The sequence below is a fragment of the Bartonella sp. W8151 genome (genome assembly GCF_016100385.1).
Classification (GTDB): domain Bacteria; phylum Pseudomonadota; class Alphaproteobacteria; order Rhizobiales; family Rhizobiaceae; genus Bartonella; species Bartonella apis.
In genome coordinates this window covers 288357-346027 of the sequence record NZ_JACFSO010000001.1, presented here as the reverse complement: position 1 = coordinate 346027, position 57671 = coordinate 288357, and the positions used below count along the sequence as shown (strand labels likewise).

At 45.8% G+C, this 57671-nt stretch carries 53 protein-coding genes (2 of these 53 cut by a window edge); 25 read left to right on the top strand and 28 right to left on the bottom strand.

Translation table 11 applies throughout. From position 1 onward, the window contains the following. From lepA to argB, 4 genes are all read right to left on the bottom strand, one after another. A protein-coding gene (gene lepA / locus H3V14_RS01625; protein ID WP_198226178.1) for a translation elongation factor 4 crosses the window boundary here: on the bottom strand, positions 1–517 show its start. Its footprint begins 1289 nt before the window's first position; 517 of the gene's 1806 nt are visible here — the first part of the coding sequence; the start codon lies at positions 515–517; its stop codon lies off the left edge, out of view. Positions 518–817: 300 nt separating this feature from the next. Further along, entirely contained in the window at positions 818–1714 is an 897-nt protein-coding gene (locus H3V14_RS01620) for a DMT family transporter (RefSeq protein WP_198226177.1), read from the bottom strand. Then, positions 1715–2401 carry a pyrimidine 5'-nucleotidase gene (locus H3V14_RS01615; RefSeq protein ID WP_198226176.1) on the bottom strand — a complete coding sequence of 229 codons (687 nt, stop codon included), beginning with the start codon at positions 2399–2401 and terminating at the stop codon, positions 1715–1717. Next, entirely contained in the window at positions 2398–3303 is a 906-nt protein-coding gene (argB, locus tag H3V14_RS01610; RefSeq protein ID WP_075869546.1) for an acetylglutamate kinase, read from the bottom strand. The genes H3V14_RS01615 and argB overlap by 4 nt, the downstream gene beginning before the upstream one ends. 200 nt (positions 3304–3503) lie before the next feature. Between argB and H3V14_RS01605 the strand changes: the two genes are divergently transcribed. Continuing rightward, complete coding sequence (locus H3V14_RS01605) at positions 3504–5417, top strand: AMP-binding protein (protein WP_371809438.1); 1914 nt, start codon at positions 3504–3506, stop codon at positions 5415–5417. Between the two features lie 391 nt (positions 5418–5808). On the opposite strand, the gene H3V14_RS01600 is transcribed toward H3V14_RS01605, so the two are convergent. After that, entirely contained in the window at positions 5809–6699 is an 891-nt protein-coding gene (locus tag H3V14_RS01600) for a LysR family transcriptional regulator (RefSeq protein WP_198226174.1), read from the bottom strand. Between the two features lie 132 nt (positions 6700–6831). Here H3V14_RS01600 and H3V14_RS01595 point away from each other — a divergent pair, with 132 nt between their 5' ends. After that, positions 6832–7821: an aldo/keto reductase gene (locus H3V14_RS01595; RefSeq protein WP_198226173.1), complete on the top strand. Its 990-nt coding sequence runs from the start codon at positions 6832–6834 to the stop codon at positions 7819–7821. A gap of 547 nt (positions 7822–8368) precedes the next feature. Here the strand turns inward: H3V14_RS01595 and H3V14_RS01590 are convergent. Next, positions 8369–9787, bottom strand: coding sequence for a short-chain fatty acyl-CoA regulator family protein (locus H3V14_RS01590; protein WP_075869541.1), 1419 nt, complete (start codon positions 9785–9787; stop codon positions 8369–8371). Positions 9788–10068: 281 nt separating this feature from the next. Between H3V14_RS01590 and H3V14_RS01585 the strand changes: the two genes are divergently transcribed. The 4 genes from H3V14_RS01585 to mce are packed head-to-tail and all read left to right on the top strand — an operon-like array spanning position 10069 to position 16208. Continuing rightward, positions 10069–11601 (top strand): acyl-CoA carboxylase subunit beta, encoded by a 1533-nt coding sequence (locus tag H3V14_RS01585; RefSeq protein ID WP_198214317.1) that lies wholly within the window; start codon positions 10069–10071, stop codon positions 11599–11601. An 8-nt stretch (positions 11602–11609) separates the two neighbouring features. Next, positions 11610–13616, top strand: a complete 2007-nt coding sequence (locus tag H3V14_RS01580; protein ID WP_198226172.1) for an acetyl/propionyl/methylcrotonyl-CoA carboxylase subunit alpha — start codon at positions 11610–11612, stop codon at positions 13614–13616. Positions 13617–13618: 2 nt separating this feature from the next. Beyond that, a complete protein-coding gene (gene scpA, locus H3V14_RS01575) occupies positions 13619–15757 on the top strand; it encodes a methylmalonyl-CoA mutase (protein WP_198226171.1) in 2139 nt (712 codons plus the stop codon). Between the two features lie 43 nt (positions 15758–15800). Next, the gene (gene mce / locus H3V14_RS01570) at positions 15801–16208 is read left to right on the top strand and encodes a methylmalonyl-CoA epimerase (RefSeq protein WP_075869537.1); all 408 of its coding nucleotides are present in this window, start codon (positions 15801–15803) and stop codon (positions 16206–16208) included. A gap of 577 nt (positions 16209–16785) precedes the next feature. Here the strand turns inward: mce and hemW are convergent. From hemW to rph, 3 genes are read right to left on the bottom strand one after another with little or no spacing between them, the layout of a single operon-like run. Then, positions 16786–17946: a radical SAM family heme chaperone HemW gene (hemW, locus tag H3V14_RS01565; RefSeq protein ID WP_198226170.1), complete on the bottom strand. Its 1161-nt coding sequence runs from the start codon at positions 17944–17946 to the stop codon at positions 16786–16788. Next, a complete protein-coding gene (gene rdgB / locus H3V14_RS01560; protein ID WP_078038780.1) occupies positions 17946–18590 on the bottom strand; it encodes an RdgB/HAM1 family non-canonical purine NTP pyrophosphatase in 645 nt (214 codons plus the stop codon). The genes hemW and rdgB overlap by 1 nt, the downstream gene beginning before the upstream one ends. A gap of 14 nt (positions 18591–18604) precedes the next feature. Then, the gene (rph, locus tag H3V14_RS01555; RefSeq protein WP_075869534.1) at positions 18605–19324 is read right to left on the bottom strand and encodes a ribonuclease PH; all 720 of its coding nucleotides are present in this window, start codon (positions 19322–19324) and stop codon (positions 18605–18607) included. 107 nt (positions 19325–19431) lie between these two features. Between rph and hrcA the strand changes: the two genes are divergently transcribed. From hrcA to grpE, 6 genes are all read left to right on the top strand, one after another. Further along, on the top strand, positions 19432–20502 hold the full coding sequence (gene hrcA, locus H3V14_RS01550) for a heat-inducible transcriptional repressor HrcA (RefSeq protein WP_075913971.1): 1071 nt from the start codon (positions 19432–19434) through the stop codon (positions 20500–20502). 168 nt (positions 20503–20670) lie between these two features. Beyond that, a complete protein-coding gene (locus H3V14_RS01545; RefSeq protein WP_198226169.1) occupies positions 20671–21741 on the top strand; it encodes an ABC transporter substrate-binding protein in 1071 nt (356 codons plus the stop codon). A gap of 47 nt (positions 21742–21788) precedes the next feature. Next, positions 21789–22574: an ABC transporter ATP-binding protein gene (locus H3V14_RS01540; protein ID WP_210326518.1), complete on the top strand. Its 786-nt coding sequence runs from the start codon at positions 21789–21791 to the stop codon at positions 22572–22574. Between the two features lie 65 nt (positions 22575–22639). Beyond that, complete coding sequence (locus tag H3V14_RS01535; RefSeq protein WP_075869531.1) at positions 22640–23407, top strand: ABC transporter permease; 768 nt, start codon at positions 22640–22642, stop codon at positions 23405–23407. Positions 23408–23662: 255 nt separating this feature from the next. Continuing rightward, on the top strand, positions 23663–24616 hold the full coding sequence (hemC, locus tag H3V14_RS01530; RefSeq protein ID WP_198226168.1) for a hydroxymethylbilane synthase: 954 nt from the start codon (positions 23663–23665) through the stop codon (positions 24614–24616). Positions 24617–24768: 152 nt separating this feature from the next. Next, the gene (gene grpE / locus H3V14_RS01525) at positions 24769–25464 is read left to right on the top strand and encodes a nucleotide exchange factor GrpE (RefSeq protein ID WP_075869529.1); all 696 of its coding nucleotides are present in this window, start codon (positions 24769–24771) and stop codon (positions 25462–25464) included. 542 nt (positions 25465–26006) lie between these two features. Here the strand turns inward: grpE and H3V14_RS01520 are convergent. From H3V14_RS01520 to H3V14_RS01510, 3 genes are all read right to left on the bottom strand, one after another. Then, complete coding sequence (locus H3V14_RS01520) at positions 26007–27374, bottom strand: serine hydrolase (RefSeq protein ID WP_198226167.1); 1368 nt, start codon at positions 27372–27374, stop codon at positions 26007–26009. Positions 27375–28555: 1181 nt separating this feature from the next. Next, positions 28556–29671, bottom strand: a complete 1116-nt coding sequence (aroB, locus tag H3V14_RS01515; RefSeq protein ID WP_198226166.1) for a 3-dehydroquinate synthase — start codon at positions 29669–29671, stop codon at positions 28556–28558. 14 nt (positions 29672–29685) lie between these two features. Beyond that, on the bottom strand, positions 29686–30255 hold the full coding sequence (locus H3V14_RS01510) for a shikimate kinase (RefSeq protein ID WP_246784920.1): 570 nt from the start codon (positions 30253–30255) through the stop codon (positions 29686–29688). Positions 30256–30389: 134 nt separating this feature from the next. Here H3V14_RS01510 and H3V14_RS01505 point away from each other — a divergent pair, with 134 nt between their 5' ends. From H3V14_RS01505 to H3V14_RS01495, 3 genes are all read left to right on the top strand, one after another. Continuing rightward, positions 30390–30815, top strand: a complete 426-nt coding sequence (locus H3V14_RS01505; RefSeq protein ID WP_198226164.1) for a hypothetical protein — start codon at positions 30390–30392, stop codon at positions 30813–30815. Continuing rightward, positions 30812–31750 carry a site-specific tyrosine recombinase XerD gene (locus H3V14_RS01500; protein ID WP_198226163.1) on the top strand — a complete coding sequence of 313 codons (939 nt, stop codon included), beginning with the start codon at positions 30812–30814 and terminating at the stop codon, positions 31748–31750. The genes H3V14_RS01505 and H3V14_RS01500 overlap by 4 nt, the downstream gene beginning before the upstream one ends. Before the next feature lie 99 nt (positions 31751–31849). Then, a complete protein-coding gene (locus H3V14_RS01495; protein ID WP_198214332.1) occupies positions 31850–32812 on the top strand; it encodes an acetyl-CoA carboxylase carboxyltransferase subunit alpha in 963 nt (320 codons plus the stop codon). A 644-nt stretch (positions 32813–33456) separates the two neighbouring features. Here the strand turns inward: H3V14_RS01495 and H3V14_RS01490 are convergent. Beyond that, positions 33457–34056 (bottom strand): L,D-transpeptidase, encoded by a 600-nt coding sequence (locus tag H3V14_RS01490; protein ID WP_198226162.1) that lies wholly within the window; start codon positions 34054–34056, stop codon positions 33457–33459. Positions 34057–34129: 73 nt separating this feature from the next. Here H3V14_RS01490 and H3V14_RS01485 point away from each other — a divergent pair, with 73 nt between their 5' ends. Both H3V14_RS01485 and H3V14_RS01480 read left to right on the top strand, forming a co-directional pair. Further along, positions 34130–34813: a response regulator transcription factor gene (locus tag H3V14_RS01485; protein ID WP_075869521.1), complete on the top strand. Its 684-nt coding sequence runs from the start codon at positions 34130–34132 to the stop codon at positions 34811–34813. A gap of 111 nt (positions 34814–34924) precedes the next feature. Continuing rightward, positions 34925–35377, top strand: coding sequence for a Crp/Fnr family transcriptional regulator (locus H3V14_RS01480; protein ID WP_075869520.1), 453 nt, complete (start codon positions 34925–34927; stop codon positions 35375–35377). A gap of 307 nt (positions 35378–35684) precedes the next feature. Here the strand turns inward: H3V14_RS01480 and H3V14_RS01475 are convergent, their stop codons facing one another. Both H3V14_RS01475 and H3V14_RS01470 read right to left on the bottom strand, forming a co-directional pair. Then, positions 35685–36449, bottom strand: coding sequence for a class I SAM-dependent methyltransferase (locus H3V14_RS01475; RefSeq protein WP_198221671.1), 765 nt, complete (start codon positions 36447–36449; stop codon positions 35685–35687). A gap of 34 nt (positions 36450–36483) precedes the next feature. After that, the gene (locus tag H3V14_RS01470; protein WP_246713075.1) at positions 36484–36840 is read right to left on the bottom strand and encodes a hypothetical protein; all 357 of its coding nucleotides are present in this window, start codon (positions 36838–36840) and stop codon (positions 36484–36486) included. A 242-nt stretch (positions 36841–37082) separates the two neighbouring features. Between H3V14_RS01470 and H3V14_RS01465 the strand changes: the two genes are divergently transcribed. Then, complete coding sequence (locus tag H3V14_RS01465; RefSeq protein WP_198226161.1) at positions 37083–38039, top strand: aldo/keto reductase; 957 nt, start codon at positions 37083–37085, stop codon at positions 38037–38039. 251 nt (positions 38040–38290) lie between these two features. Further along, entirely contained in the window at positions 38291–39262 is a 972-nt protein-coding gene (gene cysK, locus H3V14_RS01460) for a cysteine synthase A (protein ID WP_198226160.1), read from the top strand. A 324-nt stretch (positions 39263–39586) separates the two neighbouring features. On the opposite strand, the gene H3V14_RS01455 is transcribed toward cysK, so the two are convergent. The 5 genes from H3V14_RS01455 to argH all read right to left on the bottom strand — a co-directional run bounded on the left by H3V14_RS01455 (position 39587) and on the right by argH (position 46088). Next, positions 39587–39970, bottom strand: coding sequence for a DUF305 domain-containing protein (locus H3V14_RS01455; RefSeq protein ID WP_083639752.1), 384 nt, complete (start codon positions 39968–39970; stop codon positions 39587–39589). A 581-nt stretch (positions 39971–40551) separates the two neighbouring features. Next, positions 40552–42993, bottom strand: a complete 2442-nt coding sequence (locus H3V14_RS01450; protein ID WP_246784918.1) for a TIGR02302 family protein — start codon at positions 42991–42993, stop codon at positions 40552–40554. 116 nt (positions 42994–43109) lie between these two features. Next, a complete protein-coding gene (gene lysA / locus H3V14_RS01445; protein WP_198226159.1) occupies positions 43110–44384 on the bottom strand; it encodes a diaminopimelate decarboxylase in 1275 nt (424 codons plus the stop codon). Further along, positions 44385–44573 (bottom strand): lipoprotein, encoded by a 189-nt coding sequence (locus H3V14_RS01440; protein WP_075869513.1) that lies wholly within the window; start codon positions 44571–44573, stop codon positions 44385–44387. Between the two features lie 114 nt (positions 44574–44687). Further along, positions 44688–46088 carry an argininosuccinate lyase gene (gene argH, locus H3V14_RS01435; RefSeq protein WP_198221676.1) on the bottom strand — a complete coding sequence of 467 codons (1401 nt, stop codon included), beginning with the start codon at positions 46086–46088 and terminating at the stop codon, positions 44688–44690. A gap of 31 nt (positions 46089–46119) precedes the next feature. Here argH and H3V14_RS01430 point away from each other — a divergent pair, with 31 nt between their 5' ends. Further along, positions 46120–46824: a TlpA disulfide reductase family protein gene (locus tag H3V14_RS01430; protein WP_198226158.1), complete on the top strand. Its 705-nt coding sequence runs from the start codon at positions 46120–46122 to the stop codon at positions 46822–46824. Positions 46825–46894: 70 nt separating this feature from the next. Here H3V14_RS01430 and H3V14_RS01425 read toward each other — a convergent pair whose 3' ends face one another. Then, positions 46895–47392 (bottom strand): YaiI/YqxD family protein, encoded by a 498-nt coding sequence (locus H3V14_RS01425; RefSeq protein WP_198226157.1) that lies wholly within the window; start codon positions 47390–47392, stop codon positions 46895–46897. Next, positions 47358–48305 carry a YihY/virulence factor BrkB family protein gene (locus tag H3V14_RS01420; protein WP_198221682.1) on the bottom strand — a complete coding sequence of 316 codons (948 nt, stop codon included), beginning with the start codon at positions 48303–48305 and terminating at the stop codon, positions 47358–47360. Before H3V14_RS01420 ends, H3V14_RS01425 begins: the two co-directional genes overlap by 35 nt. Positions 48306–48527: 222 nt before the next feature. Here H3V14_RS01420 and H3V14_RS01415 point away from each other — a divergent pair, with 222 nt between their 5' ends. Both H3V14_RS01415 and H3V14_RS01410 read left to right on the top strand, forming a co-directional pair. Then, complete coding sequence (locus tag H3V14_RS01415) at positions 48528–49088, top strand: cob(I)yrinic acid a,c-diamide adenosyltransferase (protein ID WP_198221683.1); 561 nt, start codon at positions 48528–48530, stop codon at positions 49086–49088. A 15-nt stretch (positions 49089–49103) separates the two neighbouring features. Beyond that, the gene (locus H3V14_RS01410; protein WP_198226156.1) at positions 49104–49976 is read left to right on the top strand and encodes a 3-hydroxybutyryl-CoA dehydrogenase; all 873 of its coding nucleotides are present in this window, start codon (positions 49104–49106) and stop codon (positions 49974–49976) included. Between the two features lie 487 nt (positions 49977–50463). Here H3V14_RS01410 and H3V14_RS01405 read toward each other — a convergent pair whose 3' ends face one another. Then, positions 50464–51471, bottom strand: a complete 1008-nt coding sequence (locus H3V14_RS01405; RefSeq protein ID WP_198226155.1) for a D-glycerate dehydrogenase — start codon at positions 51469–51471, stop codon at positions 50464–50466. A gap of 191 nt (positions 51472–51662) precedes the next feature. On the opposite strand from H3V14_RS01405, the gene H3V14_RS01400 reads away from it, so the two are divergent. Continuing rightward, on the top strand, positions 51663–52214 hold the full coding sequence (locus H3V14_RS01400; RefSeq protein ID WP_198221689.1) for an SH3 domain-containing protein: 552 nt from the start codon (positions 51663–51665) through the stop codon (positions 52212–52214). A gap of 346 nt (positions 52215–52560) precedes the next feature. Here the strand turns inward: H3V14_RS01400 and H3V14_RS01395 are convergent, their stop codons facing one another. Next, complete coding sequence (locus tag H3V14_RS01395) at positions 52561–53247, bottom strand: fumarylacetoacetate hydrolase family protein (RefSeq protein WP_198226154.1); 687 nt, start codon at positions 53245–53247, stop codon at positions 52561–52563. Between the two features lie 162 nt (positions 53248–53409). Then, positions 53410–54051 carry a LysE family translocator gene (locus tag H3V14_RS01390; protein ID WP_198226519.1) on the bottom strand — a complete coding sequence of 214 codons (642 nt, stop codon included), beginning with the start codon at positions 54049–54051 and terminating at the stop codon, positions 53410–53412. 184 nt (positions 54052–54235) lie between these two features. On the opposite strand from H3V14_RS01390, the gene H3V14_RS01385 reads away from it, so the two are divergent. After that, on the top strand, positions 54236–55456 hold the full coding sequence (locus tag H3V14_RS01385; protein WP_198226153.1) for an argininosuccinate synthase: 1221 nt from the start codon (positions 54236–54238) through the stop codon (positions 55454–55456). Between the two features lie 251 nt (positions 55457–55707). Continuing rightward, positions 55708–55905: a DUF2892 domain-containing protein gene (locus H3V14_RS01380; protein ID WP_198221695.1), complete on the top strand. Its 198-nt coding sequence runs from the start codon at positions 55708–55710 to the stop codon at positions 55903–55905. Positions 55906–55948: 43 nt separating this feature from the next. Here the strand turns inward: H3V14_RS01380 and H3V14_RS01375 are convergent, their stop codons facing one another. The 3 genes from H3V14_RS01375 to polA all read right to left on the bottom strand — a co-directional run. Then, positions 55949–56527 (bottom strand): hypothetical protein, encoded by a 579-nt coding sequence (locus H3V14_RS01375; protein WP_198226152.1) that lies wholly within the window; start codon positions 56525–56527, stop codon positions 55949–55951. Positions 56528–56798: 271 nt separating this feature from the next. After that, a complete protein-coding gene (locus H3V14_RS01370; RefSeq protein ID WP_178391763.1) occupies positions 56799–56951 on the bottom strand; it encodes a hypothetical protein in 153 nt (50 codons plus the stop codon). Positions 56952–57072: 121 nt separating this feature from the next. Beyond that, positions 57073–57671, bottom strand: partial view of a DNA polymerase I gene (gene polA, locus H3V14_RS01365; RefSeq protein ID WP_198226151.1) — the final stretch only. It continues 2353 nt past the right edge of the window; the window shows 599 of its 2952 coding nt (coding positions 2354–2952); its start codon lies off the right edge, out of view; it ends in the stop codon at positions 57073–57075.

Here is a 57671-nt window from a genome sequence, read left to right as displayed (position 1 = left end):
CACCCATGCCGGTTTTTGCGGAAATCTCTATTGCATCGCTTGCATCAATGCCGATCACTTCCTCAATTTGTTCTTTGACACGTTCAGGCTCGGCCGCAGGCAGATCAACCTTGTTGAGAACAACAACGATTTCGTGATTGTTGTCGATTGCCTGATAGACATTGGCCAGAGTTTGCGCTTCCACACCTTGCGAAGCGTCGACGACAAGAAGTGACCCTTCACAGGCAGCAAGAGAACGCGAAACCTCATAGGCAAAGTCGACATGGCCCGGTGTGTCGATCAGATTCAAAATGTAGGTTTCACCATTTTTTGCCTTATAATGAAGCCGCACCGTTTGTGCTTTGATGGTGATGCCGCGTTCGCGCTCGATATCCATCGAATCGAGCACTTGCTCTTTCATTTCCCGCTGGGCAAGACCACCCGTCATCTGGATGAGCCGGTCAGCCAGAGTTGATTTTCCGTGGTCAATATGGGCCACGATGGAGAAATTCCGAATATGGTCGCGATTTACTGTCATGAAAAGCGATTTAGCAAGGAACGCAAAGAAACGCAAAGCCGAAATGAATGTTGGATAGCAAGTTTGCAGAAATCTTCTTCATTCCACAGACGAGCGCATAAACATTGCCCGATTTTTACCTGAAATTCCGATTATTTTTTTCGTTTTGAGAAAACGTCTTTAAACAACACTTCAAACCGGAAATAGCACGGTTTTCGGTTTTTTATAAAAAGTCATGACTTTTCAAGTGGGCCGCTTTCATTAAATCGTCTACGTCTATTTTCTAAAAAGAAATTTTTTGTTTTTCCGGCAAGCTTTTTATCATTCTTGCACCATTGCCCGCTTTTTCGGCTTCAATTCTGAAACGAGAATGCCGACAATGATGCAAAATGCCCCGAGAATTGCAAGATGTGGCAGGCGTTCGCCGGCAATCCAGCCGACGAGGCCTGCCCATACCGGTTCACCGGTATAGATGATTGTTGCGCGCGTTGGTGAAACCGATCGTTGCGCCCAATTCATTGTAAGCTGGATGAGAGCACTCATTGTGGCCAAACCCAATCCTGCCGACGCCCAACCCCAAGAAAATGCCGGAACAGTTTCGCCATTAAACGGCATTGCAGCAAAGGAAAGGAAGCCGGCAACAAAAAGCTGTACAACGGTGACACGCCGGCTATCGACCCGACCGGCAAAAAAGCTGATAAAGACAATTTCCGAGGCAATTGCAAAAGCCGATAAAAGTGTGAGAATTTCGCCCTTTGAAAAATCTATTGCATGAATTCCTTGCCCTGAAACCAGAAGTAAACCGATAAACGCGAAGCTTATACCGATAAAACTCGTCAAACGCGGTTTTTTACGTAAAACTATCCACTGCAAGAGCGGTACAAGTGGAACATAAACGGCGGTAATAAAAGCCGATTGGCTGCTTGCAATAGTCTTCAATCCGGCAGTTTGCAAACTATAGCCGAAAAATATCGGAATGCCGATAACTGTTCCGGCGAAAATATCATGAATTCCAAGATTTTTGAGGCTTCGCCAAAAAATGATGCCGGCAAAAATACCGGCAAGAATGAAGCGGAACCCGACAAAGAAAAATGGTCCTGATGAACGCATCGCCAGATGCACGATAAGAAAGGTTGTACCCCATAGAAAAGTTATGCCGATCAAAGCGAATTCTTGTCTCGTCAAGACAAAGAACGCTTTTTCTTTCTCTTCTTCCATTCAGCCTGCCCCGTTCAGGCGCCCTACAAGATTATGGACGAAACTTTCAAGTTCCGGTGCTTCAATATCAACGAAAGCCGGAATTTCTTTATCCTCTTTGTGACCAACCAGAATTGTCGTCATGCCAAGTTCTTTGCAGGTTGAAAGATTGGCAAGATTATCTTCAAACATTGCCGTTTTTTCCGGATCGATTGAAAAATGTCCTAAAAATCTGTGATAGGCTTGCCGGTAAGGTTTAGGCAAAAAATCGGTAAATGTGACATCATAAATGCCATCAAAACAGTTTTCCAATCCACGATGTGCCAAGACACGGCCAGCGTGAGCACGGTCACCATTTGTGAAAATGAATTTGCGGCCGGGCAAGCTTTTAATATCTTCGGCAAGCTGCGGATCTTTTTTTAATGGCGAATAATCAATATTATGAACATCTTGCAGATAATCTTTAACATCGACGAAATATTCTTCGATCAGACCACGTAAAGCGCCGCCGTAATTTTTGCGGAAATATTGCCGAAAACGTTTGACCTCTTCATCATCGTCAAGTTCAAGCTGTTTTTTGACATAGGCGCTGATACGTTTGTCAATCTGCGCCCAAAGCCCGCTTTCTCTCGGATAAAGTGTATCATCAAGATCGAATACCCAAACATTGACGGCTTCGAGCCTGGACAAAATTTCTTCGTTCATCATGGCACAATCAACGTACCTGCACCGTGTTCAGTGAAAAGTTCAAGCAACACCGAATGGGCAGTTTTACCATTCAGAATGACAACGCCTTCGACACCGCGATTGATTGCCTGAATACAAGTTTCGACCTTGGGTATCATACCACCGGATATAGTCCCGTCTTGGATAAGGTCTTCACATTGCTTGACTGTCAGCTCTTTATAGAGTTTGCCGGCGTTATCAAGGACACCGGGCACATCCGTCAAAAACAGCAAACGCTTGGCTTTGAGAGCACCGGCAATAGCACCGGCAAAAACATCGGCATTGATGTTATAAGTATTGCCGTCCCTTCCCGGTGCAACGGGCGCAATGACCGGTATCATTTCCGACCGGGCAAGCAAATCAAGAAGTGTACGGTCAACCTCGACCGGTTCGCCAACATATCCCAAGTCGAGAATGCGCTCGATATTGGAATCGGGATCGATAATTTTTTTCCGGGCTTTTTCGGCAAAAACCATATTGCCATCCTTGCCGCAAAGACCGATTGCCCATTCGCCTTCGGCATTGATCATTGCAACAATTTCCTTGTTGATCGAACCGGCCAGAACCATTTCGACAACTTCGACAGTTTTTGAATCTGTTACACGAAGTCCGCCTTCGAACTTCGATTCAATCCCCATTTTCGAAAGAAGCTTTGCAATTTGCGGCCCACCGCCATGAACGACAATCGGATTGATGCCTGATTGTTTGAGAAGGGCAATATCGCGCGCAAAGGCATGTCCGAGTTCAGGATCTCCCATGGCATGGCCGCCATATTTCACCACAACCGTTTTGTTTTCATATTTTTGCATATAGGGCAAAGCTGCAGAAAGCAGCGCAGCCTGTCTTTCGGCAACTTCGGCAGCATTGGTTGTCGGTTCATCCATTAAAATTGCCCTCCTCGGAAGTACTGCAGGATCGATACTGCCTTTTAATAACAGGAAATCTTATTGCCTAAAACTGTTAATACACAAGATAAAGTTATCGCGATCCGAGATATTTTTCTATTGATACAATTTAGCACTAGACAAGAATTTTTTACCGGCTAAATTTCGCGGCGGAGGAATTTGCAAACTGGGAGGGTTGCATAATGTCGTCTTACAAACAGATTTATGATAAGTGTTTAAAGCATCCTGAAGAATTCTGGGGTGAAGCTGCCCGTCTGATCGACTGGTTTGAACCCTATGACAAGGTGTTTGATAAAAATGCCGGAGTTTATGGGCGCTGGTTTACGGGCGGAAAGACGAACGCTTGCTACAATGCTGTTGACCGGCACGTCAAAGCCGGACGCGGTGGGCAAGTGGCTATCTATTATGATAGTCCGGTAAGCAATGGTAAAAGAACGATTACCTATCAGGAACTTTATGAAGAAGTGCAGGCTCTTGCCGCCTTTATGCAGGATATCGGCATAAAAAAAGGTGACCGCGTTCTCATTTATATGCCAATGATTCCGCAGGTATTTACTTCGGTTTTTGCCTGTGCACGCATCGGAGCCGTGCATTCAATCGTTTTTGGGGGATTTTCTGCAAAGGAACTTGCCATCCGCATTGATGATTGCAAGCCGAAACTCATCATTGCCGCCTCCTGTGGTATCGAGCCGAACCGCATTGTTCCTTACCAGGCTATGGTCAATCAGGCTATAAAAATTGCAAAGCACGAGGTGGAACATTGCATTGTTCACGAACGGCCGATTACCCAAAAAGCCCCCGAGGGACTTTTTACTTTAAAAGAGGGGCGTGATTTTGATTACGCCAAAATACTCAAGGAAAATATCGGGCGCAAAATCCCGTGTGCCGAGCTTTCGGCAACCGACCCGCTTTATATCCTTTATACATCCGGCACCACCGGAAAACCTAAAGGGGTCATGCGCGATATAGGCGGTTATATTGTAGCACTGGCATGGACAATGGGGGCTGTATTCAACGTCAAGGCCGGTGAAGTTATGTTTACCGCTTCCGATGTCGGCTGGGTGGTAGGGCATTCCTATATCCTTTACGCGCCACTCATCGTGGGGGCAACAACTGTACTTTTCGAAGGAAAACCGATCGGCACACCGGATCCGGGGACATTTTGGCGTATATGTGAAGACTATAATGTACACTCGTTTTTTTCTGCTCCGACCGCATTTCGTTCGATCAAACGCGAAGACCCCGACGGCAATTATGCAAAACCTTATAAATTATCCAATTTGCAAGCCATGTTTGTTGCCGGAGAACGGGCGGATCCGGATACTTTGCAATGGGTAACCAACCTTTTTCATGTACCCGTTATCGACAATTGGTGGCAAACCGAAACCGGCTGGCCGATCGCAGCCAATCCGTTAGGATTGGGTCTTTTGCCCATTAAACCCGGTTCCCCGACTCTCCCGATGCCCGGCTTTATCATCGACGTTCTTGATGATGACGGCAACAAGGTCGCGCCTGGTACATTTGGCAATTTGGCATTTCGTCTTCCTCTCCCGCCCGGTTGCTTGCCAACTTTATGGAATTCCGACGAGCAATTCAAAAAAACCTATCTTGAACGCTTCCCCGGTTATTACAATTCTTCAGATGCAGGCTATATCGATGAAGATGGTTATGTGTTTGTCATGAGCCGCACCGATGATATTATCAATGTCGCCGGTCACAGACTTTCTACCGGCGGTATGGAAGAAGCACTGGCAGGACATCAGGATATTGCAGAATGTGCGGTTATCGGCATTAAAGACAATCTGAAAGGGCAGGTTCCCTGCGGTTTTATTGTCCTCAAACATAATGTCGAACGGGAAGACGCCATCATTGAAAAGGAATGCATTGCCCGCATCCGCGAGATTATCGGACCGGTTGCAGCATTCAAACTCGTCATGACAGTACGTAAATTACCCAAAACCCGTTCGGGTAAAATCCTGCGCGCTGTCATACGACAAATTGTTGATGGTGAAAAATGGTCAACGCCAAGTACAATTGAAGATCCTTCAACGCTCGTGGAGATTCAGGAGATGGTAAAAACCCGCCATTTTTGAAGCATAGGTGAATTCAACGACTTGACCGGAATAACAAGTGGGAAGGTAACCCAAACGGTTAACTTCCCGTTTTATATGAAAAGATACGTCCGTTTTTAAAAAGAATTCAATGCGAGAATTTGTATTGTTTTTTGAATAATATAACCTGCGATGATCAATGCTGATGGTCGAATTGAAGTTATAAATGGCTGATTGTCAGAGAAGAAAAACATTTCCGGATATAAACGAAGAATATGCATGAACAAATAGCAGCAACCCTTGCGTGCTATTTTAATGGAGATCATGTTCAAACGGAAACAATCACCGATGGTTGATGTGGCTGTCGCCTATTTTCAAAATAACGGATCCGGTGTGCAAGGTTTGGTCGTTCAGACTTTTATGACATGCCGGTTCAACGATTATGTGCGATAAAAAAATCGATAAAAGCACGCAGTGCCGCCCGCATTTTTTGTTGCGGGTAATAGATATAAAATCCTGGAAAAGACGGCGTCCAATCTTCCATCACTCTGATAAGCTTACCTTCCTTGATTGCGTCCTTCACGTAATTTTCGAAAACATAGGCAAGTCCGGCGTTCTGAAGCACCGCATTTACTACCAATTGATGATTGTTGAGGATAAGTTGTTCCGGTGGCGTGACTGTATATTTTTTCCGCCCCTTTTCAAATTCCCAAACATAAGTCCGCTTTTCGTTAAACCGGTATAAAATCGCTTTATGGTTTTTCAACTCGGTAGGATGACGGGGAGCCGGATGCGTTTCGAAATATTTTGGCGTTGCCACCAGAACGCTTCGCAAATCTCCACCTATTTTTGCCGCTATCATATCCTTTTCGACTTGTTCATGGATACGTATACCAGCGTCATAACCCGATTTGACAATATCAACAAAACGATTGTCGATGACGAGATCAAGGGTGATATCGGGATAAGCCTCGCTGAACGCCCCCAAATAAGGTGCGATGACAAATTTGGCTGCCGAATAGCCGGTATTTATGCGCAACAAACCCGATATCTTGTTATGGGTTGCTTTGGCGGCATTAAAGCCATCCTCGATCACCCTGAGGGCAGAAGCCGTTTCATGCATGAGAACCTTGCCTGCTTCGCTCAAACCAAGACTGCGCGTCGTACGGTTAAAAAGTTGGACACCCAGACTTTCTTCCAGTTTTCCAACGGCATAAGATACTGCTGACGGCGCAATATTCAGCCTTTTCGCCGCTGTCCGGAAACTGCCTTCTTCCACCACTGTCTCGAAAATGAGCAAATGGGAGAGTTGTTGCCTATCCATAAATTCCCTGCCCCTTTATTGTTCTAATTTTTAGATCATAATTAGCGAATTAAATAGTATAAACAAACAATAAATATTCCTCTAGAGTGTTGAAAAATAGGCAAACAGACAAAAATAAAGAGGAATTGAAGCATGAAGAAACGCAAACTCGGTGTATTGAGTGTCTCGGAAATCGGGCTCGGATGCATGGGCTTTACACATGCTTATGGCGGCGATGATGAGCAATCGGCAATCAAAACATTGCACCGCGCAGTCGAGCTGGGTGTGACCCTTTTTGATACGGCAGAAATGTATGGCCCTTTCAATAATGAAATTCTCGTCGGCAAAGCATTAAAACCATTTCGCGATAAAGTGGTCATTGCCACAAAATTCGGTTTTAAACTCGAAAAGCAACCTGATGGCCACATTGATGCCGCCGGCGTTGATGGCCGTCCGGAACATGTGCGTGAAGTTGCTGAAGCCTCTCTTAAACGTTTGGGCATTGATGTAATTGATCTTCTCTATCAGCATCGGGTTGACCCAAATGTTCCGATTGAAGAAACAGTCGGTGCTATGGCCGATCTCGTTAAAGAAGGCAAAGTGCGTGCGCTTGGCCTTTCGGAAGCAAACAGCGAAACAATAAGACGCGCTTACAAGGTTCATCCGATCAGTGCACTCCAAAGTGAATACTCGCTCTGGACGCGTGATCCCGAAAAAGAAATTTTGGCAACATGCCGCGAGCTTGGAATCGGCTTTGTCCCGTATAGTCCTTTAGGACGCGGTTTCTTTGCCAGCGGTTTTACAACCAAAGGCTTGGGCGCTAACGATTTTCGACGCCTGCTACCACGTTTTCAGGACGAAGCTTTTGAAAAAAATCGGCAAATCATTACCGAAATGGAAAAAATGGCAAAAGAGAAAAATGCCACCGTTGCCCAGCTTGCACTGGCATGGGTTCTAAGCCGTGGTGATTTTATCGTACCGATACCGGGGGCAAGAAAAATCCGTCATCTGGAAGACAATGTTGCCGCCACCGAAATTCATCTTACAAAAGATGATTGCAAGCGGCTGGAAAATATTGTCAGTCCTGAAAAAGTTGCCGGAAAACGTTATGATGACAGCCGGTTGAAATTGGTTGATAAATAACCATTATCCGATTTGTAAAAGCCGGTTGAGCGGGCTTTTTAACACTTTGTCATTAGACGATTGAATAAAAATGATCGGGAGTGTGAATGACCATTCAAATTATGGAATTCGCACTCTCGCTTTATCAATTTGAAGACCGGTTTCATCGGTCCACTATGCTGTTCATAAAAAATGTAAATAAGCAGTACCCGTTTCCACGTGTTTTAAAAACGGGAAAAGCCAAGTCTGGTGCTAAAAAAGAAATATCTTGCGCATAATATAAGCTAACAATACGAGAGGAGTTATATCTCTCCCTTTATAATCTTTTCATTGATCAAGGTTATTGCCGCAACCGTCATCCATATTGATCAAAAAGTGAACGAACGCCTGGCTTATTTAGCGTGCATTTCTAATGATGGGCGACCTCGAAAACTTCATTTAAGCCGTCCGGATTTTTAATCTTTTCAAAACAATTTCTCTGGAACGACCAACGCTATCAAAAAAGGTTCAGTCGTTCCTGCATTTATGAGCTGAACCTTTCCAGAGCATCATTAATTGGCAAACAGGTTTAACCGATTTGCTCCAATGTATAAGGTAATACATCGCGCTGATTATAATTGACGGACAGTTTATGCTTGAGAGGTGGAGCTGCCCGACTTGGACATGCCGTGCGTGAACAAATCCGGCATGAAATACCTATCGGCTCGTAAGCGGCGTTATTCTCGAGATTGAGACCATCAGCATAAACAAATTGTGAAGCATTCGATATTTCGCAACCGAAAGCCAGCGCATAATGGGGATGTGGACTGTGATAACCACCATTCCTTTTCACCACCTGAACGGCCAGACAAAGATAACGCACACCATCCGGTGTTTCGGCAAGTTGCCGTATGATATTTCCGGGAGTTTCAAAGGCCTGATGGGCGTTCCAGACGGGACAAGCCGCACCATAGCGGCCGAATTGCAATTTCACGGCGCTATGCCGTTTGGTTATATTGCCTGCGCGGTCAATGCGGGCAAAGAAAATCGGTACCCCTTTTTCACCCGGGCGCTGCAAAGTCGAAAGCCGGTGACAAACCTGCTCCAATGACACGCTGAAACGGGCAGCAAGCAATTCGATATCATGACGCAACAGATTGGCGGTACGCAGAAAAGGTTTATAGGGCAAAACCAGTGCACCGGCGAAATAGTTGTAAAGTCCGATACGGCAAATCTGATTGGCTTCTTCCGATTTGAAAGAAGCTTTTTTGATAATCTCGTCGCAAAGTGGGTCGGCTTCAAACTGTGCAAGTTGGACGGCCAGTTGGAAAGTGCGTTGTTGCGGAGCAACATAAGGATTTAACGTCAAAACGCGGCTCTTGGGGTCAAATTGGCGAACCATGCCATTGTCATCCGTGCCCCAGCGTACAAGAACCTGATGGCGTTCTTCAAGTCGCTGGATAATAGCGGAATGATTGTCACTCTCACCGATACCTATCTCGGCGGCGAGTCGTTCGGCACTGCGGTCGAGATCATCGATATAGTTATCGACAAAATGGAAAAAGTCTCGCACCTCTTCATAAGGTAAAACTTCCGTGAGGCCGCTTGCCTGCAACCGGCCATCTGTACTTGCCAATTGTTCAGAAGCCAGTCGATAGGCCTGATGACAAGTAATAAGTGCACGCGCAAGACCCGGCGCATTTTGTGTAATAAGCCGTAATTCCTGCATGCCTGCCCGATTATTTTTAAATAACGGATCGCTCAGAGTTTCACTCAAAGCAGAAAGCAGACGGTCATCCTCTCCGGAAGAAAGACTGGAAATATCAATGTGGAATTTTTCAGCCAAAGATAGGAGAACTGCAGCCGAGACAGGCCGTTGGTTATTTTCAATCTGATTGAGATAAGAGGTAGAAATGCCGATACGCTCGGCAAAATGGGCTTGCGTCAATTGCTGGTCTTCACGCAATTTGCGCACTTTCCGCCCGATATAGAGTTTTCCGATAGCCATTTTTTTCACAATTTCGCAATTTACAATTTGCATTTTTATAACTTATGCATTCGCACACGATCAAGCTTTATTATTTTTTTGGCTGTGATAGCTTCGAATCGTGGAGGAAAAAGGCTTCGCCTTTATCGATCGGATACATGTGGGAGGAAAAGAAAAGGCTGCGGTTGGAGAAAACGCGCCTTTTCTTTTTTTTGAACCGATATCTGTTCCTCGCACAATAGCATCATCCAGAAATGTAAGAGGATGCGTTTTAGCGGTTCTTGAAGACCGAGGGAGGAACAATGCTTGCAACTTTGCAACAATTGGAAGAACGGCGCCAGAGTGCCCGTCTTGGCGGTGGGGAGCGCCGCATAGACGCTCAACATAAAAAAGGCAAACTCACAGCGCGCGAACGCATAGAAGTTCTTCTCGATGCCGGTTCCTTTGAAGAATACGACATGTTCGTCAACCACCGTTGTACCGACTTCGGCATGGACGAACAAAAATACGCCGGCGACGGCGTGGTCACCGGCTGGGGAACAATCAACGGCCGACAGGTTTACGTTTTTTCTCAGGATTTTACCGTTCTTGGCGGTTCGCTCTCTGAAACGCATGCACAAAAAATTTGCAAAATCATGGATATGGCCGCGCGCAATGGTGCGCCGATTATCGGCCTTAATGATTCCGGTGGTGCCCGCATTCAGGAAGGGGTTGCCTCGCTTGCCGGTTATGCCGAAGTTTTCCGTCGCAATGTCGAAGCTTCAGGCGTGATACCACAAATTTCCGTTATCATGGGACCTTGTGCGGGTGGAGCTGTCTATTCACCGGCAATGACCGATTTTATTTTTATGGTGCGTGACTCATCCTATATGTTTGTCACCGGTCCCGATGTTGTAAAAACTGTCACCAATGAAATTGTGACTGCCGAAGAATTGGGTGGAGCAACAACACACACCAAAAAGTCTTCTGTCGCTGACGGCGCATTTGAAAATGATATCGAAGCATTGGAAAATATCCGGCTGCTTTTCGACTATCTGCCGTTGAACAGTAAAGAAAAGCCGCCAGTGCGGCCTTTTTACGATGATACCGAACGGCTCGATATGAAGCTTGATACGCTCATTCCGGATTCATCCACAAAGCCATATGACATGAAAGAGCTTATCTTGAGTGTTGCCGACGAGGGCTCGTTTTTCGAGATCAAAGAGAATTTTGCAAAAAATCTGATAACCGGCTTTATCCGCATTGAAGGACGCACCGTCGGCGTTGTTGCAAACCAGCCAATGGTGCTTGCAGGGTGTCTTGATATCGACACTGCCCGCAAGGGTGCACGTTTTGTACGCTTTTGTGACGCTTTCAATATTCCGATCCTGACACTTGTTGATGTTCCCGGATTCCTGCCCGGTACTTCGCAGGAATATAACGGCGTTATTATTCACGGCTCGAAATTGCTCTTTGCCTATAGCGAGGCAACCGTTCCGATGGTGACAGTCATTACCCGGAAAGCCTATGGCGGCGCCTATGATGTGATGGCATCAAAACACATTGGTGCCGATATCAACTATGCATGGCCAACGGCGGAAATTGCTGTCATGGGAGCAAAAGGGGCCACTGAAATTCTCCACCGGTCACATCTTGATGACAAAGAGGAGATTGCCCGTCTGACGCAAGAATATGAAAAACGTTTTGCCAATCCTTTTATTGCTGCCGAGCGTGGTTTTATTGACGAAGTGATCATGCCTCATTCCACCCGCAAAAGAGTGGCGCGGGCATTTGCCGCCCTTCGCAATAAAAAAGTCGAAAATCGTGATCGCAAACATGACACTATCCCGCTCTGAGGCTTCAAATGATTAAAAAAATCCTGATTGCCAATCGTGGCGAAATCGCTTGTCGCGTCATTCGTACAGCAAAACAGATGGGCATCAAAACGGTTGCTGTCTATTCGGATGCCGATGCCAATGCTCTTCATGTACGTCAAGCTGATGAGGCTATCCATATTGGCGCCTCGCCTTCATCCCAATCCTATCTCGACATCGAAAAAATCATTGCTGCGGTCAAACAGAGCAATGCCGATGCGGTTCATCCGGGCTATGGCTTTTTGTCGGAAAATCCTGCTTTTGCCGATCGTCTGGAACAGGAAGGAATTATATTGATCGGGCCACCGGCAAATGCGATGCGCGCGATGGGTGACAAGATCACTTCCAAAAAATTGGCAGCGGAAGCCGGCGTTTCAACTGTTCCCGGACACATGGGGCTCATTGATGATAGAGACCATGCTGTAAAAATCGCGCGTGAAATCGGCTATCCGGTCATGATCAAAGCCTCTGCCGGTGGCGGTGGTAAAGGCATGCGCATTGCATGGAATGATGAAGAAGCAAGAGAAGGATTTCAGGCGTCGAAGAATGAAGCCAAATCATCCTTCGGAGACGACCGTATTTTTATCGAAAAATTTGTGAGTGAACCGCGCCATATCGAAATCCAGATCATGGGCGACAAGCATGGCGACATTATCTATCTCAATGAAAGAGAATGTTCCATCCAGCGGCGCAACCAGAAGGTGATTGAAGAAGCTCCCTCACCTTTTCTTGACGAAAAAACCCGCAAAGCCATGGGAGAACAAGCAGTTGCGCTCGCCCGTGCCGTCAATTATCACTCCGCCGGTACGGTGGAATTTATTGTTGATGGCAAACGGAATTTCTATTTTCTGGAAATGAACACCCGCTTGCAGGTTGAACATCCGGTTACCGAAATGATTACCGGACTTGATCTTGTCGAACTGATGATCCGTATTGCTGACGGTGAAGCTTTGCCGCTTTCCCAAAATGATGTCAAACGGAATGGCTGGGCGTTGGAATGCCGGCTCTATGCCGAGGATCCTTATCGGAATTTCCTTCCCTCTACCGGAAGACTGACCCGTTATAATCCACCTATTGCAACCGGTGACAATGATGAAACGAGAATTCGTAACGATGACGGCGTTTATGAAGGGGGAGAAATCTCGATCTATTATGACCCGATGATTTCGAAACTGGCTACATGGGGAAAAAATCGCCAAACGGCAATTCAAACCATGCAAGAAGCGCTCGACAGTTTCGAACTTGAAGGCATCGGAAACAATTTGCCATTTCTTTCGGCTGTTATGCGGCAAAAACGCTTTCAGGAAGGCAAATTAACCACCGCCTATATTGCTGAAGAATTTCCCGATGGCTTTCATGGCGTCTTGCCAACGCCGGAAGAAGCACGTTCCTTTGCAGCTATTGCCGCATTTATCAATTGGAAATTGCAAGAACGGGCGGCTATGATTTCCGGCACGCTCGACAACCACCGGCGTATTGTAAAAAATGAATTGGTCGTTTCGATTTTCGACCAGTCTTTTCCTTTGGTTATTGAGGTTGATAAAGCCGGAGCCAAATTGGAATTTGCCGGTGGAGAACAGATTTCGCTTGAAAGCCATTGGCTACCAGGCATGACTATTTGCCAATTTTCTGTTTCGGACCTGTCGAACATGGTTGTGAAGGTCGATGTCAAAGGAACAGCCATAAGGTTGCGCCATGGTGGCATTGACGCAATTGCCCATGTCAGGGAACCCAATATTGCTGCCCTTGCAGCACTCATGCCAAAAAAATTGCCCCCCGATACATCCAAAATGTTGTTATGCCCGATGCCCGGCGTCATTACCGCGGTTTTTGTCAAAAAAGGCGATAAAGTCGAAATCGGCCAACCTCTTGCGATCGTCGAAGCGATGAAAATGGAAAATATGCTGAGGTCTGAAAAGAAAAGCAAAATCAGCGAAATTTCGGTGAAAGTCGGACAAAGTCTCGGTGTTGACGAAACCATCATGGAGTTCGAATAGACATGGCCGACAAAGGAGATATAAGCGAGTGGAAAAAACTTGCCGAAAAGGAGCTTAAGGCTTCTCCCGACACACTTGTCTGGCATACAGCCGAGGGCATTGATGTCAAACCACTTTATACTAAAGACGATCTCGCTCACGACGATCTTTTGGACACATTACCGGGGCTAGACCCGTTTTTGCGTGGCCCGAGAGCGACAATGTATACCGGAAGGCCGTGGACAATCCGCCAATATGCCGGTTTCTCCACTGCCGAAGAATCGAATATCTTTTATAAAAAAGCCCTTGCGAGCGGGCAAAAAGGCCTTTCGGTCGCTTTTGATCTCGCCACTCACCGCGGATATGATTCCGATCACCCGCGTGTTGTGGGAGACGTAGGAAAAGCCGGTGTTGCGATTGATTCAGTCGAAGATATGAAAATTCTCTTTGACGGTATTCCGCTTGATAAAATGTCTGTTTCGATGACGATGAATGGCGCTGTCATACCCATTCTTGCGAATTTTATTGTTGCTGGCGAAGAACAGGGCGTTGCAAGACGCGATCTTTCAGGAACAATCCAGAACGATATCCTCAAAGAATTTATGGTGCGCAATACCTATATCTATCCGCCTGAAGCATCTATGCGCATCATTGCCGATATTATCGAATATACTGCCAATGAAATGCCCCGCTTCAATTCAATTTCCATTTCCGGCTATCATATGCAGGAAGCGGGAGCCACACTTGTACAGGAACTGGCCTTCACACTTGCAGACGGGCGGGAATATGTGCGTGCAGCCCTTAAAAAAGGGCTTGATGTTGACCAATTTGCCGGCCGACTTTCATTTTTCTTTGCCATCGGCATGAATTTTTTCATGGAAGCGGCAAAATTACGTGCAGCACGTTTTTTATGGTCGCGCATTATGCACGAATTTTCACCTAAAAAAGCATCTTCCCTGATGCTGCGCACGCATTGTCAGACGTCCGGTGTTTCCCTGCAGGAACAGGACCCGTATAACAATATTGTGCGCACCGCTTACGAAGCATTGGCGGCTGTTTTGGGTGGAACACAATCGCTTCATACCAATTCTTTTGACGAGGCGATTGCATTGCCCACCGAATTTTCGGCACGCATTGCCCGCAATACGCAGCTGATTTTGCAAAATGAAATGGGCCTTACCAAGGTCGTCGACCCGCTCGCCGGCTCCTATTATGTCGAAACGCTCACCAAAGAACTCGTCGACAAAGCATCCGCTCTTATTGACAAGATAGAAGCCATGGGCGGCATGACCAAAGCAGTGATTGACGGCTTGCCGAAACGCCTCATCGAAGAAGCGGCAACTGCCCGTCAGGCGGCGGTTGACAAGGGGGAAGAGATTATCGTCGGGGTTAATAAATTCCGCTCCGATGAAGAAAAGAAAATCGATATTCTTGAAATTGACATTACAAAGGTCCGCGCCCAACAAATTGCCCGACTGGAAAAGATCAAACAAACCCGCAATAGCCGGAAAGTCACTGACACATTGAAGAATCTGGAAAATATTGCCAGAAGCGGAAACGGCAACCTGCTTGAAGCCGCGGTGGAAGCCGCAAGGGCGCGCGCAACTGTCGGTGAAATATCGGACACAATGCGTAAAGTTTTCGGTGACCATTCGGCCAAGCCCGTTGTGGTCAAAAACATCTATGGAACAGCATTTGCGAGCGAGCCTGAATATAAAACCTTAAAACAGCGGCTTAGCGATATAACCAATACAACAGACCAACGCCCGCGCATCATGATTGCCAAACTCGGACAGGACGGTCACGATCGCGGAGCAAAAGTCATTGCTTCGGCATTCGGCGATATGGGATTCGAAATCATTGCCGGACCACTGTTCCAGACACCGGAAGAAGCAGCCGAAATGGCTATTGAAAACAAGGTTCAACTCATCGGTGTTTCTTCGCTGGCAGCCGGTCATAAAACCCTGTTGCCTCAGCTTGTCAAAGCATTGCAAAACCACAATTCCAATATTATCGTGGTTTGTGGCGGCGTTGTCCCCCGACAGGATTACGAATTTTTGAAAGAAAACGGAGTTGCTGCTGTTTTTGGTCCCGGAACCAATGTGGTTGAAGCGGCCAGCAAAATCCTTGATCTTTTACAAGGAAAATTACGTAATATCTGATGAGACCAATTTATATTTCTTCGCTCAATAGGGAGTTTTTCCAGTGTACCACTTTGGCCGACTGAACCATGTCGCAATCGCCGTACCGGATATTGAACAGGCTGCCGAACTTTATCGTTCCGTGAACAATGATGTTTCTCCTGTTCAGGACCTGCCTGAACATGGCGTCAGAATTGTTTTCGTCAAACTGCCCAACACAAAACTCGAACTGATGAGCCCACTGGGAAATAATTCACCTATCGCAAAATTTCTTGAAAAAAACCCGAAAGGTGGCCTCCACCACATCTGTTTTGAAGTTGATGATATTCTAAAAATGCGCGACCAGCTTGTTGCCGAAGGAATTAGAATCCTCGGCGACGGAAATCCTAAAACCGGCGCACATGGGAAACCCGTTCTATTCATCCATCCGAAAGACTTTGATGGAACATTGGTAGAGCTTGAAGAGGTTTAAGGCCAAAAACACTTCCAAATCCATCGCTTTAGATTTTCTACCACAAAAATCCTTTTGCATTGTCTGAAAGAAATTCAAAAGCTTGCTCTATAAGTTTTTCACATGAACGCCATGTGAAAAAGGGAAGCGTGCTTTTCAAAAATTATAACTGTGATGCCAGCCGGATCCGGTTTTGCATAAAAATCCTTAAAAATTGAAAACAGTAGTCACCTTCTCTCCATTGGTCTCATTCGCGAGAAAAGAGACAGGTACACATGAAGTCTTGAAACTTTCTAACACATGAAAGATGCTGACTATCGAAAAGGCGGGATAGCTAAACCCTCGGAGAAAACGACTTGAACGGAGAGATCAAGCATTCCCTCGCTTTATCTCATTCAATTCCATAAACTGGCAACTCAATAAAGCGGATATTTGACTAATAATATAAAGGCAAACTTGGCGCGGTTACGTCTTCCACAGACTGTTTTTGAATATAAAAATTGTTCTTTATGAATTCAAAAGCAATTTCTATAGAAGTGATATTTTCTTTTTAACTTTGGATAGAAACCAATCACAGCAAGAAACGGGATGGAATTTCTCACGCAAGTTCGCTGATAATATAGTTTAAAACCACGCGGCCTTTTCTGGTCGCACGGATGCGGCTATTGCCTACCATTTCTACAAGGCCTTGTTGTTGAAGATCGCCAACTTTACTCTGGTTCAATCCACTATTCGCCAGTTTCTCATAACGGGCAAGATCAAGCCCCTCGGTGAGGCGCATCCCCATGAGCAACATTTCTTCTGCCTGTTCACTTTTTGTCAAGTGTTCTTCTTCAACAATGCCGTGGCCTTGTTTTTCAACCAGTTCCAACCAGCGCTCGGGAATTTTTTCGGTGATCGTTACCAGGCGCCGATCCGGAATAGCGGCATTTGAAACAGGAAGGAACCTGCCATGTGCCCCGGGACCAATGCCGACATATTGCTGGTAGCGCCAGTAAATCAGATTATGTTGTGACTGTGCGTTGGCGGACGCATGATTGGATATTTCATAAGCCGGAAGCCCGTGACTTTCGGTTATTTCCTGTGTGAGATCATAAAGATCGGCACTTAAATCCGCCTCCGGCAATTTAAGTTTCCCGGCTTTATAGAGCCTGTCAAACCCCGTCCCTTCTTCAATGGTCAATTGATAAAGCGAAAGATGGTCGGCTGCGAGATCAATTGCTTGTTCCAGCTCATGTTTCCATGATTTCAATGTCTGGTTCGAGCGCGCATAAATAAGGTCAAAGGAAAGCCGCGGGAAAATCTCACGTGCAAGACCAATAGCAAAACGTGCCTGTTCAACGTTATGAATGCGCCCCAAGCGCTTCAATTCTTCGTCGTTTAATGATTGAACGCCCAAAGAAAGCCGGTTGACACCGGCTGAACGATACCCATGAAAACGCCCGGCCTCGACGCTCGAAGGATTGGCCTCCATTGTGATTTCGGCATTGTCCACAATCGGCCAATAGCGATCAATGCTTTTCAAGAGTGATTCGACTGTCTTTGGCGACATCAGCGATGGCGTACCACCACCGATAAAAACAGTCGTTGCCTTATGGGATCCTGTCCATTCACGCACCGTTGCCATTTCTCTTGCAAAAGCTTTGGCAAAACGGTCTTCATCCACGCCTTTCAACCGGACATAGGAATTGAAGTCGCAATAAGGACATTTGGCGGCACAAAACGGCCAATGGACGTAAATACCGAAAGGCTCGTCCATCAGTTTTCCAGTAACGCTTCGGCAAATTGTTTAAAAGCCCGTGCGCGGTGGGACAAAGCATGTTTGTCGCCCGGCTTCCAACCATGTTTTTCCTCTGCCGTCATTTCGCCGAATGTTTTGTCATAGCCTTCCGGCTGGAAAATAGGATCAAAACCGAAACCCTTTTTGCCACGCGGAGGCCAGACCAAAGTCCCTTCGATTTCACCACGAAAATATTCCGCATGACCATCCGGCCAGGCAAGGCAAAGCACCGAGACAAAACGGCCATGCCGTTTATCTGGCGTTGTTGCACCCTTCTTTTCCAATGCATCTTCAACTTTTTTCATCGCTTTGTCGAAATCGCGGTGCCCATCAGGTTGAATAGCCCAATCGGCAGTATAAACGCCGGGTGCCTTGTCAAGAGCATCTGCCTCAAGTCCTGAATCGTCCGACAATGCCGGCAGGCCTGTCGATTTGGCAGCAAAAAAAGCCTTGATATAGGCGTTTTCTTCAAATTTCGTGCCGGTTTCTTCCGGTTCTTCCAGTCCCAATTCGCCCGCCGATGTGGTTTCAAAACCGAACGGGCCAATAAGATCGGCTATTTCCCTGAGTTTGCCGGAATTATGGGTTGCAACAACCAGTTTTTTCCCGTCAAGCTTTCTCATCGATAATCCACCTTTCAGGCTGCAATAACTTTCTTCTGCAATTCAATGAGATCATGAATGCCACCTTTAGCGAGTGACATCAAAGTTGAAAACTGCTCTTCACTGAACGGGTCACCTTCTGCGGTTCCCTGTATTTCAACAATTCCACCTTTACCGGTCATCACAAAATTGGCGTCGGTTTCGGCATTGGAATCTTCTGCATAATCAAGATCAAGCACCGGTGTTCCCTGATAAATGCCGCAAGAAATTGCCGCAACATGGTCTTTCAGCACTTTATTGCGCAAGACCATCTGGCGCGTTTCCATAAAGCCCAGGCAATCATAAAGGGCAACCCATGCTCCAGTGATTGATGCCGTGCGTGTTCCGCCGTCTGCCTGAATGACATCACAGTCAATGGTAATCTGCATTTCGCCCAACGCCTTCAAATCGACAACCGCACGCAATGAACGGCCGATCAAACGCTGGATTTCCATGGTGCGCCCACCCTGTTTACCGGAAGCGGCCTCGCGGCGCATTCTTTCACCGGTTGAACGAGGCAACATGCCATATTCGGCTGTAACCCACCCTTTACCGGAATTGCGCATCCAGTTGGGGACACGTTCTTCAAGGCTTGCGGTACATAAAACATGGGTATCACCGAACTTGACCAAACATGACCCTTCGGCATGTTTGTTCACATGACGTTCAAATGAAACGGCGCGCATCTCGTTGCTGGCACGATTGGACGGACGCATAAATTTTCCTTTCCGTGAAGTATTGTTTCAAGCATCTTTAGACCATTTGACCCGTCTTTGGCAAAACTTATATAGAAGGAAAGAAATTCTATCATTGAAGGAATATGATGAAACACGCCGCCATTCCGGATGAATTGAAAAGTCTCGACGAAAGATCCCGCGATATATTCAGGCGTATTGTCGAAACCTATCTGAACGAAGGGGACCCTGTCGGATCAGCCAATCTGTCCCGACAATTGCCACAAAGCCTCTCGCCGGCAACCATCCGCACAATTATGAGCGATCTCGAGCATTTAGGGCTTATCTACTCGCCCCATATTTCTGCTGGTCGTATGCCGACGCAATCGGGTTTAAGATTTTTTGTGGATGCTTTTATCGAAGTTGGCGACCTTCCGGCAGATGAACGCAAAGCCATAGAAACACAGGTTGAAGAAGCAGGGCATAGCCAATCGGTTGAACAATTTTTGACTGGTGCGAGCCAGATCCTCTCCGGTCTGTCGCGCGGTGCCGGACTGGTTTTGTCGACAAAAAACGAAGGAACACTCAAACATATCGAATTTGTGCGCCTCGATTCGTCGCGTGCCATGGCAGTTTTGGTAACCCAAAACGGTGATGTAGAGAATCGTATTGTCAATTTACCCGAAGGGGTAACATTGTCACAATTGAGCGAGGCAACAAATTTTCTCAACGCACATATTCAGGGGCGCACCTTAAGCGAAGCCAAAGCAGAAATCTCGAGGCAGAGAGAAGAGACCAAGGCCGCTCTTGATGAATTGTCGCAACATCTCGTCGATCAGGGGCTTGCCGTTTGGGGCGGAGAAGATCAGGGGCGTAAAACCCAGCTTATTGTGCGCGGGCGCGGCAACCTTCTGGAAGATGTCAAAGCTGCAGAAGATATTGAACGTTTGCGCCATCTTTTCGACGATCTTGAAACACGTGAAAGCATGATGCAGCTTCTTGACCTTGCCGAGGAAGGTTCAGGCGTTCGTATTTTTATCGGGTCTGAAAACAAACTGTTTTCGTTATCGGGCTCGTCGCTCATCGTTGCGCCTTATTGCGATTCAAATCAGCATGTTCTTGGTGCTCTCGGCGTTATCGGGCCAACCCGCTTGAATTATGCCCGTATTGTTCCGATGGTCGACTATACTGCCCAACTGGTCTCGCGACTTCTCAAATAGACGTAAATAAACGCCGTTAAATGTCGTAAAACCTTACTCTCTATTGCACTTATCGGCTAGAGATGGGATACTTTTCGGATAGGCCCTGTTATTGTCCGCTCTTTCCGCAAGCCACATCTGTTTTATGGGCTGCATTTGTTTTACGGAAAGTACAAAGGAGAGCATCCCATGAAAGCAGCTTTCATCCATGCCGTTGTACTACTCAATGCGTTTTTATTTTTCACTCTATCCGGATTTGCCGAACCTGTGCATTTTGTTCTAGCGCTCGCCCGCAGCACAACAACGCCGGCGGAAGAGACATTTACCTATGCCATACCCAAACAACTCGGCTATTTTGAGGAAGAAAATATCAATCCGACATTGCTCTTTACCGATGGCTCTACGGCAGCTCTTCAGGCAGTTGCATCCGGTTCGGCCGATATTGCCTATGCATCGTCTGCTAATATTGCAGCCGCCGTTGATAAAGGTGTGCCACTCAAAGCATTTGCCGGAATAACGGTCAGATGGCCTTATTTTATTGGTGTTCCGAAAGGCTCCACTATCAAATCCATTGCCGATCTTAAAGGAAAACGGGTGGGCGTAATCAGTCTCGCTTCGGCTTCTTATGCCGATTTACGGGCGAATTTGAAAATTGCCGGCTTGAAAGAAAGTGACGTTACAATTGTCCCTGTTGGCGCAGGTGCGCGCGCGGCAGCTGCGCTCAATGCGAAGGATATCGACGCAGTCGACAGCTATTCCGACAGTTTTACCGTTATGCGGCAGAACGGTGTTGAATTCGATCTTCTGCAACGTCCAGAAGAAATGAACCGCCTTTTCAGTGTTACTATGGTCACAAGCCAGAAAATATTCGATGACAAGCCACATGAACTTTCGGCTTTTGCACGCGCTGCCTATAAAGGCATGATCTACACCAAACTTTATCCCGATAGCGCCTTGAAACTTGCTTTTAAAGAATTCCCAGAACTCGGAGGTTCTGATAATCCGAACGGACAGGATGCCAAAAATACGGCCGAAGCTATGGCCATAGCACTTGCCGATTCGACACCGGCTGACAAACCGGATCCGGCAAGTTGGGGAAAATGGCTTGATATTCCTGATGAACGCTGGCAAGCAGTTTTATCTTTTGCTCATCAAACAGGTTCAACCGAACGCCTGCTTCATGTAAAGGATGTCTGGAGCAATTCCTTGATGCCGGAAATTTATAATTTCGATATCGAGACAATTGTTAAAAAGGACTAACCCGTTTAAAGCGAAGGTTGTCGTTCTGAAGGATTGAGAAAACGTCTATGCCGTCTATCAAAAAGCCCCTTATCACCATCAAGGGATTGCACAAAAGCTATATAAGCAAAAAAGACGGCACGATTGATGCGTTGAAGAATGTCAATCTGGAAATTGCCGAAGGCGCTTTTGTTGCACTTGTAGGCCCATCCGGCTGTGGCAAAACAACGTTACTAAAAATCCTTGCCGGTCTTGTTGACAATTTTTCCGGCGAAGTCATGCTTAATGACATAGCCGTTACGCGCCCTTCAGCAGAAGTCGGCTTTGTTTTTCAGGACCCTACGCTGCTCCCTTGGCGCACAATCCTGCAAAACATCCTCTTGCCGGTCGAATTGATGCATCTTGACAAAAGAGAATACCATGACCGTGCTTTGATGCTCATGGAAACGGTGGGACTTAAAGGATTTGAAAACAAATTGCCCAATGAACTTTCAGGCGGAATGCGACAGCGTGCCGGAATTTGCCGTGCCCTTATCCGCGACCCGAAAGTTTTGCTTATGGATGAGCCATTCGGGGCGCTTGATGCAATGACCCGAGAAGTTTTAAATGGAGAATTGCAAAATATTTGGCTTGAAAGCAAAAAAACTGTGCTTTTTGTTACCCATTCCATTCCGGAAGCGGTATTTCTTGCCGATAAAGTGGTGGTGATGAGCCCGCGTCCCGGTCATATCGAGGAAATTGTCGACGTTAAATTGCCCCGTCCGCGTGAACTTCAGGAATTGACAGATAAAAAAGTCGGAAAAATTTTAGGTCAAATAAGACAGCATTTTGAAAATTTTAGTATGAATTGTTGAACTGCTGTTGCATATCCATCAAATCCTGTGATTGAGAAATCGGCAAAACCGCAGAAAGGCTGGCAATGTTCAAAAATGAAAAAACACTTCAAGCATTGCTTGTTGTTGTTGTTTTTATTCTTGTTGTCGGCTTCTGGGAAACTTCGGTCCGGCTATGGGAGGTTCCTACCTATCTTTTGCCGCCCCCCAGCCTCATCTTCTACCAGCTTGTCCGGCTGATAAAGTCGACTCTTTTCTGGGATAATCTTGGTGTTACCATGGCTGAAGTTTTGCTCGGCTATATTTGCGGCATAGTGCTTGCGGCAATTCTTGGCGTTGCCATTTCGCAGGTTCGCGTTTTCCAGCTTGCGTTTTTGCCCTATATTATTGCTTTCCAAACGATACCGACCGTTGCCCTCGCCCCGATTTTTCTGCAATGGTTCGGCTATGGCATCGCATCAAAAATTGTTATGGCCGCACTTATTTCGTTTTTCCCGATGCTTATCAACGTGATCGCCGGTTTACAATCGGCCGGACGGGAAGAAATCCAGATGCTCAAGGCTTTCGGAGCCAACGAAATACAGATTTTGCTGAAAGTAAAATTGCCGGCTTCCCTGCCATTTGTTTTTGCAGGTCTCGGCCTTGGCATTATCTTTGCCCTGATTGGTGCTATTGTTGCCGAGTTTGTCGGTGCCCAAAAGGGTTTAGGCAAAATGCTTATGCAATTTAACGAGCAATTCAACATTGCCGGACAATTTGCCATTCTGGTCATTCTGGCGCTTATTGGCGTTATCATGCATTTGATAGTCGGTTTTGCAAAACACAGAATCATTTTCTGGGGTGGACAAAGATAATCCGGAAATTCCACATTAGCCCTGCAACATATCACTTCAAAAAAACGTTATAATTGCCGCGCGAGAAAGAGAATTATTTGTTCCTTTTCCTGACATTTTAAGGAAAAATTGCCTTAAAATTTGAAAATGACACCCCGAAACACAATTTAAGTGAAGAGAACTTTCTTTTATGCGCAAGTTGAGTTAGATACTCTTAGAAACGCTCTAAAGAGCGTCGAGTTTGATTATTGGAATTGACGGAATAGGCTTAGAGTTATGCGGATAAGGCTTGGAACACGGAAAAGTGCGTTAGCGCGCGTGCAAGCGGAAAGTGTGGCTAAGCTTTTGCGGGAGCTTGACCCTACATTAACAGTCGAAACGGTATTGCTTGGCTGTGTGGGAGACAAAGATAAGCACACAAGTTTTCAGGATATAGGCAATGTAGGGGTTTTCACAAAGAGTGGCGAAGAAGCACTGTTGAACCGTGAAGTCGATGTCGTTGTCCATTCATTGAAAGATTTGCCGACCGTTCAGCCGGAAGGACTTGTTCTTGCCTCTGTGCCAAAACGCGAGGATCCGCGTGATGTTCTCTGCGGCTTGAAATTTGACGATATTCGCAGCAACCATCACAAAATCGGCACCGGTTCCATTCGTCGTGCCGCCCAGCTCAGGTCGTTTTTCCCGGATATCGAAATTGTTCCGGTTCGTGGCAATGTACCGCCGAGATTGCGTCGCGCCGTTGATAAAAACGGCATTGATGCAACAATTCTTGCTGCTGCGGGATTGAAGCGGCTTGGTCTTTTTGAAGACAGCATGGAATGCCTCAATCCGCAAATGTTCCCTTATGCCGTTGCCCAAGGGGCTCTTGGTGTAGAATGTCGTCAAGGCGACAGAGATATTTTGCGACTTCTCAAAGCAATCGAATGCAAGAAATCGCGTGCAGAAACCGATGCCGAACGGTCATTGATGAAATACCTTGATGCCGGATGCAACTTGCCTGTCGGCGTGTGCTCGACGTGGAAAAATACGATGCTTTACATGAAAGCTACGGTAACCGGTGTTGACGGTTTGAAACAGGTTGTCGATTACGCAACGACATGTACTTACGGCGTGGAAGAAATGGGCAAGGTTCTGGCGGAACGGTTGCTTGATAAGGGTGCCGGCGAGCTGCTTCGTGCCTGCACGGCAAATAGCGACAAAAAAAAGGTTGAAAGCCTGCTCAAAGCCTGAATCCCTAAAAAATTCCACCCTATTGTCAATTAACGGTTAAAAGCAGGGGGCTTAAGGGTATTTGGGCCTTCCTTTTGCTGTTTGCCTCTTGATTTTTCTCGCTAAAATTTCGATATCGAATTTAACAACTATTATCGAGAAGTAGGAATCCTATGTCTGAGGAAAAAAAGAAGTCTGGTGAAAACGATATCAATAACCGCGACATAAAGAATCCGGCTGATAGAGATGCATTGAAGCGCGCAGCCGATGATTTCCTGAAACAACGGAAAGACGAAGCAAAAGCGGAAGTCGAAGATGATCAGGTTGCCGATGAAGGTGCTGATCCGGTTGCAGCTATGCAAGCCGAAAACGACGAATTGAAAGATCAGGTTTTACGCCTTGCTGCCGAAATGGAGAATTTACGCCGCCGCACAGCTCGTGATGTTGCCGATGCGAGAGCTTATTCCGTCGCCAATTTTGCACGTGATATGCTTCAGGTTTCGGATAATCTTAACCGTGCTTTGCAGGCGATCCCCGACGGTGCACGCGAGAAAGATGCCGGATTGAATGCTTTGGCAGAGGGCGTCGAAATGACAGAACGTGCCATGATGGCTGCTCTGGAGCGCAATGGCGTCAAAAAAATAGAGCCGGAAGGGCAAAAATTCGACCCGAATTTTCATCAGGCTATGTTTGAAATTCCGAATACCGATGTTCCAAGCAATACGGTTCAACAGGTTGTTCAGGCGGGTTACGTCATTGGTGACCGTGTATTACGTCCAGCAATGGTTGGTGTTTCCAAAGGTGGCCCCAAAGAAACAGCTGTTAAAAACGATTCGAATGACACTCACGATGAAAAGAAAGCCGATTAAAAGAAGGGTTTCATTCCAACCACAAATCGGATTGTCTTCTATCTTATTCGTAATATTCTATTCTTTACAGGCGGGGATTTTCTCCGCCTTTTCATTTTGATATTTTTTCAAAGAACTCTTGATCAGAAACCGGATGACATGTTCCTGTCGTTACCTATTATTGGGCTCAAAAAATCTGGCCAGCAGAGCAATACCTGATCAAACGGTAATTATTTTGATGAATAACAATCACTCAGCAAGTGGATGACATTGGTAACGAAAAACCAACGTGATTGATATCGATAGCAAGTGATAATGGTCGTCTTAAAATCCCGATATTGATTGGCGAACTGTAAATTCGGCAGAAAGCATTCTCTTTCCGGATCTTTTCGGGCTCTTATCCACATTTTGAGCACTGCCAGAATGCGTTCTTAATTTCGAAACAAGCTTCAAGGTTCGAAAATATAAAACCTCACAGCAACGACATTGAGCACGTTCTGGCTATAAACGCACGTTTTGTTCTTCAAAGCTTTTGCTTTGCTCAAAAAAGTTTGGCCACGGTTTTAGTTTGCAACAACGAAACAGGAATAAGCTTGAGCGGTTATTTTGCCACAGGCTGCGTTTGCTTCGCTTTCACTTCTGAACGAGCCAAACCGGACGCGATAAACTTGTTTACCGTCCACATTTGCCGGCTCGACATGACCGAGTGATGCCACTTTCGCATCGGTCAAAGCTTTTTTTATTGTCTTCAAAAAGCCTTCAGCTGAACTTTTATCGGGCAATGCAGCCACCTGCACAATGTAATTTGCCTGAATTTCATTTTTTAAAATTTCGGTCACAGTCTTTTTGCCATCATCGGCATAAGCCATTGTCGTCGGAGCGGTTTCCATCTTGACCGTTTTTTTAACCGGAATGGAGATTGTCGAACGCGTTTCAACTGCTGTTTTCGCTGTCTCCGCGGTGCGATTGCCACGCTGTGAAACCGAGGCTGTTACAATCTCTGCATTTTTCGTGTCGGATTGCGCAATTTTCGGCTGCGGTTGCCCGCGCCAAGCCGATTGGGCGACGTTCCATTGTGCAAAAATACGCTTTTTCGTCGTTCGACTTGCGCTATTCATATAGGCATTGGCAAGCAAAACAACGACATCATCACGCTGACGACCGGATGTGCCACCAAGCACGACAATAACCAGTTTTTTCCCGTCCTTGGCAATGCTCGTGGTAATTGTAAAACCCGCAAGCCCTGTAAATCCGGTCTTCAACCCGTCTGCGCCGTCGATTCTATCAAGTACCCTGTTATGGCCTTTATAGACCTGACCACGGTAAGTGAATTCGCGTTGACTGAAAAGGTGATAATATTGCGGAAAATGATCGCGCATGGCAATTGACATCAAGGCAATATCGCGAGCTGTCGAAACATGGCCTTGCGCAGGCAAGCCATTCGGGTTTCTGAAAGTGGTATTGCGCATACCGAGGCTTCTTGCCTTGAGTGTCATAACCCGTGCAAAATTCTCTTCGCTGCCACCAAGATACTCGGCCACAACAACAGCTGCATCATTGGCTGAAAGAACAATCATCGCATTGACTGCATCGCGTACGGAAAGTCTGGAACCGGCAGGCATACCAAGTTTCATACGCGGCCGGCTTGCGGCATGTTTGGATACCGGCATTTCCGTGTTCCAACTCAATCTGCCACTCTGGATTGCATCAAAAACGAGATAAAGAGTCATCACTTTGGTGATAGATGCAGGGGGACGAATCTCGTCGGCTCTGTTTGCAAACAGCACGTTACCGGTGTTAGCATCGACCACAATTGCCGGAAGTTCCACTGAATTCGATTTGGCCTGAACTGGTGCAAGAGCAAAAAACAGGATGCTTGCAACCGCAATAAACACCGCGATCGAAAACCGTAAAATTCTAAAAAGATGCATCAGTCTACCCTGCCTGAACCTAAGCAATATGAAACAACAAACGCAAAGAACCTAGCTCTTTATATCATGCGGCATAAGAACGTTTACGTTAAGACCCGGTCCTGTAACAACGTTAATTTTTAGTAAATAACGCCGGTGAGTCGTATTTCATAAATTTTGTTATACAGGATTCAAGATGATAATCAACCTATCGATTTTGACACTCATAGGAGATTCCATATAAACAGCATTCATTACTCTATATTTTATATTAATTTTGAATATATAATTCTTCTATATATATTTTAATTTATGGTTTTTAACCATTAAAAATTTACATATTATTTTTAAATTACTTCATCACTCATATGCGTCATTGTAACAAAACTTGAAGACACAGCAGGATAAAAGCTATCCTTTTGATCAAACGGGATGCTGCCACAACTTTATAATTGTTCGTTTTTTCGCTAATCCTGTCAGCCGATAGTTCAAGGCTTAAAAGAAGAAGCCCTCATGGGTAAATGACCTGCCGAACTTCATTTGTTGATTTATTTTTTTGAGTTTTGCATTTCCAAAAATACTTCCCCCAAAATAATCGGGTTAGTAGAAATATGAAAAACGATGCCTCAATCCTGTAAATGCAACAAACTGCAAGCTTGCTGCAAAATGGCGACGCCGTTCTTCCAAATCGGCATCAACAGCGGTCGCGGGTAAAACGAACTCCTGATCATTTTTCGGATTGACCAACGACGGGATAGAAAACAAAATTCCCGAATATAAAAGCCTCTCAATTCACAGTTGAGCAGGTTTATTAACGGCTGGAATAAACGTTTCCTTTTCGAGGAAAAACACGATGGTGTCCGCGGTGGGATTCGAACCCACGACCCCAGGATTCATACCACTTCGACTTTCATCGCCGGTCAAAAAATTTCCGACCGTTTGTGGTCTGGACTGTCCCTTCACCATTGGCAAAAACCATAAGGTGCTGCCCGTCCAGTCTCTACACCTTCCCTTTGTGAGGGCTTGGCTCGGGATTGGCAATGGCCTGAGCCATAAAGCGTTCCCCGACTTTGAGCAGATCCGCTTCAAAAGTTTCCTTGAGAGGCGCCCAATTTTATTTCAGGAATCCTGTGCTCTATCCTGCTGAGCTACGCAGACTTCATCGTAGTTGAAGCATTAAACAATATAGCCGCCACGATCAATCATTTTTCGCCAAGTTTTTGTTTAAGAAACGTCAACACTTTTTCCGGCGGCACATTTTTTGCAATGAATGACTGGCCCAATCCGCGTGTGAGAATAAAAGTCAGGCTGCCATGCTCGACTTTCTTGTCTTGCGAGATAATTTTCATCAATGTTTCGGCATCGGGTACGCCACCCGGCACATCCTGCAAAGCCACAGGAAGACCAACACTATTCAAATGGGTTTCAACACGCGTTGCAACATCGGCCGGACAAAGTCCCAGAAAGTTTGAAAACTGGTGTGCGAGAACCATGCCGATCGACACGCCCTCACCATGGACAAGCCGGTTCGAATCATAATTTGTGATTGTTTCGAGTGCATGGCCGAAAGTATGCCCCAAATTCAATAGAGCACGCTCACCTGTCTCACGTTCGTCATGAGCAACCACGTCGGCTTTGGAACGACAGGAACGGGCTATTGCCTCAACCCGTTCATGCCCGCCAAGGAAAATTTGCTTCCAGTTTTTTTCCAACCACACAAAAAAGTCGGGCTGATTGATCAATCCGTATTTGGCTACCTCGGCATAGCCGGCTCTGAATTCACGTTCGGGAAGCGTATCGAGAATTTCTGTGTCGGCAATCACCAGTTTCGGTTGATAAAACACTCCAATCAGATTTTTCCCCTGTCGGGTATCAATGCCGGTCTTTCCCCCGACCGACGAATCAACCTGTGCAAGGAGCGACGTAGGAATCTGGATAAGATTCATGCCTCGACGAACTATTCCGGCCGCAAATCCCGCGAGATCGCCAACTACACCACCGCCAAATGCAATGACAAAATCGCCACGTTCCATTCTGTTATCAAGAATGTCACTTGTCACAGCTTCCAAAGTTTCAAAACACTTCGATTTTTCGCCAGCCTTGACAACAATTGGAACCACATCAATGCCGTTATCGCGCAAACTTTGTGTCAGCATACCGAGGTGCAATGCCGCAACATTTTCATCAGTTACGACAACGACACGTTTTCCCGGAAAACGCCGTGCAATTTCTTTGCCTGCCGAAACAACCAGACCGGAGCCTATCAGAATATCATAACTGCGTTTGCCCAGTGTGACTTCGACTGTCTGATTTTGCATTTTTAAGTTGTCCTTTATTGTTGTTTTCCGGGTTTTGAAAGATAGCCGTCGACAGAACGCACAACAGAGCGTGCCACCACGTCGCGACGCGTTTTCCGGCTGCTTACCCGAATATCAGCCAAAGCATAGACCGGATAACGCTCGGCCATAAGTTTTTCCATAAAGGCACGTGGATCAGGCCTTTGCAATAACGGCCGATTCTGGCGATGGGAAACCCGCTCCATCAATACATCAAGCTCGGCGTGAAGCCAGATAGAAATGCCCCTTTCGGCAATTGCTTTACGCGTTTCCTCGTTCATATAGGCGCCACCGCCCGTGGCAAGCACCATCGGGCCGTCTTTCAACAAGCGCAAAATAACCCGTCGCTCAAGGTCACGAAAAGCCGGTTCACCATAAGATTCGAATAATTCCGGTATCGTCATACGAGCCGCTTGCTCGATCTCGTAATCTGCATCATGAAAGGGAAGTTCCAACATTGTGGCAACGCGTTTGCCGATTGTAGATTTGCCTGCCCCCATAAGACCGACAAGAACAAGTGAACGCCCGTCCAGATGCGAGATCAGACGATGCGCAGTTTTTGCCATGGGGCCATTTTTTGAAAATCTGCTTTTCATGGTTTCGTTTCGACATTTATCGCAGAATAAGTCAATCCCTGTTAATCTTTATAAGGCATGATAGTGTTTAAAACTTTTTCAATTTTGGATAATTTTCTGCTGCTATGCCGACTCTTGCCCGTTTATTGCTTGCCTTGATCGTTTTGGTTGTGCTGGTTTACAGTGCAATGGTCACACTCGTCTATCTCGTTAAACCGGTTACAACCGATATCACGATCGAAATCCAGCCGGAAAATCTGCATCTGCGTGACCGTTCTGCTACTTTGGAAAATGCGACCCCGCAACAACCGGCAAATGATGAATCAAGCGAAACAAAAACACCTGCCGATCAATCACCCGCCATGAATGACCGGAAAATTGATAAGCAAAGCAGATCAATGCCTGTAAAAAATAACCCTGATTTAAAAGAATCCGATAAATCCGGAGATGAGCGGTCAGCCGTTCGACAAGAAGACAATAAAACAAAAAGTTCTGCCACTTACTCGCCTTCAAAAACCTCACCTTCGAAAACAAAGAAGGATGACAAATGAATCTTGCGGCAACAATTGACAATTTCCTTGAAATGATGAGCGCCGAACGTGGCGCTTCAAAAAATACTCTTGAAGCCTATCGACGTGATCTCTTATGGGCGAATGAACAACTCGCCGCTTTCAAAACAAACCTGCTTGAAACAGGCAGAGATCAACTTGTTAAAATTTTGGCATCCATGCAAAATGACGGCTTTGCAGCAACTTCACAAGCAAGGCGTTTGTCGACTATACGCCAGTTTTTCCAATTCCTTTATGCAGAAGGTCTCCGTGATGACGACCCTTCGGGTAATATCGACACCCCGAAAAAACGGGCGAATTTGCCAAAGATTATCAGCGAGAAACAGGTCGATAAGCTGCTTGATCTTGCTGAAACATATGCCAAACGTGCAGATGTATCACCGGCCGAACATAAAAGAGCGATGCGTCTTCACACCATTGTTGAACTGCTTTATGCCACAGGTTTACGCATTAGCGAGCTTGTAAGTTTGTCTGCCCGTGTTGTTCGTGGCGGACCGGAATTTTTACTGGTGCGTGGCAAAGGCGCAAAAGAAAGAATAGTTCCGCTTTCCGAAAAAGCCGGACAAGCAGTCAAGGAATGGTTGGAACTGCGTGACAAAACGTCCGACAGTAATAGCCCTTATCTTTTCCCTGCCCATGCCGGCCAGGGCTATATCGCCCGCCAGCTTGTTGCGCGCGAATTGAAAGCTCTTGCTGTTGAAGCCGGAATCAGCGCCCATAACATTTCGCCGCACGTTATAAGACACGCTTTTGCCAGCCACTTGTTGCAACATGGTGCAGATTTACGCGTTGTACAACAATTGCTCGGCCATTCCGATATATCAACAACACAAATCTATACCCATGTTCTTGAAGAAAAGCTGCAAAGTCTCGTAAATGAGCATCATCCGCTTGCCGAGCGGTCTCATGCAGAGTAAAGAAAAAAGTTATGTGCTTTGTAAGAAACCGTAAAAGCTTGCAATAAACTTGAAAATAGTACGATAAAAAGCCGAAGAGTACGACAAAAGTTGGAGCCTATGTACAATTACCTTGATTTCGAAAAGCCGGTTGCCGATCTGGAAGGGCAAATCTTCGAACTGAAAAAAATTGCCCAGGAAAAGGGCAGTGTTGACATGGGCGACGAAATCCCGCGTCTGGAAGAGCGCGCACAAACAGCCTTGCGCGATCTTTATAAAAAACTGACACCTTGGCAAAAAGCCCAGGTTGCACGCCATCCTGACAGGCCACATTTCCTTGATTATTCAGCCGAACTTTTTACCGACGTGACACCGCTAGCCGGTGACCGCAAATATGGCGAAGATGAAGCAATCCAGGCAGGCTTTGCCCGTTTTAACGGTCAGGCAATTGCCTATCTCGGTCAGGAAAAGGGTTACGACACCCAATCGCGCTTGCGCTATAATTTCGGTTCGGCCCGTCCCGAGGGATACCGCAAGGCCGTACGTATTATGGAATTGGCCGACCGCTTTTCGCTTCCCCTTATCACGCTTGTCGATACTGCCGGTGCCTATCCCGGGGTAAGTGCTGAAGAACGTGGGCAAGCCGAAGCCATTGCCCAGTCAACGGCAGAAACCTTGCGACTGAAAGTACCGGTTGTCTCGGTCATTATCGGCGAAGGTGGTTCGGGTGGCGCTATAGCCATTGCTGCTGCCAATAAGGTTTATATGCTTGAACACGCCATTTATTCGGTTATTTCTCCCGAAGGAGCCGCCTCGATTTTGTGGCGCGATGCTACCCGCGCAAAAGATGCCGCAACGGCTATGCATATTACTGCACAGGATCTTTATAAGCTGAAGATCATTGACGGTATTATTCCCGAACCGCTCGGTGGCGCCCATCGCAATAAAAAAGAAGCGATTGATGCAACCGGCCAAGTGATCGAAGCGGCCTTAAAAGGTATGGCCGGAAAAGATGGTGATACCTTGAAAAGAGAACGCTGGGATAAATATCTCGAAATCGGGCGTTCACTTTCGCAAAAATAGCGATCAGAAATTTGTAAACTTTGCTCTATTAATGGCGATAGAAAAACAAACATTGCGATCATTGCAATGATGTTCACGTAAAAATCTATGTTTCACGTGAAAACATGGATTTTTATATTTTCATTTTCCAATATTCGAAACCCTGTTTCCATAAGCTCGGAAAAGCCGACCGATAATTTTGAAATTTTGGCGATGAATATTCACTGCTATCCATCTTCATCGTCTGTCCGCGTTTAAAAGCCTCAAACTCCGAACCGCTTGCGATTTTGACGGGTCATGTCCGATAGATAAATAAAAATCTGATGGAACCTTTTCAAACGGGAAAAAGTCTTAGCCCTACTCAACTCACCACAATCTTCAGATAATCATGCCAAATTTGTAAGCCCAAGAATATTTCTCGACACCCGCCAATTCATTAGGACAACAAACAGAATGACAAAACGGAAATCATATTTGTTGTTTTTAAAGAGAGATGTAGCTTTTGCCAAAAGGTGCGTTTTCGTCCCATGGAATTAACGAGGCGAGAGGCGAAAGAAAGTCACAGCCTTTTGTTATTCCTTTTCAGATTCGAGATTGGAATTTGGTGATTTTCCTTAATAAATCACGCAATTTTCTCGCCGACCCATTTTTATTGAATTGTTTTTTTATCGAGTGATAAGTGCGGGTTGAGATCTTGTAATAGACCCTAGGGTTATCAATTTGGTTCCGCGTGAAATAAAGGGTAAAATACGTTCCATTGTACGTCTGGAAATGGCAATACAGCCTTCAGTCGGCGAAAAATCCGGATGTGCAAGATGAAAAAAAATAGCACTGCCGCAGTTTTGAATTCTGCGACGGATATTCCAATCCGGTATCAATACGATGTCGTAAAGGCCATCACGGCGACACAGCCTTTCAGCACTATTTTTGTAAGGTAGTCTCACCGGACGATTATAATTTGTGTCCCATAACTGATCACACCAACCATCAGATGGTTTAACATGGTGGAGCTTCAGCAAATGATGTGGTAAGTTAGGAAAGTTATTTTTTTTAAACCCTCCGAGAATCGGCATGACAGCAATGGGTGTTGAACCGTCTCCTTCCCTTTTTCGGGGGGTCAAACCGTTTCTACCCAACGCGCAGGGGAAACGATATTGACCGATTGCCAATATCCCTTGTGTTGTGACACCGCATTTCTTGCGCACAAAAATAAACGGAACAATTTTTGGTGTTTTTAACGGATTTCTGATTAAAGGCACTTGCATGATGTTCAGTTTTTCGTGATTGTGACTGCAATTATTACATAACGCTTGATAGCGTTTTTTATAAGGACAGAAAATGACCGATCGCACCCTTTTGATTGTAGATGATGACGAGGATCTGCGCTCTATTCTGGTAGAGCAACTACAAATGCACGAAGAATTCAACGTTCTTCAGGAAAGTACGGCTGCAAAAGGTCTTGAAACCGCAAGAAACGGGAATGTCGACCTTATTATTATGGATATCGGTCTGCCTGATCTTGACGGGCGCGAAGCTGTAAAGAAATTGCGTCAGGAAGGGTTTCGCGCACCTATTATTATGCTCACAGGCCATGATACCGATTCGGATACAATTCTCGGTCTTGAAGCCGGCGCCAACGATTACGTAACGAAGCCGTTCCGATTTGCTGTTCTTCTTGCCCGTATTCGTGCCCAATTGCGTCAACACGAGCAAAGTGAAGATGCAACGTTCCAGGTAGGGCCTTACACTTTCAAACCCGGGCAGAAATTGCTGATTGATGATAAAGGAAGCAAAATCCGCCTGACCGAGAAAGAAGCGGCTATTATAAAATTTCTATATCGCGCAGGCGATAGTGTTGTCAGCCGTGATACGCTTCTGGAAGAAGTGTGGGGCTATAACTCGGGTGTAACAACGCACACGCTTGAAACCCATGTTTATCGCCTCCGCCAAAAAATTGAAAAAGATCCTGCCAATGCGCAGATATTGATAACTGATAGTGGCGGATATAGATTGAATCCTTGAGTTTTAAGCGAATCCGGATCGACCTGATTTGCGAAAACCGATGCGGATGAAACCTTAAAAAATGAATTGTCCTTTCGGATAAGGACAGTTCGATAAAACAGGGAGTTTTCGTTGGCTATAACCGACGACATTGCTTTGCTGAAGAAATTCGATTTTTTCAGTAAGATGACGACAGAACAGCTGCGTTTGTTGATTTTTGGTGCCGAGCGCAAGGAATTTGCGGCTGGTGAAATAATCTTCAAAGAAGGAGATCCCGCTGAAAGCGCTTATGTAGTGCTATCTGGAACTGTCAATCTCTACCGGCAAAATCATCCCGACCAGCCGATTGATATCGTCAATAAAAATGCACTTCTCAACGAGCTGGCTTTAATTACCGAAGTCAGTCGTCCATTTACAGCCATTGTTCAAACCCATTCGACTGCATTGAAAATCGATCGGTCTGTCTTTTTGCGTTTGATAAACGAGTTTCCTGAAATAACACAGAATATTTATGACTATGTAAGCGAACGTATTCGTGAACTTGCAAGCAATATCAATCATTTGCAAGATGTACAGCAGGATTGAAGCGGTTTTTTCAATACCCCTTGGCGCCTCGAAATCGATAGAATTATGAATCCGCTGAAAGCAGTTTCTCAAAGAGATTGATTGTGCAGTGAAGTTTTAACACGTCTTCCTTGGCACATTCCTCGGCATGGTCGAAATACCGATCGGTAAACAAACCTCATAACCAAAATTTTTAATAAAATACCCGCCGTTTACAGGGAAAATAGCAAAGGCGCGACTTTCAAAACTTGGCTGCTACCAAGCCAGAACTTGCACCATTAAAGTTTCGATACCCGATTGGCACTGTTTTCCTTGAACGATTGACGTTTCAATGCTGGTTGTTCCTGACTATATCCGCAGGTTGAAACGATTTACGATTGGTGATTTGTGGAGATAATGCCGGTATAAACACACGACGGGATTGGCGACGATGTATCAGCAACCCTTGGAACAGGCGTTTTTGTGCTTCGCAAATAATAATGCCGCCAAAATAAGGGAAAAAGTTGCGCGCCAAAGGTTCATAGATTGCAGAAAAACCGCGTGCCAGTGCGCTACCGGATGGTGAAAAATAGAGTGCCTCACCGATATTGACCACGCTGAAATTGGTTTCATGCAATAATTGTAATAATTGTTGGCGACTATAAGGTTGGCCACTGCCAAAAGGCGTGTGGTCGTTGCGCGCCCAAAGACCGCGGCGATTGGGTATGACGATGAGAATCCGGCCATTCGGTGCCAGAACACGCCACATCTCGCTCAACATTTCACGCGCGTTTTCAGCAAATTCCAGAGAATGGATAAGAATAATCCTGTCAACTGCCGAATCCGGTAATGGCAAATCCTCTTCAAATACCAATGCTGTGGCAACTTTGTCTGCCGAAGGCCATACGCAGGCCCCCTGATGGGCCGGCATGAAAGCAAAGCATCGTTCAGCGCGGCCGCGTAAATATTCCAGATAGGGGGTTACATAGCCAAGCCCCAATACACGTTCGCCCGCAACATCAATAGTCTTGAAGTTGAGCTTGTTTGTAATGGTTGAAAAAACTTTTTCACCAAGTGGTGTTTGATAGAAGGATCTGAATGTCAGTATATCCAAATAAGGTCCTTACTCCGCTTATCGTATGGTCCACCTATTGTAACGCGACAGGTGCTGCGACAGATGACTGTTGCTGAACCGGCTGGTTTTGAACTTGAGGCTGCGACGGCTGTGCCTGCTGCACATTTCTGTCCCAGCAACCAAGATTTTTCCCACGCAGATTATGCGCATCAATGTCAACGAGAGCACGCTGGTCGTCTTTCATCATATAGTAACGCGTTCTGGTTTTCACATTGATTTTTTGCCAACCGGCACATTCTGTCGGTAACTCGACTTTTTGTGTGGTAATTTTTTCCGTCCATGCTGTCGCCTGGGTTGCACATCCCGTAAGCATCAGGAAACATGGCAGAAATAATGTTTTGGCTGATATAAAACGATTCAAACTGCCCATGAATTTTCATCCGATCATTCGATGTTCACGTCATTCTCCGGAAAATGACAATAACAAACTCTGCCCCGATAACAAAAACAAATCGTTAATTTAAGGTTAAAATCTGACAAAAGCATGAAAACATCAAAACCCCGTGAAACGCTTTTCAGCAACTCACAAACGTGACAACTCTTAAGAAACGAGTTTTCGCAAACGTACCGTCTACGTTTCGATATAACAGACAACCATTGAAAGGACGTCTCATGAAACATCGCGCTTTAGGAAATACAGGTTTCAACATCGTGCCACTCGTCTTTGGCGGCAACGTCTTCGGTTGGACACTCAATGAGAAACAGTCTTTTACCATGCTTGATGCAATTGCCGAAAGCGGACTTAATGCCATTGATACAGCCGACGCCTATTCGACATGGGTTGAAGGAAATAAGGGGGGTGAGTCCGAAACCATTATCGGCAACTGGTTGAAACAAAATCCGTCAAAGCGGGATAAATTCTATATTTTTACCAAAGTTGGTTCGGATATGGGGGAAGCAGGGCACAAAGGTCTTTCTGCCCGCTGGATTGAACAGGCGGTTGAAGATTCTCTTCGCCGTTTACACGTCGATTTTATAGATCTTTATCAATCGCACTGGTTTGACCCCGAAACCCCTTTTGAAGAAACACTGGAAGCCTATAGCAAATTGTTGAAAGCGGGAAAAATCCGCGCCATCGGTTGTTCCAATATAACGGCAGAACAGCTCGAACAAGCAATGACAGCGGCAAAGAATAACAATCTTCCAAGCTATCAGACTTTGCAACCCGAATATAACCTTTATGACCGGCAGTCCTTTGAAGGACCACTTGCCGATACAGCGCAGAAATACGGTATGGGCGTTATAACCTATTACAGTCTGGCATCCGGTTTTCTTTCAGGAAAATATCGCTCGAAAGAAGACCTTGCGGGGCATAAGCGTGGTTCGCGTGTAGAAAAATATATGAACCCTCGCGGAATGCGGATTTTGGAAGCCCTTGATACAATTAGTGAAAAGCATAACGTGACACAGGCTGAAATTGCCCTTGCATGGCTTATAGCTAAACCGGCTGTTACTGCCCCTATTGCCAGTGCGACAAAGATTGACCAACTTTATAGCCTCGTCAAAGCGACCATGATTAATCTGAGCAAGAACGATATCGATACGCTCGATCAGGCAAGCAGTTATTAGAATTATCACTTCAACAGCTGGAGAGAAGAGGAATGTTCATTAAAAAATGGACGACGCCCTTCTTTCCGACTTTATAAATTATTCCATAATCATCATTATTATTAGAATGTTTTTTTAATTTCTGCCTATGAATGACATAATTTAGCTATATCATTCTATGATTTGGCTCTATCCTGATAATAAGCAAGCGGGAGCGCGAAAAAACCGTTCTGCTTGAAAAATTTCACGACAATCATTCAGGGAGACCGGTCATGGCGGATAAACATTCAGGGAAAAAAGGACGTGGCATCGTTTATAATTCTGTATTGGAGACGATCGGAAACACGCCACTTGTCCGCATCGACCATTTTGCCAAAAATAAAGGCGTAAAAGCCAACCTTTTGGCAAAACTTGAATTTTTCAATCCATTGGCAAGTGTCAAAGATCGTATCGGACTTGCTATGATCGAGGCACTTGAAAAACAGGGAAAAGCCCATCCCGGTAAAACTGTTCTAATCGAACCGACATCCGGCAATACCGGTATTGCACTTGCTTTTGTTGCAGCTGCCAAAAGTTACAAGCTGATTTTGACAATGCCGGAAACCATGTCAATCGAGCGACGCAAATTGTTGAAGTTTCTTGGTGCCGAACTGGTATTGACGGAAGGTGCTAAGGGAATGAAAGGTGCCATTGCCAAAGCCGAAGAGCTGGCTGCCGGAAATCCGGACGCTATTATTCCCCAACAGTTTGAAAATCCGGCGAATCCGGAAATCCACCGCCAGACAACAGCTGAAGAAATCTGGAATGATACTGATGGTAATGTCGACTTTCTGGTTGCCGGTTTTGGTACGGGCGGCACTATTACCGGAATTGGTGAAGTGATAAAAAAACGTAACCCCGATTTTAAAATCGTTGCGGTAGAGCCGAAAGATTCGCCGGTTTTATCGGGTGGACAACCCGGTCCACACAAAATTCAAGGTATCGGAGCGGGTTTCATACCGAAAATACTCAATACAAAAATCATCGACGAGATTGTAACTGTTTCAAATGACGATGCATTCAAGAATTCGCGGGATCTTGCCCATCTGGAAGGAATTCCGGTTGGCATTTCTGCCGGCGCTGCATTGACAGCCGCTGTCGAGGTTGGCAAGCGTCCGGAAAACAAAGGGAAAAACATCGTCATTATCATTCCCGATTTTGCTGAAAGATATTTGTCTACCCAGCTCTTTGAAGGCCTTGATTGAGCTCGCCCCGAAACAGAAAGTGAAGCGTTCAAGTTTAAGCTTATTGGTAACGATCGGCCGGATAAAAATAATCCGGGCGAGATGTTACGACAGAATGGAAATGTTGGATTGGTTGTTTGCACTTTTCCCGAGCCAAAGGTGATGTGCATCAGCCGTTCAAAAAATGGTCCAATAAAAAATGAACAATGGCAATCCCCATCGAAGTTAGCCTGAACAAGTCGGACTTTTTCCGAAATCGTTACCGAAACCGGTTATTACTGGAGAAGCGACGTATTAAATGCGTCAAACAATATCCTTCTCCAGCTATAACCACGTTCGGATAAGTTATTGCTTATCATTGACCTTAAGCCAATCCTGCATTTGGCTTATTTCTTTCTGTTGGGCCGCAATAATCGTTTCAGCAAGCTTGCGTGCCTCCGGATCTTTTCCGTATTTCAATTCAACTTCTGCCATATCGACGGCACCCTGATGATGGGCAAGCATCATTTTAATAAAATCGACGTCTGCATTGCCGCTCATTTTGATAGACATGTTTTTCATCATGGATTCATTGACTTTATCCAAAGCTGATGAAGATGCTGATAAAGCTTGCGAGGCAGTCGAGGCTGCAGTTTTTGCCATATCTGTCACGTGACTGTTTTCACTTTGAGCTGCTGCATAGCAAATTGAAGCACAAGAAATACATAAGGCCACTACCAATTTCTTCATATTAAAAATCCTCTTGGTTAATTAAATTCTGTCTTTAAACATAGTTTAGTTTAACAGATGGGCAAGCTGGATTGCCGATGAAAATATAAAACAACGTTCTGAACGACCTTCATCACAAAAAGCAGGTGAAGACCGGAAATGTAATGGAATCATTAAATTTTGCGGAATAAATATTTTAATCATGAAAAAACAAGAATTTCTAAAATTCAATGAATTGATTGGTCTCGTCACGTCTTGAACAAAAATTCCGACGTTTATGAATAAGGCTGAATTTTTATTGGATTCGATGCCCGAAAATATTTTTTCGAGTTTTAAAAATAAAATATTTCCGCTTAATTTGTTGGCTAACCGTTTCGCCAACTTTCCGGTTTTTGCGATATATAGTTGCCCGGTTTAAAAATTATTTTGAATATGCGCAAAGCGTTAGATTGTCTGCGATCCGCATCAGAGGCGAAAACGCATTGCTCTCAAAGAAATTCTGGCCCCCAAGAAACCGCCTGAATTAGCGATAATTGAAACAATTGCAAAACGCCTGACCGCATGGCCTCTCTCTGTCAGAGGAGCCGGCATCAAGAGGTTCGTCAATCAAACTTCAACAAACGTTCAAGATAATCTTTTTCACTTTCAGGCAATGCGGATTGCCCCAATTTTTTCCGGATTTCATCAAGAATGCGACGGGCACGCTGCATATCGCTTTCTTGAGGAATTCCGTTCTTTTCCGACTGATGTCCTGCCGATCCCAGTTTACGCCCGAGAGGATCTTTTGCAGCTGCGTCGCCATTTTCGTCTTTTTCGCCATTTTTCTTCATGGCCTGCTGCATTTCCTGCATCAGTTCCCCCGCCCCATTGCGCATCGCATCCAAAGCTTGCGACTGTTGATCGGCAGAGCCACCCGCATCCCCCTGCTGAAGCGACTGGCCCGATTTATTCATTTTATTTTCGGCATCTTTCAATCCGTCACCGGATTTCAAGCCTTTATCGGATAAGTCTTTGCCGAATTTTTTCAATTCCTGCTCAAGATCATCTTGCCGTTTTTTTAATCCATCAAGGTCTTTGCGGTATTCTTCGGGTGTTTTTTCCCCGCGCTCACGCTCATCTTCAAGTTTATGGGTATCATTTAAAGTCTCTTGTTGCCTGCGCATCAAGTCGCCAAGCTTATCAAGCTGCTTTTGCATCTCCTCCATCTGGTTTCCGGCTTCTCCCGAACCGCCGTTCCCGCGATTGACCTGAAGATTATCCATGAGCTGTTCAAGTTCGTTTAAAAGCTGTTCAGCCGCACTGTGGTTTCCCAACTTGGCCATATCCTCAAGCTGTTCGAGTTTTCGGGCAAGTTCATCCGGTGAGAGATTTTGTGCCTTTTCAGAAGGCTTTTGGCCAAGGCCATCGTTTTGTTGCTGTTCGGCAAGTGCGGCAATATAATCATTCATTGCCTGACGCAAGGCGTCAGTCAGACGTTCGATTTCCTCAGGAGAAGCGCCATTTCTTAAAGCATCCCGCAGAGCTGCCGCGGCTGCCTTCAAGTTCTTTTCTGCCTGATTGACGTTGTCTCCCTCGATACCGATTGCTGTTTGCCACATAAAATCGGCAACATTTTTCAAATCTTCATCGGTTTCTGCCAGATGAAGTCGGGTCCAGATGCTACGCAATGCCAGATAATGGGAAAAATTGTTAATCGTATCTTCCGGCCTCAAAGTGAGAGCTGACAACATATCAAGTACATGATCGCGAGAAAGCGTATTAAGTGCCAATATCCGGCGTTGTTCAACCACTGCACGGGCAAGCGGATTGCCGAAATTTCTTTGCGGCAATGTCATCGTACGCGTTTCGCTTCTTCCCTGATGACCGGCGCCATCTTCTGCAACGAGTGTTAACCGCACTTCCGAACCTGCCCATGGATGGGTGCTGACATCCTGCACGGTGCGCGCATCACCTTTGCCGCCGCGCGGAATCATCAATTTGATTTCCGGTGCATCATAAAGTGGGTGACCGGTTTCCTTGATAGCGGATGTAGGCGATATTTCCACGTAAGCTTTCTCTACCCCGTAATCATCATCAAGCGCATAATCGAGTTCCAGCGAACCATTGAGAATACGTCCTGGCTCCTTGGTAAGCCTGATAGTAGGCGCATGATCGGCAACAACATCAAAATGCCAGTTCTTTTCATAGTGGCGGGTTCTTAATGTCATATCTCCCGATGAAGAAAGAGTGGTCTCGAACGTCTTGCTATTGCTTCTGTGTGTTCCTTCGTCGAGAGCGCCGATATTTACCGTTTTTCGGGTTTGATTATCGCGCAATTTCAGTGTTGCATCTCCGCCATCAACCAAACGGATAGTGACTTTGCTTCCTTCCGGAACTTTGGCGTTCGAAAGATTGCCTTCTGTCAGATAGATAGGCGCTTCGCGGGTATAAGGCGGCGGTGTTACCCATGCGTCCATTCGCATTTTCGACAAATTGACAGGTTGGGAAAAATCAAAAAGATCGGCAATCCTTCCGCCGGATGCACCGGAAGAATAGGCAAACGCTGTTACCGTAAAAAGCACCACCAGCGCCCGCAATGCCAAGGGATCAATCCGCGTAATCCCTGTTTCCGGTGCGCCTGTTTTCAGATTGTGAAGGGCACTTGCCATACGGCGCTGATGTTCGGCCCAAAGAGCTTTGACAAAAGCATTGTTGTCATCATTGACCGGCGCATCATAAAGCGTTTCGAGAGGCTGGTTTTTCAGGCCACTTGCCTGTTCAATCCGGTGGTCGATGTCCTTTCGGGAAGGAAAATGAAAACCGGAAATGAAAAACAGCGAACCGATTGCTATAAAAAGCAGTGCCCAAAGCACAATCACATGCGGCCAATAGGAAAGGTAATTGAAAACACCAAACCATGTGAGCGACAACAAAATCAACAACACAAGAACGCATGTAATGATACGTGGCCACACGCGTTCAAATGTCAGAACACACCAGGCAACAGCTCTTGCTTTGGCAAGTGCCGCCAGCCGAAACCGGAAAGTGCGCTCATCGTTCAGCAAGGTTCAAGTTCTTCCATTCGCATCGATTCGATTTATCATTGCAATAAAACAGCAAAGACAAAACCCTTTGCCAAAAATGTCTCGCCGATTTTAGCTGAAAACCGGCGAGCCTTATATCAAGAATTTTCTACCCATTCGGGCACCCGATCAAGCCCGATCATTTTCTCATACGAAATACGCGGGCGAACGATATCAAAACGCTTGTCACACACCAAAACTTCAGGAACCAAAAGACGTGTATTATAGGTGCTTGCCATAACTGCACCATAAGCTCCTGCACTGCAGACAGCCAGCAAATCACCGGCTTTTGGCGAGGGAAGAAAGCGACCCAACCCCATGTAATCGCCCGTTTCGCAAACCGGACCAACAATATCGGCCTTCATTGGCACATCATTCTGCCTTGGCTCTTTTACCGGTACAATGTCGTGCCAGGCATCGTATAAAGTCGGGCGGATCAGATCGTTCATTGCCGCATCCACAATAACGAAATTTCTTCCTGCCCCATGTTTTATATAGATGACAGAGGTTACCAGAATACCGGCATTGCCGACGATATTACGCCCTGGCTCCATAATGATCTGGACATTGAGTGAAGCAAAATGTTTTTTGACAATATCTGCATATTCGGCCGGCGAAGGCGGGGGCATATTATCCTTGCGATAGACAATGCCAAGTCCACCACCGACATCGACATGACGGATATCATGCCCCTCATCCCGCAGAACGTGGACAAAATCGGCAACGAGTGAAAAAGCATCGTCAAAAGGCTGCAACTCGCAAATCTGGCTACCGATATGGACGTCAACTCCATGGACATCGAGACCCGGGAGTTTTGCTGCCCGTTCATAAACCTCACGTGCGACCGCAATAGGAACACCGAACTTGTTTTCCGACTTTCCGGTGGCAATTTTCTGATGTGTCTTGGCGTCGACATTGGGATTGATGCGCAAGGAAACACGTGCTTTTTTCCCTATTGCAACAGCGCGTGCGGATAACTGTTGTAATTCGGGTTCTGATTCGGCATTGAAACAGTGGATATCATGACCAAGGGCAAAATCGATTTCTTCAACGGTTTTCCCGACACCGGAATAAACTATCTTGTCAGCAGGAATACCCGCCTTGAGTGCGCGACGCAGTTCCCCGCCCGACACGACGTCACTACCTGCTCCTTTTTTTGCAAGCAAGCTCAAAACCGCTTGATTGGAATTGGCTTTCAGCGCAAAGGCAACAAGCGCATTGGTGTCGGCAAACGCATGGCGATACTGTTCAAACTGTTGCTGAATGGCTGTAGCCGAATAGCAATAAAAAGGCGTTGCCAATTTTCTTGCTATATCGGCAATCGCTACATCTTCTGCATGTAGGAGGCCGTTACGATATTGGAATGGCTGCAATTAATGCCTCTGTTTAATCAAGCGATCGAGGATAAACGGCTTATCGACCTTGGGTTTTTGAACCATGTTACCGTTTGCATCTTCAACCATTGTGGATGGCGGCGGTTCAAGCGGACCTTTGCGCCCGCAACCGGCCAAGGCCACGCCACAGATTGTGACAATCATTAAACCGGCCAGAGTTTTTTTCATGATCGCGTCTCTTTCCAAAAAGCTTGTCCCATTTAAAAATAGCAAGCGTTACGCTCTTTCCGAACTATTTTAAACCTATTCCCATTCAATCTATTCTTTGTGTAGCGTTCAAATTCAGGCTTTGGCAAGGCGTTTTTTCCAATAGTCGATTTGGCGACGCACTTCTTGCGGAGCAGTACCACCATAACTTTTGCGACTTTGAACAGACTTTTCAACGCTTAGGACATCAAAAACGTCTTCCGTGATATCCGGATAAACAGTTTTCAAATCTTTCAAAGTCAGATCGGAAAGATTACATTTTTTCTTTTCAGCCAAAGCCACTGCGTGACCGGTGATATGGTGGGCTTCACGAAATGGCAGACCCAATTTTCTAACAAGCCAGTCAGCAAGATCGGTTGCAGTCGAATAACCGGAACCGGCAGCTTTTTTCATAACGTCGCGATTGACCTCAAGATCGCCAATCATACCTGCCATTGCTGCGAGCGATAATTCGAGCGACTGGGCAGCATCAAAAACCTGCTCTTTGTCTTCCTGCATATCTTTTGAATAGGCAAGCGGCAAACCTTTCATAATGGTCAATAAAGCAATCAGCGATCCGTTGATCCGTCCGGTCTTTGCACGAACAAGTTCAGCCGCATCCGGATTTTTCTTTTGCGGCATAATAGATGAACCGGTCGAAAAAGAATCAGGTAAATGGATAAAGTTGAATTGTGCCGTTGACCAGATAACAATCTCTTCGGCAAGGCGTGAAAGATGGATTGCGCAAATGGCTGTTGCACTTAAAAATTCCAACGCGAAATCACGATCGGACACACTGTCGATCGAATTTCTTGTCGGCTCCCTGAAACCCAAAGCCTTTGCTGTCATGAAACGATCGGTGGGAAAGCTTGTACCGGCAAGGGCCGCTGCCCCCAAAGGCGATTCGTTCATCCTTTCGCGTGCATCATGCATACGCGACAAATCGCGACCGAACATTTCGACATAGGCCATTAAATGGTGACCAAGAGTAATCGGCTGGGCAACCTGCAAATGCGTAAAGCCCGGCATAAGTGTTTCGACTTCCTGATCGGCGCGATCGAGCAATGTTTCAATCAGATGTCTGATAGACTGTATTGTCTTGTCGGTTTCTTCCCTGACCCAGAGCCGAAAATCCAAAGCGACCTGATCGTTTCTCGAGCGGGCAGTATGGAGTCTGCCTGCGGCCGGACCAATCAGTTCGGCAAGGCGGGCTTCAATATTCATATGGATATCTTCAAGCTTGCGCGAAAAGACAAATTTGCCGCTCTCGATTTCGGCAAGAATGGTTTTCAAGCCTTTTTCGATCTCGTCATAATCCGCCGCCGATATAATGCCTTGCGCAGCCAACATAGCGGCGTGTGCCGACGAACCTTTAATATCTTCTTTATAAAGTTTTTTATCAAAGCCGATCGAAGCGTTGATCTCTTCCATAATGGCTGCCGGACCCGAGGCAAAACGGCCGCCCCACATCTGGTTGCTTGATCCATTGTTCTTCATATATGTTAGCCCCCATCGAAAGGACGAAAAAATGGTTGCAAGAATTCTCGAAAAAGCAAAATCTTCCGGTAAAATCCGGAAAATAATTGCCACAACTACACTTGGTGTACTGAGCATATACGCGATAATGATGGGGTCTGACAACCAAGTTTACTCTTTTCCTTCGCTGATTTCTGTTGCCCATGCCGAAGCGGCGTCTTCCTGCACCGTCAAACCTGAAAAAATTGACAAGCTCAAACAAGCGGCAAACGGTTTTTTCAAGAATATGCGTTTTGCAGACGAACCTTATGATGCAGCCAAACTCAACTTCAAGGATGAAGCGGGCAAAGATCATACATTGGCAGAATTTTCCGGCAAAACCCTGCTTGTCAACCTGTGGGCAAGCTGGTGTGTACCCTGCCGCAGTGAAATGCCGGAACTTGCCAATCTTAAACGTTCCCTCGGCAATGACGCATTCGATGTCATGGCTATCAACATTGATAAAACAGCTACCGACAAAAAAGTGAAAGACTTTTTGAAAAGCATCAAAGCCGACAATATCGTTTTCTATCGCGACCAATCCATGGATGTTTTTAACGAAGTGCGCAAACAGGGGCTCGCTATGGGACTTCCCATCACCATGTTGATTGATAAAAATGGATGTTTGCTCGCTTCCTATAACGGTTCGGCACCATGGAGCAATGCCGATTCGGAAAAACTGATGAAAGCTGCAATGGAAGTCGATAAAAAAGACTGATCATCCGCTTTCTATTCTCGACAATACTTAAAAAATAATCAGGATATGAAGTTGACCGGTTGCAAACCGGTCAAAGCCGTTTTTTGCTAAAATCAGGCTCAAAACCTTGACGTTTTTTACGTTGCACAGCCAAATCGAGTGCGCCCAGAAATGCCGAGCGGTCACGGCCGGAAAACGGGCGTGGACCACCTGTTACGACACCGCTTTCCCGCAAATTTTCAAACAAATTGCGGGTAGCCAATGCCGCGCCGATTGTGGCCGCATCAAAGAGCCGGCCGGAAGGCGAAATAGCAACCGCCTCCTTTTTGACCACACGATCGGCAAGCGGCACATCATTGGTGACAACAATACTGGCCTCATCGGCCTTTTCTGCAATCCAGTCGTCTGCCTTGTTGAGCCCTTGATCGACAATAACAGCTTCAAGAAAATCCTCGTTCGGTATTCTCATGAAGCTGTTCGAGACAATAAACGTTTTGATATGATAGCGTTCGGCTACACGGTATGCTTCAGCTTTGACAGGACAGGCATCGCCGTCAAGAAACAACTTTATAATCGGTTTGTCTGTCATCGTTTTGCTGTTTCAGCCCTTCTTCTTTTTCCTTGTTCTGTTCTATAGAGCGCACCAATTGGCCAGGCTGTTGCTGGCGGTTACGATAAAACATAATGGCTGCATTGATTTCTCCACCGAGAATAAAAATGGCACTTAACATATAGAGGAAAATGATTGCCACCATAATCGAGGCGAGCCCTGCATAAGTGGAAACATAATTGGCAAATGTTGCCAGATATTGTGCAAATAACATTGAGGCTAAAACCCAAACCACCATAGTTACACCGATGCCGGGCAAAATATCAGCCAATTTCCGTTTTCCGGCAGGAAGCCATTTATGGGCAATCAACAAGCTGACCAAAAGGACTACAACTGCAATGGCATAACGCCAGAAGCGGATTGTGCCAACATATTGGCCGATAACCGGATAATCATGTTGAAGAATATTGATAACAAGTGGCGCCAGCACCAGAAGAAAACTGATAACCATCAATCCTATCGTGCCGACAATGACAAAAAACAGGCTTTGAAACCGGCAGAAAAACAGGCTGCGCCTATCGACCACGCGATAAGCACGATTAAGCGCGGTTCGCAATGCTTCCACGCCGTTTGAAGCAAAATAGGCAGTTCCGATAACCGAAATGGTCAACAAACCACCGCGCTGAATGGTCATGACATTGACAACCTCCTTGACAATTGGTCCGGCAATTGCATCAGGCAGCATTTTCAAAAGCGCATTGACGCTTTGCTGGGTATAGGCACGTGCCCCGATAAAACTTGCAAGTGATGTTGCAAAAATCAGGAAAGGAAACAGCGCCATCAAACCGGACAAAGCTATATGACTGGCAAAAGCGCTGCCAGAATCACGGAAATAGTGGCTGACAGCGTTATATAAAATGCGCCAACAAAAGCGTAAGGGTCTCGGCTTCAAATCAATGTCTTTCCCGTTAATCAACCTCAATATATGGGGCTGATCGCACAGATTATCTGTATAAAATTATTTTAATTGAGAACGCAATCTATACAAGCGCTACAACAGCTATTTCAGTGTTTTCCCGTCATTTGATAATGTTACTCAACTTTAATGGACTTTGCCACAAGCCAATCTATCTATATTTTTAAATGAGACAGACGATTTCTCGAGGAGTCCAAAATGGTCAAAATCAATAAAATCTACACGCGTACTGGTGATGATGGAACAACAGGTCTTGTTAATGGCCCGCGGCGCTCGAAAGCCGATTTGCGCGTTGATGCTTATGGCTCGATTGATGAAACCAATGCAACAATCGGACTTGCCCGTCTCGAAACCGTAAGCGATCTCGACAAAATGCTTGAAGAAATACAAAATGATCTGTTCGATCTCGGAGCCGATCTTGCAACCCCGCAAGAAAGCGAAAATAAAACAGATTTGCGTGTTCTTTCCACCCAGACGAAACGGCTTGAGGATGAAATCGACAGGCTGAATGAAAAACTCTCGCCCTTGAAATCCTTCGTTTTACCAGGCGGGTCCAAAGCATCCGCCTATCTACATCTGGCCCGCACTGTCGCAAGACGTACTGAACGGACTATTGTTGCATTGAGTAAACAGGAAAATGTCAGCAAAGATGTTCTGGGCTATATCAACCGGCTTTCGGATTTTCTGTTTGTTGCTGCCCGTTATGCTAATGATTGTGGTAAAAATGATGTATTATGGGTACCGGGAAAGAATCGCTAGAGGAGGAACCAGCGCATGATAAAGACGGTCGCTATCGTCGGAGCAGGACAAATGGGTGGAGGAATTGCCCAAACTGTTGCGACTGCCGGTTTTAAGGTTCTTCTTTATGATATTTCGGCCGAACAGGTTGAACATGCCATCTCGACGATCAAATCAAATCTTGCCCATCTCGTTAAAGCCGGAAAAATGAGTGAACAACACCGGCTTCAAACAATTGAAAAGCTTTCAACCCGATTGACTATCGACGAGTTGAAAGATGCCGATCTTATCATTGAAGCTGCAAGCGAAGATGAAAATATCAAGAGGGATATTTTCATCAGTCTATGCGAAAATCTTGCGCCTGCAACCATTCTGGCCACCAACACATCGACCATTTCGATTACCCGTCTTGCTGCGACCACAAACCGGCCGGAAAAATTCATTGGCACGCATTTTATGAATCCGGTACCACAAATGAAACTTGTTGAAGTGGTGCGCGGCATCGCAACCAGCGAAGAAACCTATTCGACAATTTGTGACTTTGTCACTTCAATCGGTAAAACTTTTACCGTTACTGAAGACTTTCCTGCCTTCATCGTCAATCGTGTCTTGGTGCCGATGATTAATGAGGCGATCTACGCTCTTTATGAAGGCGTAGGGGATGTCAATGCAATTGATACTGCTATGAAACTCGGTGCCAATCATCCGATGGGGCCATTGGAACTTGCCGATTTTATTGGACTCGATGTCTGCCTTGCGATTATGCATGTTTTGCATCAGGGATTGTCAGACTCGAAATATCGTCCTTGCCCGTTATTGATAAAATATGTCGAAGCCGGCTGGTTGGGGCGCAAAAGTGGCCGCGGCTTTTACGACTATAGCGGTGAAACACCAGTCCCCACACGTTGAGTTTTCTTGAAAAGCGAGAAGGCATAAAGCGCTATTTAGAAATAAAGGCGACAAAATAATGGCTTCGAACGTCAGAAATCTCGCAACTCGTAATGCAAAAGAGACCCTTACCTCCCCCCCCCCTGGAAAAGAGTTAAAGCCGCTCTTTTCCGGTTTCCGGACAAAATCCTTCAATGACCCGTTCGTGAAAAACAACAAAACTCGCCGAAAAAGCCTTTTCCAAAATGGTCTTTCAATCCTGCATTTTTTTGAAATCCGAAGATATTCCACTTCGGGAATTTGATGACCCGTAAAGCTGATGACTTGTGCTGTTCAGCTTAATGGCCAAATACAAAACATTGTCATTTTTAAAACCGGCGGGCAACAAAACATAGGCCACTGAACTCTAGTGCTTTCAAGCCATAACGCTCGTAAGACGCGTCAAATCGAGTGCCGTAAATTGGCATCCAAACCGCTTTTTACAAAGGTCAAAGGCTCGCTTTAAAACTTAGTTACGTAATTTTTCAGGAATGATGCGATCGGGTGGACGATGGTGGTCGATAAAAGCTCTGATATTGATGATGACTTTTTCTCCCATATCAATCCGGCTTTCCACCGTCGCCGATGCCACGTGCGGCAGAAGCACCACCTTGCCTTGCTTTGCCAATTTGGCGAGCGATGGACTGAAATTCGGTTCTTTTTCGAAGACATCAAGGCCTGCGCCGGCAAGTTTGCCATTTTCTATCTGTCGGGCGAGGGCATTTTCCTCAATAATTTCACCCCGAGCCGTGTTAACGACGTAGGCTGTTTCCTGCATCAAAGCAAGGCGTTCAGCTGAAAGGAGATGGTAGGTGTTCTCGGTGAGCGGGCAATTGATTGAAAGAATGTCAATCGTCTTCAACATATCATCAAGATCGGCCCAATAGGTCGCTTCCAGCTGTTCTTCAATTTTTTCGCTAACGCGGGCGCGATTATGATAGTGGATCGAAAGACCGAAGGCTTTGGCGCGGCGCGCAACTGCTGTTCCAATGCGACCGAGACCGATAATACCGAGTTTCCTTCCATAGATGCGCCGTCCCAACATCCAGTCCGGCGACCAACCCGGCCAGATACCTCTTTCATTGAGTACATCGGCACCCTCGACAAGACGGCGCGGCACTGCCAATATCAGTGCCATTGCCATATCGGCTGTATCTTCTGTTTGAACATTCGGGGTGTTGGTCACTAGGATGCCACGACCGGTCGCCGCCTTGATGTCGATATTATCGGTACCATTGCCAAAATTGGCAATCATCCTGAGATTATCTCCTGCCTGATCGATAAGGTCCTTGTCGATGATATCGGAAATTGTCGGCACAAGAACATCCGCACGTTTTACCGCATCGACCAGCTCCTGTCGTGACATCGGCCGATCTTGTTTGACAACCTCGGTATTAAAAAGCTCGCACATGCGTCTTTCAACCTGTTCCGGAAGCTTGCGTGTCAAAATGACCAACGGTAATTTTTTCCCCTGCATAGAAAACCTCGAAATATTTCCGCTATTTTTTGCGATTATTGAGACCTCTTTAACCAGCACTATGGCATAGGATCATCAGGCTGTCATGAGTCTGGTCTGCTTATAGCAGAAAAGAAACCAAAGAACACAAGAGAAGAGAGGCACACACAGTGGACAGTTTCAGCAAATTCCGTTTTTCGAACCTCGGAAGAATGTTTTGCTTTGCAAGCATTTGTTCGGTTCTGACGGGTTTGTCTTTACTATTTTTTACCGCTTCCGGCTTTGCAGAAGAAGAAGCGGCTCAGGAAGCTTCCCAAAATGTGGGGCCTAGCGGTTTGCCATTGCCGCGTTTTGTTTCCATCAAACCGGCGCGGGTTAATGTGCGCGTTGGTCCCGGACGTAATTATACGGTTGTGTTTTCTTATCAAAAACAGGGTCTACCCGTAGAAATTACGCAGGAATATGACCAGTGGCGCAAAATTCGTGACTCGGATGGTGATGAAGGTTGGGTCTACCAGTCCCTTTTGTCAGGCCATCGCACAGCAATGATAACACCTTGGCAAAAAGACAAATCCAAGCTTGCCCCCATGCGTCGGGAACCAAGCGAAAATGCACCACTTGCTGCCGAACTCGAACCCGGCGTCATCGCCTCAATTCATAAATGTGACGGTAAATGGTGCGAACTCGATGTCAACCATACACGTGGCTATGTAGCACAGGATCAACTTTGGGGTGCCTATCCCGGCGAGACCGTCAAGAACTGATGCCCAGCCACTTAATTAACAGCTTTTAAATTACTGCCGTCGAAATCGTCCGGTTTTTATGTCCATCTATATTCACATTGTTTCGGGAAATCGGTTTAACGCTCACAATTTTCAGAAAAAATCATCCTACTTTTTCGGGATACAACTTTTGAAACATACACACATCTTATCCAAAAACCGTTTCACACTTTTTGGGATGTGGCTTTTAAGTGCACGCACATCTGTCCAAAAACCGTTTCACACTTTTTGGGATATGGTTTTTTAAGTACACGCACATCTTATTCAAAAACCGTTTCACACTTTTTGGGATGTGCATGTTGGGATGTGCGTGTGAATCCCCCCGCCTTCAGCTAACTTTCACCACCAGATCGTCCAGCCCGTCAATATGACCTATCAATTCGTCACCTTTTTGCACCGGCCCCACGCCAGCCGGCGTTCCCGTCATGATAATATCACCTGCCTGCAGCACAAATAATTGCGACAAATAAGCAATCATTTCAGGAATTTTCCAGATCATCTCGTTCAAATTGCCCGACTGGCAGCATTTGCCGTTCACCGAAAGGGTAATCGAACCTTCATTCATGTCTTTGGTTTGTGATTTTTCGGTCAAAGGAGAGCAGGGAGCCGAATGTTCAAAGGCCTTCGCCGTTTCCCATGAGCGTCCCGCTTTTTTAAGTTCTGCCTGTAAATCACGTCGCGTCATATCAAGGCCAACAGCAAAACCGAACACGCAATCCTGCGCCTCTTTCGTTGTCAAGTTTTGTCCACCTTTTTGAAGAGCAACAACAAGCTCTATCTCATGTTCGACATCATGACTTTTCGGGGGGTAGGGGAAAACACCATCAAACACCAGATTATCAGGATTTTTCTGGAAAAAGAATGGTGCTTCCTTTGACGGATCATGCCCCATTTCTATTGCATGATTTGCATAATTACGACCAACGCAATAAATCCTGTGAACCGGAAAAACTTTATTACTCCCTTTGATCGGGATGCCGACAATTGCGGGTGGCGTAAATATGAAATCACGCATTTCTTTGTCCTCTCATTAAAAGAAACTATGCAGAACGGAAAAATCCGGATGACCGGCCTTAATGAAAACTTCTATATAAAATTTTAAACCGGTTTTTCTGGCTAAGATTTGTTGCAATCGTTAATTTTACAGTCATTCCTCGACTAATTTTGAAGTCTACATTCACTTGACTTCAGTAACCAGCAGCCGGACTGCAAAAGCTGTAAAAATTCCGGCCATTAAAAAATCAAGTATTCTTACAAAATGCGGGTTTTCCTTTAAGGCTCTGGCAAATTTGTCAGCCGCCAATACCATTGAAACCGTGAAGGGAAGGGATATCGGAATGAAAGAAGCACCGAGAAAAAATATCTTTTCAGGCGCATGCGGGTCGTGCGCATCCACAAATTGCGGTAAAAAGGTCAAATTGAAGAGAAGAACTTTCGGATTTAGAAGATTGATCGCAAGACCGGTAAGGTAATTCCGTTTTACACTGAGTTTTTTCTGCTTTTTTCCGTCGACCAAAAAATTCGACCGGTTCAAAAGCGCTTGTAGTGCAAGCCACAAGAGATAGACCGAGCCCGCCACTTTGAGGATAAAAAACGCTGTTGGCGAGGCTATTATCAATGCCGAAAGGCCGACAGAGACTGCAAAAACCTGAATGATAATACCTGTTGTGCAACCGGCAATGCAGGCAAGACCTGCCGCTTTTCCTTGCGATATGGCGCGGCCGACAAAAAGCGCCATATCGGGCCCCGGAATGAGTGTCAAAATGATTGCTGCACCGGCAAATTCCAAAAACACATGGGCGTCTGGCAAGAAAGACATGATCATGATCTCTCGTTAATCATCTTTGTCTTATTGTTTTATCAAACCATTTCAATCTGTTTTTATAAGTTTTATGTAAGAAAAAATTTTTGATTGCTTGCATGGTTGCTATCTCCTGATAAAACAGCTCATATCAATTCAATCGGGTCAATCAATTGGGGCCATTAATTATCGGACAGAAAAAATGGAAAAGTGGAAAGACGTTAAAAAAGTTGTACTGGCCTATTCAGGCGGCCTTGATACTTCAATCATATTAAAATGGCTGCAAACCGAACTCGGTGCTGAAGTCATCACCTTTACGGCCGATCTGGGGCAGGGCGAAGAACTTGAGCCGGCACGCCGCAAAGCCGAGATGCTTGGTGCAAAGCAAATTTTTATGGAAGACTTGCGCGAAGAATTTGTTCGCGATTTCGTCTTTCCGATGTTTCGTGCCAATGCAGTGTATGAAGGTGTCTACCTTCTTGGAACATCAATTGCCCGCCCGCTCATTTCAAAACATCTGATTGAAATTGCCAAAAAAACCGGTGCCGATGCAATTGCCCATGGCGCGACCGGTAAAGGCAACGATCAGGTTCGTTTCGAACTTTCAGCTTATGCTTTGAACCCCGATATCAAGATCATTGCGCCATGGCGTGACTGGAATTTCAAGAGCCGTACAGAACTTCTGGATTTTGCCCAGAAACACCAGATTCCTGTGACTAAAGATAAACAAGGCGAAGCACCGTTTTCGGTCGACGCCAATTTGCTACACTCTTCTTCAGAAGGCAAAGTATTGGAAGACCCGTCACTTCCGGCTCCCGAATATGTGCATTTGCGCACTGTCTCGCCTGAAACGGCACCCGACAAACCGACAATTATCACCATCGGCTTCAAGAAAGGTGACGCTGTTTCAATCAATGGCAAACAAATGTCGCCGGCAACTTTGCTGACCGAACTCAATAAATATGGTCACGATAACGGAATCGGTCGTGTCGATCTGGTTGAAAACCGCTTTGTCGGCATGAAATCACGCGGTGTCTATGAAACTCCCGGTGGTACAATCCTGCTTGCAGCCCACCGTGCTATTGAATCCATCACGCTTGACCGCGGTGCAGCACATTTAAAAGATGAGCTGATGCCGCGTTATGCCGAGTTGATTTACAACGGTTTCTGGTTCTCTCCCGAACGCAAAATGCTACAGGCAGCAATAGATCTGTCGCAAGAAAATGTTGAAGGGGAAGTCAAGCTGAAACTCTATAAGGGTAATGTCATTATTCAGGGTCGCGAGAGTGACAAATCGCTCTATTCGAGTTCGCTTGTCACATTTGAAGATGACCATGGTGCCTATGACCAGAAAGATGCTGCCGGATTCATCAAATTGAATGCTTTGCGTCTTCGCACTCTTGCTGCACGCGACCGCAAATAAGCATTTTTATTTATGATTAGATAAAAGCTCCGGAATGAATTTTCCGGAGCTTTTTATTGTCGTTTTGTCGCCTGCATAATTTACCAGCCAAGATTCAAGAACTACGCTCTGAAAAACAAACAACAAGCCAATAAAGCAGTTTTCATAAACTCCCACCCATATGTAAAAAGCCAAAATAAGTGCGGATGGATTGTTTTTTTCCTTATGCTGGCCTAAATCTACAAGAGAACTAAATTGGAAAGGCTTCTCGGATGACACAAAATCTTGGTAGCGTTGATCGCATTATCCGTATCATTATCGGTATTGTTCTACTTTCTCTTATTTTCTTTCTTGATAGCGGCGCACGCTGGTTTGGCCTAATCGGCCTTATTCCACTTATCACCGCAATTATCGGTTTTTGCCCGCTTTACAAGATATTCGGCCTATCAAGCTGCCCATTGAAACACTGAGATTTCTTTAAATAAGCAAGATTGAACCGGAAACTTCTCACCCTCAACGGGTCTCATGTTCCAAAAGAGCGGGCATTTGGTCAAGGCTCGGATAAGTAATCAACATCATTCCGGCAATAAAGCTTAACGCGAAAATAAGTGTTGCAACGATGATACCTGTTGCACCATTCATAAATGCCGGCGTACCAAGCGGGTTCCGGCTGATCTTTTTTTCTTCTCTGTCTTCCGGATTATCATCAAGCGTGACAATGAATAATCCGAGATTGAGAAGCGGTATAACCAGAAGCCAGGCAGCGCCTTTTTTCCCGAATCCGTCACGCGCGCGGGACACAGAAAGATACATCGTAAGATAGCCGAACAAGAAAGGCGCTACGGCTGCGAATAAAGCCATAAATGCCGGTGGCAATGCACCGTTCAATCTGAACAATACCAAATTGATTGCATAACTTAACAAAACATAGCCCAAGAAAGCACATGCAAACATGAAAAGATAAGGAATACGATAAAGCGTTTTAGGGCTGATATTGGTAAAATAGGCAAGCACAGCACCAAACAGGAAAGCAAGCACGAGTCCTTGCAAAGAAAGAACGAATCCTTGAATAGAAAAAACGTAACTCAACATTTCTATCACTTCTTTCTTCTGTGATACTTTGTGGAATAATCAAACTCTGCCGAATTTACGTAGCTTTCAAATTCCTGTTCAATTGAAGAAGCGCCTTGCTTCTTGAAAAACCAGAATGCGAGAAAGGCATATCCGCACTATTCCACGCAATTTTCCCACATAAAAGGTTTGCCTGAACAAAGAGGTTGTAACCACAAAACTTTTTATGGTTACAAAACATAATCGTCTTACGCTTTAAAAATCAATAAATGCTTTTGCGTTGCTCTTGATATTAATGACGATCGACCGAAACGCCATTTTTATCAATTGTCATTTCGACGCCGGATGGTTTTTGCTGTTGTTTCTGTTGGTAAGTTTTATAACCCAAGCCCGCAACAACAACGATAAGCACGCCGATAATAAGAAAAAGGAAATTCCGATTCATAAAATTGCTCCCTACTCAAAGTAATAGGGAGCAATATGGAGCAATAATTTCCATTTCAAGTGCAGCATCATTCGGTTTTCAATTCAGAATAACCTGAATAACACTTTCATTGAAGCTTCTTTTAATGTGCTTCATCCCAATTTTTAGCTGCCCGTGCATCAACTTTAAGAGGCACAGATAAGGATAGAGCTGGCATAGTTGCATTCTCCATCACATTTTTTACAAGAGCGGTGGTTTTTTCAACTTCGTTTTCAGGCAATTCGAAAATCAGTTCATCATGAACCTGCAATAACATTTTAGCCGACAAGCCGGCTTCCTTCAGCGCGTCATCCATTTTTATCATCGCACGACGGATAATATCGGCGGCGGCCCCCTGAATTGGTGCGTTGATTGCCGCTCTCTCGTTGAAAGCCCGCACTTGTGCGCTTTTGGAATTGATATCCGGATAATGTGCACGCCGTCCGAAAATTGTCTCTACAAAACCATGCTCATGCGCAAACGCTTTGGTCTTTTCCATATAATCTTTAATGCCCGGAAAACGTTCGAAATAGGTGCGGATATATTGGGCTGCTTCCTCGCGAGGAATCGACAATTGATTGGCAAGTCCGAAAGCGGAAATGCCATAAATAATGCCGAAATTGATCGCTTTGGCACGGCGGCGAACTTCCGGTGGCATACCCTCGATCGGTACCCCGAACATTTCCGATGCTGTCATTGCAT

Bases quoted from the DNA above. Each gene is read 5' to 3' on its own strand.
- H3V14_RS01620 (WP_198226177.1), bottom strand. From the start codon at position 1,714: ATGGAAGAAGAGAAAGAAAAAGCGTTCTTTGTCTTGACGAGACAAGAA.
- H3V14_RS01615 (WP_198226176.1), bottom strand. From the start codon at position 2,401: ATGATGAACGAAGAAATTTTGTCCAGGCTCGAAGCCGTCAATGTTTGG.
- argB (WP_075869546.1), bottom strand. From the start codon at position 3,303: ATGGATGAACCGACAACCAATGCTGCCGAAGTTGCCGAAAGACAGGCT.
- H3V14_RS01600 (WP_198226174.1), bottom strand. From the start codon at position 6,699: ATGGATAGGCAACAACTCTCCCATTTGCTCATTTTCGAGACAGTGGTG.
- H3V14_RS01595 (WP_198226173.1), top strand. From the start codon at position 6,832: ATGAAGAAACGCAAACTCGGTGTATTGAGTGTCTCGGAAATCGGGCTC.
- H3V14_RS01590 (WP_075869541.1), bottom strand. From the start codon at position 9,787: ATGGCTATCGGAAAACTCTATATCGGGCGGAAAGTGCGCAAATTGCGT.
- H3V14_RS01585 (WP_198214317.1), top strand. From the start codon at position 10,069: ATGCTTGCAACTTTGCAACAATTGGAAGAACGGCGCCAGAGTGCCCGT.
- H3V14_RS01580 (WP_198226172.1), top strand. From the start codon at position 11,610: ATGATTAAAAAAATCCTGATTGCCAATCGTGGCGAAATCGCTTGTCGC.
- scpA (WP_198226171.1), top strand. From the start codon at position 13,619: ATGGCCGACAAAGGAGATATAAGCGAGTGGAAAAAACTTGCCGAAAAG.
- hemW (WP_198226170.1), bottom strand. From the start codon at position 17,946: ATGGACGAGCCTTTCGGTATTTACGTCCATTGGCCGTTTTGTGCCGCC.
- rdgB (WP_078038780.1), bottom strand. From the start codon at position 18,590: ATGAGAAAGCTTGACGGGAAAAAACTGGTTGTTGCAACCCATAATTCC.
- rph (WP_075869534.1), bottom strand. From the start codon at position 19,324: ATGCGTCCGTCCAATCGTGCCAGCAACGAGATGCGCGCCGTTTCATTT.
- hrcA (WP_075913971.1), top strand. From the start codon at position 19,432: ATGAAACACGCCGCCATTCCGGATGAATTGAAAAGTCTCGACGAAAGA.
- H3V14_RS01545 (WP_198226169.1), top strand. From the start codon at position 20,671: ATGAAAGCAGCTTTCATCCATGCCGTTGTACTACTCAATGCGTTTTTA.
- H3V14_RS01540 (WP_210326518.1), top strand. From the start codon at position 21,789: ATGCCGTCTATCAAAAAGCCCCTTATCACCATCAAGGGATTGCACAAA.
- H3V14_RS01535 (WP_075869531.1), top strand. From the start codon at position 22,640: ATGTTCAAAAATGAAAAAACACTTCAAGCATTGCTTGTTGTTGTTGTT.
- hemC (WP_198226168.1), top strand. From the start codon at position 23,663: ATGCGGATAAGGCTTGGAACACGGAAAAGTGCGTTAGCGCGCGTGCAA.
- grpE (WP_075869529.1), top strand. From the start codon at position 24,769: ATGTCTGAGGAAAAAAAGAAGTCTGGTGAAAACGATATCAATAACCGC.
- H3V14_RS01520 (WP_198226167.1), bottom strand. From the start codon at position 27,374: ATGCATCTTTTTAGAATTTTACGGTTTTCGATCGCGGTGTTTATTGCG.
- aroB (WP_198226166.1), bottom strand. From the start codon at position 29,671: ATGCAAAATCAGACAGTCGAAGTCACACTGGGCAAACGCAGTTATGAT.
- H3V14_RS01510 (WP_246784920.1), bottom strand. From the start codon at position 30,255: ATGGCAAAAACTGCGCATCGTCTGATCTCGCATCTGGACGGGCGTTCA.
- H3V14_RS01505 (WP_198226164.1), top strand. From the start codon at position 30,390: ATGCCGACTCTTGCCCGTTTATTGCTTGCCTTGATCGTTTTGGTTGTG.
- H3V14_RS01500 (WP_198226163.1), top strand. From the start codon at position 30,812: ATGAATCTTGCGGCAACAATTGACAATTTCCTTGAAATGATGAGCGCC.
- H3V14_RS01495 (WP_198214332.1), top strand. From the start codon at position 31,850: ATGTACAATTACCTTGATTTCGAAAAGCCGGTTGCCGATCTGGAAGGG.
- H3V14_RS01490 (WP_198226162.1), bottom strand. From the start codon at position 34,056: ATGCAAGTGCCTTTAATCAGAAATCCGTTAAAAACACCAAAAATTGTT.
- H3V14_RS01485 (WP_075869521.1), top strand. From the start codon at position 34,130: ATGACCGATCGCACCCTTTTGATTGTAGATGATGACGAGGATCTGCGC.
- H3V14_RS01470 (WP_246713075.1), bottom strand. From the start codon at position 36,840: ATGGGCAGTTTGAATCGTTTTATATCAGCCAAAACATTATTTCTGCCA.
- H3V14_RS01465 (WP_198226161.1), top strand. From the start codon at position 37,083: ATGAAACATCGCGCTTTAGGAAATACAGGTTTCAACATCGTGCCACTC.
- cysK (WP_198226160.1), top strand. From the start codon at position 38,291: ATGGCGGATAAACATTCAGGGAAAAAAGGACGTGGCATCGTTTATAAT.
- H3V14_RS01455 (WP_083639752.1), bottom strand. From the start codon at position 39,970: ATGAAGAAATTGGTAGTGGCCTTATGTATTTCTTGTGCTTCAATTTGC.
- H3V14_RS01440 (WP_075869513.1), bottom strand. From the start codon at position 44,573: ATGAAAAAAACTCTGGCCGGTTTAATGATTGTCACAATCTGTGGCGTG.
- argH (WP_198221676.1), bottom strand. From the start codon at position 46,088: ATGAAGAACAATGGATCAAGCAACCAGATGTGGGGCGGCCGTTTTGCC.
- H3V14_RS01430 (WP_198226158.1), top strand. From the start codon at position 46,120: ATGGTTGCAAGAATTCTCGAAAAAGCAAAATCTTCCGGTAAAATCCGG.
- H3V14_RS01425 (WP_198226157.1), bottom strand. From the start codon at position 47,392: ATGACAGACAAACCGATTATAAAGTTGTTTCTTGACGGCGATGCCTGT.
- H3V14_RS01415 (WP_198221683.1), top strand. From the start codon at position 48,528: ATGGTCAAAATCAATAAAATCTACACGCGTACTGGTGATGATGGAACA.
- H3V14_RS01410 (WP_198226156.1), top strand. From the start codon at position 49,104: ATGATAAAGACGGTCGCTATCGTCGGAGCAGGACAAATGGGTGGAGGA.
- H3V14_RS01405 (WP_198226155.1), bottom strand. From the start codon at position 51,471: ATGCAGGGGAAAAAATTACCGTTGGTCATTTTGACACGCAAGCTTCCG.
- H3V14_RS01400 (WP_198221689.1), top strand. From the start codon at position 51,663: ATGTTTTGCTTTGCAAGCATTTGTTCGGTTCTGACGGGTTTGTCTTTA.
- H3V14_RS01395 (WP_198226154.1), bottom strand. From the start codon at position 53,247: ATGCGTGATTTCATATTTACGCCACCCGCAATTGTCGGCATCCCGATC.
- H3V14_RS01390 (WP_198226519.1), bottom strand. From the start codon at position 54,051: ATGTCTTTCTTGCCAGACGCCCATGTGTTTTTGGAATTTGCCGGTGCA.
- H3V14_RS01385 (WP_198226153.1), top strand. From the start codon at position 54,236: ATGGAAAAGTGGAAAGACGTTAAAAAAGTTGTACTGGCCTATTCAGGC.
- H3V14_RS01380 (WP_198221695.1), top strand. From the start codon at position 55,708: ATGACACAAAATCTTGGTAGCGTTGATCGCATTATCCGTATCATTATC.
- H3V14_RS01375 (WP_198226152.1), bottom strand. From the start codon at position 56,527: ATGTTGAGTTACGTTTTTTCTATTCAAGGATTCGTTCTTTCTTTGCAA.
- H3V14_RS01370 (WP_178391763.1), bottom strand. From the start codon at position 56,951: ATGAATCGGAATTTCCTTTTTCTTATTATCGGCGTGCTTATCGTTGTT.